This is a genomic window from Candidatus Binatia bacterium (genome assembly GCA_036504975.1).
GTDB lineage: Bacteria > Desulfobacterota > Binatia > UBA9968 > UBA9968 > JAJPJQ01.
In genome coordinates this window covers 1-46,498 of sequence record DASXUF010000098.1, presented here as the reverse complement: position 1 = coordinate 46,498, position 46,498 = coordinate 1, and the positions used below count along the sequence as shown (strand labels likewise).

At 57.8% G+C, this 46,498-nt stretch carries 49 protein-coding genes, 2 tRNA genes and 2 pseudogenes; 28 read left to right on the top strand and 25 right to left on the bottom strand.

What is annotated here, in order from left to right; all coding sequences use genetic code 11:
- On the top strand, nucleotides 1–570 hold a 570-nt coding region (locus VGL70_12840; GenBank protein HEY3304411.1), incomplete at its 5' end, for an ABC transporter substrate-binding protein.
- Nucleotides 571–652: 82 nt separating this feature from the next.
- Here VGL70_12840 and VGL70_12835 read toward each other — a convergent pair.
- Together VGL70_12835 and VGL70_12830 are read right to left on the bottom strand one after the other, a co-directional pair.
- Nucleotides 653–859: a type II toxin-antitoxin system HicA family toxin gene (locus VGL70_12835; GenBank protein ID HEY3304410.1), complete on the bottom strand. Its 207-nt coding sequence runs from the start codon at nucleotides 857–859 to the stop codon at nucleotides 653–655.
- Entirely contained in the window at nucleotides 840–1,082 is a 243-nt protein-coding gene (locus tag VGL70_12830) for a type II toxin-antitoxin system HicB family antitoxin (GenBank protein ID HEY3304409.1), read from the bottom strand. Before VGL70_12830 ends, VGL70_12835 begins: the two co-directional genes overlap by 20 nt.
- Here VGL70_12830 and VGL70_12825 point away from each other — a divergent pair.
- The 12 genes from VGL70_12825 to VGL70_12770 all read left to right on the top strand — a co-directional run bounded on the left by VGL70_12825 (nucleotide 1,081) and on the right by VGL70_12770 (nucleotide 12,363).
- Nucleotides 1,081–2,115: an ABC transporter substrate-binding protein gene (locus VGL70_12825; GenBank protein HEY3304408.1), complete on the top strand. Its 1,035-nt coding sequence runs from the start codon at nucleotides 1,081–1,083 to the stop codon at nucleotides 2,113–2,115. The two genes, VGL70_12830 and VGL70_12825, sit on opposite strands and share 2 nt — an antisense overlap.
- A complete protein-coding gene (locus VGL70_12820) occupies nucleotides 2,112–3,161 on the top strand; it encodes an ABC transporter substrate-binding protein (protein ID HEY3304407.1) in 1,050 nt (349 codons plus the stop codon). Before VGL70_12825 ends, VGL70_12820 begins: the two co-directional genes overlap by 4 nt.
- An 88-nt stretch (nucleotides 3,162–3,249) precedes the next feature.
- Nucleotides 3,250–4,224, top strand: coding sequence for an ABC transporter substrate-binding protein (locus VGL70_12815; GenBank protein ID HEY3304406.1), 975 nt, complete (start codon nucleotides 3,250–3,252; stop codon nucleotides 4,222–4,224).
- A gap of 74 nt (nucleotides 4,225–4,298) precedes the next feature.
- Nucleotides 4,299–7,232, top strand: a complete 2,934-nt coding sequence (locus VGL70_12810; protein HEY3304405.1) for an ATP-binding protein — start codon at nucleotides 4,299–4,301, stop codon at nucleotides 7,230–7,232.
- 94 nt (nucleotides 7,233–7,326) lie between these two features.
- On the top strand, nucleotides 7,327–7,788 hold the full coding sequence (locus VGL70_12805; GenBank protein ID HEY3304404.1) for an endonuclease domain-containing protein: 462 nt from the start codon (nucleotides 7,327–7,329) through the stop codon (nucleotides 7,786–7,788).
- 28 nt (nucleotides 7,789–7,816) lie between these two features.
- Nucleotides 7,817–8,182 (top strand): response regulator, encoded by a 366-nt coding sequence (locus VGL70_12800; GenBank protein HEY3304403.1) that lies wholly within the window; start codon nucleotides 7,817–7,819, stop codon nucleotides 8,180–8,182.
- A 74-nt stretch (nucleotides 8,183–8,256) separates the two neighbouring features.
- Complete coding sequence (locus VGL70_12795) at nucleotides 8,257–9,294, top strand: ABC transporter substrate-binding protein (protein HEY3304402.1); 1,038 nt, start codon at nucleotides 8,257–8,259, stop codon at nucleotides 9,292–9,294.
- A gap of 84 nt (nucleotides 9,295–9,378) precedes the next feature.
- Complete coding sequence (locus VGL70_12790) at nucleotides 9,379–9,690, top strand: hypothetical protein (GenBank protein ID HEY3304401.1); 312 nt, start codon at nucleotides 9,379–9,381, stop codon at nucleotides 9,688–9,690.
- A gap of 40 nt (nucleotides 9,691–9,730) precedes the next feature.
- A complete protein-coding gene (locus VGL70_12785; GenBank protein ID HEY3304400.1) occupies nucleotides 9,731–10,819 on the top strand; it encodes a response regulator in 1,089 nt (362 codons plus the stop codon).
- A 271-nt stretch (nucleotides 10,820–11,090) separates the two neighbouring features.
- The gene (locus VGL70_12780; protein ID HEY3304399.1) at nucleotides 11,091–11,576 is read left to right on the top strand and encodes a hypothetical protein; all 486 of its coding nucleotides are present in this window, start codon (nucleotides 11,091–11,093) and stop codon (nucleotides 11,574–11,576) included.
- A gap of 21 nt (nucleotides 11,577–11,597) precedes the next feature.
- A tRNA-OTHER gene (locus VGL70_12775) sits at nucleotides 11,598–11,695 on the top strand.
- A gap of 359 nt (nucleotides 11,696–12,054) precedes the next feature.
- Nucleotides 12,055–12,363 (top strand): hypothetical protein, encoded by a 309-nt coding sequence (locus VGL70_12770; protein HEY3304398.1) that lies wholly within the window; start codon nucleotides 12,055–12,057, stop codon nucleotides 12,361–12,363.
- A 290-nt stretch (nucleotides 12,364–12,653) separates the two neighbouring features.
- Here the strand turns inward: VGL70_12770 and VGL70_12765 are convergent, their stop codons facing one another.
- Nucleotides 12,654–13,628, bottom strand: coding sequence for an IS1595 family transposase (locus tag VGL70_12765; GenBank protein ID HEY3304397.1), 975 nt, complete (start codon nucleotides 13,626–13,628; stop codon nucleotides 12,654–12,656).
- A gap of 498 nt (nucleotides 13,629–14,126) precedes the next feature.
- Between VGL70_12765 and VGL70_12760 the strand changes: the two genes are divergently transcribed.
- From VGL70_12760 to trxA, 8 genes are all read left to right on the top strand, one after another.
- Complete coding sequence (locus VGL70_12760) at nucleotides 14,127–14,957, top strand: alpha/beta fold hydrolase (GenBank protein ID HEY3304396.1); 831 nt, start codon at nucleotides 14,127–14,129, stop codon at nucleotides 14,955–14,957.
- Nucleotides 14,958–15,020: 63 nt separating this feature from the next.
- The gene (locus tag VGL70_12755) at nucleotides 15,021–15,992 is read left to right on the top strand and encodes an ABC transporter substrate-binding protein (GenBank protein ID HEY3304395.1); all 972 of its coding nucleotides are present in this window, start codon (nucleotides 15,021–15,023) and stop codon (nucleotides 15,990–15,992) included.
- A gap of 87 nt (nucleotides 15,993–16,079) precedes the next feature.
- The gene (locus VGL70_12750) at nucleotides 16,080–16,622 is read left to right on the top strand and encodes a redoxin domain-containing protein (GenBank protein ID HEY3304394.1); all 543 of its coding nucleotides are present in this window, start codon (nucleotides 16,080–16,082) and stop codon (nucleotides 16,620–16,622) included.
- Nucleotides 16,623–16,624: 2 nt separating this feature from the next.
- Entirely contained in the window at nucleotides 16,625–17,191 is a 567-nt protein-coding gene (locus tag VGL70_12745; protein HEY3304393.1) for a TlpA disulfide reductase family protein, read from the top strand.
- Nucleotides 17,188–17,925, top strand: coding sequence for a cytochrome c biogenesis protein CcdA (locus tag VGL70_12740; protein HEY3304392.1), 738 nt, complete (start codon nucleotides 17,188–17,190; stop codon nucleotides 17,923–17,925). Before VGL70_12745 ends, VGL70_12740 begins: the two co-directional genes overlap by 4 nt.
- Nucleotides 17,926–18,086: 161 nt before the next feature.
- Nucleotides 18,087–18,635 carry a GTP cyclohydrolase I FolE gene (gene folE, locus VGL70_12735; GenBank protein HEY3304391.1) on the top strand — a complete coding sequence of 183 codons (549 nt, stop codon included), beginning with the start codon at nucleotides 18,087–18,089 and terminating at the stop codon, nucleotides 18,633–18,635.
- A 12-nt stretch (nucleotides 18,636–18,647) separates the two neighbouring features.
- Entirely contained in the window at nucleotides 18,648–20,126 is a 1,479-nt protein-coding gene (locus tag VGL70_12730) for a leucyl aminopeptidase (protein HEY3304390.1), read from the top strand.
- Between the two features lie 129 nt (nucleotides 20,127–20,255).
- Complete coding sequence (trxA, locus tag VGL70_12725) at nucleotides 20,256–20,585, top strand: thioredoxin (protein HEY3304389.1); 330 nt, start codon at nucleotides 20,256–20,258, stop codon at nucleotides 20,583–20,585.
- A 107-nt stretch (nucleotides 20,586–20,692) separates the two neighbouring features.
- Here the strand turns inward: trxA and rodA are convergent, their stop codons facing one another.
- From rodA to VGL70_12700, 5 genes are read right to left on the bottom strand one after another with little or no spacing between them, the layout of a single operon-like run.
- Nucleotides 20,693–21,796 (bottom strand): rod shape-determining protein RodA, encoded by a 1,104-nt coding sequence (gene rodA / locus VGL70_12720; protein ID HEY3304388.1) that lies wholly within the window; start codon nucleotides 21,794–21,796, stop codon nucleotides 20,693–20,695.
- Nucleotides 21,786–23,660 carry a penicillin-binding protein 2 gene (gene mrdA / locus VGL70_12715; protein ID HEY3304387.1) on the bottom strand — a complete coding sequence of 625 codons (1,875 nt, stop codon included), beginning with the start codon at nucleotides 23,658–23,660 and terminating at the stop codon, nucleotides 21,786–21,788. Before mrdA ends, rodA begins: the two co-directional genes overlap by 11 nt.
- Nucleotides 23,657–24,169, bottom strand: a complete 513-nt coding sequence (mreD, locus tag VGL70_12710) for a rod shape-determining protein MreD (GenBank protein HEY3304386.1) — start codon at nucleotides 24,167–24,169, stop codon at nucleotides 23,657–23,659. The genes mrdA and mreD overlap by 4 nt, the downstream gene beginning before the upstream one ends.
- 11 nt (nucleotides 24,170–24,180) lie before the next feature.
- Entirely contained in the window at nucleotides 24,181–25,014 is an 834-nt protein-coding gene (mreC, locus tag VGL70_12705) for a rod shape-determining protein MreC (GenBank protein ID HEY3304385.1), read from the bottom strand.
- Nucleotides 25,015–25,044: 30 nt separating this feature from the next.
- On the bottom strand, nucleotides 25,045–26,082 hold the full coding sequence (locus tag VGL70_12700; protein HEY3304384.1) for a rod shape-determining protein: 1,038 nt from the start codon (nucleotides 26,080–26,082) through the stop codon (nucleotides 25,045–25,047).
- A gap of 203 nt (nucleotides 26,083–26,285) precedes the next feature.
- On the opposite strand from VGL70_12700, the gene VGL70_12695 reads away from it, so the two are divergent.
- Both VGL70_12695 and VGL70_12690 read left to right on the top strand, forming a co-directional pair.
- Complete coding sequence (locus VGL70_12695) at nucleotides 26,286–28,196, top strand: SurA N-terminal domain-containing protein (protein HEY3304383.1); 1,911 nt, start codon at nucleotides 26,286–26,288, stop codon at nucleotides 28,194–28,196.
- A gap of 104 nt (nucleotides 28,197–28,300) precedes the next feature.
- A complete protein-coding gene (locus VGL70_12690; GenBank protein HEY3304382.1) occupies nucleotides 28,301–28,915 on the top strand; it encodes a histidine phosphatase family protein in 615 nt (204 codons plus the stop codon).
- Between the two features lie 15 nt (nucleotides 28,916–28,930).
- On the opposite strand, the gene VGL70_12685 is transcribed toward VGL70_12690, so the two are convergent.
- The 5 genes and pseudogenes from VGL70_12685 to VGL70_12665 all read right to left on the bottom strand — a co-directional run bounded on the left by VGL70_12685 (nucleotide 28,931) and on the right by VGL70_12665 (nucleotide 33,179).
- Complete coding sequence (locus VGL70_12685; protein ID HEY3304381.1) at nucleotides 28,931–30,112, bottom strand: sodium:calcium antiporter; 1,182 nt, start codon at nucleotides 30,110–30,112, stop codon at nucleotides 28,931–28,933.
- 182 nt (nucleotides 30,113–30,294) lie between these two features.
- Entirely contained in the window at nucleotides 30,295–30,960 is a 666-nt protein-coding gene (locus tag VGL70_12680; GenBank protein HEY3304380.1) for a tetratricopeptide repeat protein, read from the bottom strand.
- Between the two features lie 168 nt (nucleotides 30,961–31,128).
- Nucleotides 31,129–31,779, bottom strand: a complete 651-nt coding sequence (locus tag VGL70_12675; protein ID HEY3304379.1) for a tetratricopeptide repeat protein — start codon at nucleotides 31,777–31,779, stop codon at nucleotides 31,129–31,131.
- 59 nt (nucleotides 31,780–31,838) lie between these two features.
- Nucleotides 31,839–32,005 (bottom strand): annotated as a pseudogene (locus VGL70_12670) (cyclase).
- A gap of 295 nt (nucleotides 32,006–32,300) precedes the next feature.
- Nucleotides 32,301–33,179, bottom strand: coding sequence for an IS110 family transposase (locus VGL70_12665; GenBank protein ID HEY3304378.1), 879 nt, complete (start codon nucleotides 33,177–33,179; stop codon nucleotides 32,301–32,303).
- A 256-nt stretch (nucleotides 33,180–33,435) separates the two neighbouring features.
- Here VGL70_12665 and VGL70_12660 point away from each other — a divergent pair, with 256 nt between their 5' ends.
- Nucleotides 33,436–34,797: a hypothetical protein gene (locus VGL70_12660; GenBank protein HEY3304377.1), complete on the top strand. Its 1,362-nt coding sequence runs from the start codon at nucleotides 33,436–33,438 to the stop codon at nucleotides 34,795–34,797.
- 239 nt (nucleotides 34,798–35,036) lie between these two features.
- On the opposite strand, the gene VGL70_12655 is transcribed toward VGL70_12660, so the two are convergent.
- From VGL70_12655 to VGL70_12615, 9 genes are all read right to left on the bottom strand, one after another.
- A tRNA-Ala gene (locus VGL70_12655) sits at nucleotides 35,037–35,112 on the bottom strand.
- 14 nt (nucleotides 35,113–35,126) lie between these two features.
- A complete protein-coding gene (gene galU, locus VGL70_12650) occupies nucleotides 35,127–35,987 on the bottom strand; it encodes a UTP--glucose-1-phosphate uridylyltransferase GalU (GenBank protein ID HEY3304376.1) in 861 nt (286 codons plus the stop codon).
- Between the two features lie 10 nt (nucleotides 35,988–35,997).
- Nucleotides 35,998–36,360 carry an RNA polymerase-binding protein DksA gene (gene dksA / locus VGL70_12645; GenBank protein ID HEY3304375.1) on the bottom strand — a complete coding sequence of 121 codons (363 nt, stop codon included), beginning with the start codon at nucleotides 36,358–36,360 and terminating at the stop codon, nucleotides 35,998–36,000.
- A gap of 89 nt (nucleotides 36,361–36,449) precedes the next feature.
- Nucleotides 36,450–37,265, bottom strand: coding sequence for an MBL fold metallo-hydrolase (locus VGL70_12640; protein ID HEY3304374.1), 816 nt, complete (start codon nucleotides 37,263–37,265; stop codon nucleotides 36,450–36,452).
- Nucleotides 37,262–37,822 carry an AmmeMemoRadiSam system protein A gene (gene amrA / locus VGL70_12635; protein ID HEY3304373.1) on the bottom strand — a complete coding sequence of 187 codons (561 nt, stop codon included), beginning with the start codon at nucleotides 37,820–37,822 and terminating at the stop codon, nucleotides 37,262–37,264. Before amrA ends, VGL70_12640 begins: the two co-directional genes overlap by 4 nt.
- Nucleotides 37,823–37,882: 60 nt before the next feature.
- On the bottom strand, nucleotides 37,883–38,266 hold the full coding sequence (locus tag VGL70_12630; protein HEY3304372.1) for a transcriptional repressor: 384 nt from the start codon (nucleotides 38,264–38,266) through the stop codon (nucleotides 37,883–37,885).
- A gap of 3 nt (nucleotides 38,267–38,269) precedes the next feature.
- On the bottom strand, nucleotides 38,270–38,854 hold the full coding sequence (locus tag VGL70_12625) for a DUF3501 family protein (GenBank protein HEY3304371.1): 585 nt from the start codon (nucleotides 38,852–38,854) through the stop codon (nucleotides 38,270–38,272).
- A 53-nt stretch (nucleotides 38,855–38,907) separates the two neighbouring features.
- On the bottom strand, nucleotides 38,908–40,185 hold the full coding sequence (locus VGL70_12620; GenBank protein ID HEY3304370.1) for an anaerobic glycerol-3-phosphate dehydrogenase subunit C: 1,278 nt from the start codon (nucleotides 40,183–40,185) through the stop codon (nucleotides 38,908–38,910).
- A 55-nt stretch (nucleotides 40,186–40,240) separates the two neighbouring features.
- Nucleotides 40,241–40,687: a rubrerythrin family protein gene (locus VGL70_12615; protein HEY3304369.1), complete on the bottom strand. Its 447-nt coding sequence runs from the start codon at nucleotides 40,685–40,687 to the stop codon at nucleotides 40,241–40,243.
- A 146-nt stretch (nucleotides 40,688–40,833) separates the two neighbouring features.
- Here VGL70_12615 and metG point away from each other — a divergent pair.
- Nucleotides 40,834–41,160, top strand: a pseudogene (gene metG, locus VGL70_12610) (methionine--tRNA ligase subunit beta).
- Between the two features lie 151 nt (nucleotides 41,161–41,311).
- Here metG and VGL70_12605 read toward each other — a convergent pair.
- The 3 genes from VGL70_12605 to VGL70_12595 all read right to left on the bottom strand — a co-directional run bounded on the left by VGL70_12605 (nucleotide 41,312) and on the right by VGL70_12595 (nucleotide 43,277).
- Nucleotides 41,312–41,743, bottom strand: a complete 432-nt coding sequence (locus VGL70_12605) for a type II toxin-antitoxin system VapC family toxin (protein HEY3304368.1) — start codon at nucleotides 41,741–41,743, stop codon at nucleotides 41,312–41,314.
- Nucleotides 41,744–42,124: 381 nt separating this feature from the next.
- Nucleotides 42,125–42,445, bottom strand: coding sequence for a hypothetical protein (locus VGL70_12600; protein HEY3304367.1), 321 nt, complete (start codon nucleotides 42,443–42,445; stop codon nucleotides 42,125–42,127).
- Nucleotides 42,446–42,560: 115 nt separating this feature from the next.
- Nucleotides 42,561–43,277: a hypothetical protein gene (locus VGL70_12595; protein HEY3304366.1), complete on the bottom strand. Its 717-nt coding sequence runs from the start codon at nucleotides 43,275–43,277 to the stop codon at nucleotides 42,561–42,563.
- A gap of 242 nt (nucleotides 43,278–43,519) precedes the next feature.
- Between VGL70_12595 and VGL70_12590 the strand changes: the two genes are divergently transcribed.
- The 3 genes from VGL70_12590 to VGL70_12580 form a co-directional block, all read left to right on the top strand.
- A complete protein-coding gene (locus VGL70_12590) occupies nucleotides 43,520–44,650 on the top strand; it encodes a hypothetical protein (GenBank protein ID HEY3304365.1) in 1,131 nt (376 codons plus the stop codon).
- 20 nt (nucleotides 44,651–44,670) lie between these two features.
- Nucleotides 44,671–45,366, top strand: coding sequence for an iron-containing redox enzyme family protein (locus VGL70_12585; GenBank protein HEY3304364.1), 696 nt, complete (start codon nucleotides 44,671–44,673; stop codon nucleotides 45,364–45,366).
- 101 nt (nucleotides 45,367–45,467) lie between these two features.
- A partial coding sequence (locus VGL70_12580) for an amidohydrolase family protein (protein ID HEY3304363.1) occupies nucleotides 45,468–46,498 on the top strand: 1,031 nt, incomplete at its 3' end.

Genomic DNA, 46,498 nt, shown 5'->3' with positions numbered 1-46,498 from the left:
ACGGGTATAAGCTGGCTTGCCTTTGAGCTGGCAGGTAAACGCATAGAGCTTCTAAAGGAGGTTGCGCCTCGTGTCTCTCGCGTCGCGGTTCTGGCAAGTCCGGCGCATCCGGGGGAACAACGCGAATTGATGGAGACGCAGGGCACCGCACGAACCCTGGGAACAACCCTCCATTACCACCAAGTAAGAGCCTCCGCCGATGTCGACCAAGCTTTCGGCGCAATCATCAAGGAAAAGGCCGATGCTCTCATCGCGTTTCCAGATCCCATAACTGCGGGGCACCGTAAGCAGATTGCAGACTTCGCCGCGCAGAACCGGCTTGCTAGCGCGTTTGGGTTTAAGGAGTACGTCGAGAGCGGAGGTCTTATGTCCTACGGGCCGATCCGTGATGAGCCTCAGAGGCGGATTGCCGTGTACGTTGACAAAATCCTTAAAGGCGCAAAGCCGGCGGATCTACCAGTAGAGCTACCTAGGAAGTTCGAGCTGGTGATCAACTTGAAAACGGCAAAACAAATCGGTCTCACGATTCCGCCCAACGTGCTCGCGCGGGCGGACAGAGTCATTAAATAATTTTAGATTTTCGATTGCCGATGGTTCGACATCGCTCACCACAGGTTTTGGATTGAGGAAACAAGTTAGGATGAAAGAGTTCTTACAGCGCGCGAAACTGTTCTTCGCTGAAGCCTGCTTGCTTGAGAATTTTTCGGAACGTTCCGGTAGGCAGCGTGCCGGGATGCATGGCTACATAAGTCTGTCGCCCGTCTGGATGGCGCAGAACTTTGTGGCTTCCGGTTTGTCGTGTTTCTACAAAGCCAGCACGAAGGAGTTTTGCCAGCACCTCACGGGCGGAGTAAGGCATCAGGGATTTCGACGTGGGCGATCTGGGATTTTGCTTCGGTGGGTACAGGCTCGCCGTGAGCCTTTTTCTCGGCAATCCAGGCCTCAATCAATTCCTTCGCGGCAGCAAGCGCTCCCTCAATGCCCTGGCCGTGTGTTGTCAAATCGAGCGCGGGGACGTGTGCGTAGTAATAGCCCTGAAATTCCGGCTCATTTACAGGTTCGAGAAACACGGAGTAGCGCATGATGAGAAACTTTTTAACACGCCCCTCCCGTGAAAACAAGTTTACGTCGGCAGCTAGAGTTTACCTCTTCGTTGTTGCTGCTGTAATTCTGCTGTCGTTGCAGCTAGCCGAAGCGCAGCAGCGAGCGAAAGTCCCGCGGATAGGAGTCCTATTTGGTTCTTCCCTTTCCAGTATGTCGGCGCGGATGGAGGCATTGCGGCAGGGGCTGCGGGACCTCGGCTATGTTGAGGGGAAGAACATTGTCGTCGAGTGGCGATTTGCTGAGGGAAAACGCGATCGCGAGCGCGCGCTGGTGGCCGAACTTGTGCAGTTGAAGGTCGATGTCGTCATCACGGGTGGTGCGACAAACACCCGTGCAGCCAAGGAAGCAACTTCTACGATTTCCATTGTGATGATGCAGGTTGGCGATCCTGTTGGCAATGGGTTTGTCGCCAGCCTTGCGCGTCCGGGCGGGAACATCACTGGTTTGTCCATCCTTTCCCCGGAGTTAAGCGGAAAACGGCTGGAGCTTTTGAAGGAGATCGTTCCCAAGCTCTCCCGCGTGGCGGTCTTCGGGACTTCGACCCAGCAGGGCAACGCACAAGAGTTAAGAGAGATCGAACTAGCCGCAGGACCGTTAGGCGTGAAGGTTCAATACGTTGACGTACTGAGTCCCAAGGATATTGAAACCGCATTCCGGGCCGCCAACAAGAGGCAAGCCGACGCAGTCCTTATGAATGTGTCGGGCCCGCTCATAAATTCTCAGCAACCACAGATTGCAGAACTCGCCGTAAAGAGCCGGCTTCCGGTGATGGATCAACTGCAAAGTTATGTGGAAGCCGGAGGGCTTATGAGCTACGGCGTGAACTTGAACGACTTGGCCCGGCGCGCCGCGACATACGTGGATAAGATTCTAAAAGGCGCGAAGCCGGCCGATCTCCCGGTGGAGCAGCCGACGAAGTTCGAGCTGGTGATCAATTTGAAAACGGCGAAGCAGATCGGGCTCACGATTCCGCCGAACGTGCTGGCAAGGGCGGATAAGGTGATCAAGTGAAAACAGGAAGTAGGCTCCGCCAAAAAGATTGGCGGATCAGCCTCAAGCTGAAACAGGCATTAGGCAACAGAAAAAAACTAAAATTCGTTTGCTACGCGTTTTGTGTATCGCTCCTCGCCCTGAGCTTTCCGGCCAGGGCGCAGCAGTCAACGAGAGTTCGCCAAATAGGTTTTTTATGCCCAGCGAAGTGTGCGCAACCTGAGCATGATAGTTTCCGAGACGGTCTGCGCGAACTCGGTTATATCGAGGGGCGCGACATCGCTATTACGCGTCGAGCGGGCGAATCAATTCCCGATCGACTTCACGCTCTCGCTGCAGAGCTGGTCCGTCTGAAAGTGGACGTAATCGTGACGGCGAGTACGTCTGCGATACGAGCCGTGAAGCAGGCGACTAGCACGATTCCGATCGTTTTCGCGTCAGCGGGCGATCCAGTGGCGACCGGACTCGTCGCCAGCTTGGCCAAGCCGGGTGGTAATGTTACCGGCATAACAATCCTTAGCCCGGAGCTGAGCGGCAAGCGCTTGGAGTTACTCAAGGAAACACTTCCGCGACTCTCACGGGTCGCGGTGCTCTCCAATCCCGCAAATCCGGGCGGCGGCTCGGTGAAGGAAATCGAAGCTGCGGCGCCAGCGCTGGGCCTGACGCTACAATTCTTGAAGGCACAAAGGCCAAACGATCTCGAGAATGCATTTTCGTCGATCGTTCGGGAGCGCGCCGGCGCACTTATCATCGTCCCCGATGCTTTTTTTGCCTCGCAGCGTCCGCGCTTTATCGAATTCACGACGAAGAACCGTTTGCCGGCAATTTACGACAGGCGGGAATATGTGGATGAAGGCGGACTGATGTCGTATGGAATCGACTTCCGCTATCAGTTTCACCGTGCCGCATATTTTGTTGACAAAATTCTCAAGGGCACCAAGCCCGCCGACTTGCCTGTCGAGCAGCCGACGAAGTTCGAGCTGGTGATCAATCTGAAGGCCGCCAAGCAGATCGGCCTGACGATTCCGCCCAACGTGCTGGCAAGGGCGGACAGGGTGATCAAATGATCCTTCGACGAGCTCGGGACAGGGCCGTGAGGCGTGAAGTGTGAAGGGTGAGGCGAGATACAACACAAAATAGCAAACAGGAAAAACTATGAACAGGAAAATCATCATCTGTCTACTTACCGCCGCGCTACCGTCTATTGTTCCGTTCGCTCAGGCGCAGCAGGCGAAGACCGCTCGCATCGGCGTTCTGCTCCCGGGGGGGCCGTTGTACGAGACGATCGACGGGCTGAAAGAAGGGCTGAGGGAGCTCAGGCTTGAAGAGGACAAGCAATATTCGCTTGCGATTCGGGATACGAAGGGTGACGCGAAGGCGGCGGAGGAGGCTGCGAGGAATTTCGAGCGGGAGAAAGTCAACCTGATATATGCGCTTGGCAGTTCAGTCGTTATCGCGGCGAAAAAGGCAACCACGAATGTAGCGATCGTTTTTGGTATGGGGAGCGATCCAGTTGTCGGCGGACTGGTGGATAGCTTTGTGAAACCCGGAGGAAGGCTTACCGGAATTCACTATCTGGTCGGTGACCTCACGGCGAAGCGTCTGGAGATCCTAAAGGAGATTCTGCCAAAGGTGAGTCGAGTGCTGACATTCTACGACCCTGGCAACCGTATCGCGGTGGAGGCAGCCAAATTGGGCCGGACCGAGGCCCAGCGCCTGGGCCTCAAGTTTGTCGAGAAGCACGTTGCTTCCGTCAAGGAACTGCAGAAGGCGCTGCAGGAACTCAAACCCGGCGAGGCCGACGCTTATTTCTACACCTCGGACGCGAGGGTCGTTAGCCAGGCTCAATTGATTATAGACACAGCGCGGTCCAAGAGGTTGGCGACGATGTTCCATGAGCGGAGTCTCGTCGCCAAGGGCGGGCTGGCCAGCTACGGCCAGAACTACTACGAGATCGGCCGGCTTTCGGCCAAGTACGTGCAAAAAATTCTCGCCGGCGCGCACCCGCGCGACCTTCGCATCGAGACGGTCGAGGACGTGGAGCTTGCGATCAACTTAAAGACTGCAAAGGAGCTCGGTCTCTCGATACCGCCGAACGTCCTGGCGCGAGCGAACAAGGTGATCAAGTGAAATCAGGCCGCAATGGCGGCAAGGCGGAAGAAGAAGGATGCAAAGCCCCTGATGAGTAGGGTAAGATGACAAGGATGCAACAAAGACTCCTGCGCCTGGGTCGAATCTTTCGCCGGCGGCCGCGCGGGCGGCTGGTGCGCGATTACTTTCTCATCTCCGTGGTGTTGGTCGGCGGGGGATTGATCGCAAGCGGCCTGGTCGAGATCTACTTCCGCTACCAAGAGAGCCGGGAGCAATTGGGTCTCTATCAACGGGAAGTCGCGGCCGGCGCCGCCTTCAAGATCGAGCGCTTCGTTCAAGAGATCCATAATACTTTGAAGGGAGCGACGCGCAGCCGCGAGATCGCGCCCAGGGGACTCACGCCGGAATTTCGCTTCGAGCTGGAAAAACTTCTGTTGATCGCGCCCGCGATGACCGAGGCGATAGCGCTCGACGAGAACGGCGCGATCCGCGTGCAAGCGTCGCGGCTCCGAACCGTGCTTCCTGAAGCGAAAAAAGATCTTTCGGTCACTCCTTCTTTCAAACAGGCAAGGCAGGGCAAGTCGTACTTCGGTCCGGTCCATTTCGTGCGCGGCTCGGAGCCTTACATGACGATCGCCGTGCCGATCGAGCGCTTCGCCGGCGACGTGATCGGCGTGCTCCAGGCCGAGGTCAACCTCAAGTACATCGGCGACGTGGTCTCAAGTATTACCGTGGGAAAGGCTGGATACGCTTATGCCGTCACGCGTAGCGGCGAGCTGATCGCTCACCCGGATATCAGCCTCGTTCTCCAACGACGCAACGTCGCCCAACTCGATCAAGTCAAGGCGGCTTTCCAGACCGGCCCCGGCATACCGAGACGGAACGCCATTGTAGCGCAAAACCTACAAGGCAAGGAGGTGCTGAGCTCTTTTGCGCTGATTCCGACTCTGGACTGGGCGGTCATGCTGGAGCGACCCATCGAGGAGGCTTACGAGACGCTCTACGCCTCGATGGTCCGGACTTCCACTCTGCTCTTGATCGGGCTCGGCATGGCGCTGTTCGCCAGCTTCTTCGTGGCGCGTCGCGTAATTCAGCCTCTCGGTACGCTGCGTAAAGGAGTGGAGCGGATCGGCAGCGGCGAGCTGGGCTATCGTCTTGAGGTCAAGACGGGCGACGAGATCGAAGCTCTTGCAGACGAGTTCAACAAGATGACCGCGCAGCTCCAGGAGTCCTACGCCGGGCTTGAGCATAAAGTCGAAGAGCGAACAAGAGAGCTCACCGAATCTCTGGAACAGCAGACTGCCACGAGTGAGATCTTGGGCGTGATAGCCAGCTCGCCGACGGATCTGCAACCAGTGCTGGACGCTATTGCTCAGAGGGCTGCGCGACTCTGTGATGCGAACGACGCTCAGATCCGGTTAGTCGAAGACGGCTCGATGCGCCACGTGGCTTCCTTCGGCTCGATGGAAAAACCCGGAGAAGTCATGCCGATCAGCCAGTATTCAGTGACTGGCCGCGTCATCATCGAGCGACAAACCCTCCATGTTCACGATCTTAAGCAGGAGCTTGAGATCAGATTCCCGGATTCCAGGGAATACGCGGAGCGCTTTGGCACCCGCACAATTCTGGTCACGCCACTGCTTCGAGAGGGCATGCCTATTGGGGCAATCACAATCCGCCGTACGGAGGTCCGACCTTTCACGGAGAAGCAGATCGCCCTGCTCAAGACGTTCGCCGACCAGGCGGTGATCGCCATCGAGAACGTGCGGCTGTTCCAGGAGATCCGGGAGAAGAATCGCGATCTCACCGAGGCACTGGAACAGCAGACTGCGACGGGCGAGGTGCTGCGCGTCATTGCCGGTTCGCCAACCGACGTGCAGCCCGTGCTCGATACGGTCATAGAAAACGCTGTGAAGCTTGCCGGCGCCAAGCAAGGTCACATCCGCCAGTTCGACGGCGAGCTACTCCAACTGGTTGCCAGTTACGGTGAAACGCCTGAACAGATCGCTACTCTCCGAGCCTCCACTGTCAAGGCAGATACACGGCGCGCATTTATTGAGAAAAAGCCCGCTCATGTACTTGATGTGCAAGCACAGGTTGATCCTTCCCCGCTGGCGGTCCTCACGGGAGCACGAACGGTGCTTGCAGTGCCGCTGCTGCGAGAAGGAACCCCGATCGGAGTCATTTCCATTTGGCGCGACGTTGTCGAGCCGTTCACGGAGCGGCAGATTGAGCTGGTCAAAACCTTCGCCGATCAGGCCGTGATCGCCATTGAGAATGTCCGGTTGTTCCAGGAAATCCAAGAAAAGAATCAGCAGCTCGAAGCGGCCAACCGCCACAAGTCGCAGTTCCTCGCCAACGTAAGCCACGAGCTGCGGACGCCTTTGAATTCCATTATCGGTTTTACCCGGCTGGTGCTGCGTAAAGTCGAGGGGCAGATCGCGGACCTGCAAAAAGAAAATCTGCAGAAAGTTCTTATCAGCTCGGAGCATCTGCTCAACCTGATCAACGGGCTGCTCGACCTGGCCAAGGTCGAGTCGGGCCGAATGGAAATCTACGCCGAGACGTTCAAGTTGGATGACATCCTTCGAGTGGCGACGTCAACCGTGGAACCGATGTTGAAGGACGGTAAAGTCCGTCTGGTTACCGAACTTGCCCCAGGCATCCCGCCGATGAAAACAGACCGCGACAAGCTGAAGCAGGTGGTCCTTAACCTCTTGAGCAACGCCGTGAAGTTCACCGAGAAAGGCGAGATCAAAGTTTCGGCGTGGCAGGAAAACGGCAATCTGAAGCTCACGGTTTCCGACAGCGGGATCGGAATGAAGAAAGAAGCGCTCGACTACATCTTCGACGAGTTCCGCCAGGCGGATATGTCGAGCACGCGAAGGTACGGCGGCACGGGCCTGGGGCTCGCGATCGTCAGAAAGTTTGTGATTCTCATGGGCGGCGATATCGGCGTCGAGAGCGAGGCGGGCAAGGGATCGAAATTCACCATCACGCTGCCCATGATCTATAAGCAACCGGAAGGAGTAAAAGCTGAAACGTGAAGCGTAAGGCGTGAAGCGTGAGGCATAAAAGGGACGCCATTTTTGATTTTGGATCGACTCTTACAATTCCCTCTCCCTCAGGGAGAGGGTCAGGGTGAGGGAACTGGTGGAACCAAGCTCCACAACTCTCAGGGAACGAGCTCGCCGACTGCGTCGTGATCAAACCGAGGCGGAGAGAAGACTGTGGACCCGTCTCCGTGCACGTCAGCTTTGTGGCGTTAAATTTCGCCGCCAGTATCCAATCGGCTCCTTCATCGTCGACTTTTGCTGCTTTGAACATCGTTTGGTCATAGAGCTCGACGGGGGGCAGCACGCTAGGCAGACTGCTGCGGACCAGAGGAGGTCAGCCGTCCTGGTTTCTTTTGGCTACAGAGTCTTACGCTTTTGGGACAACGAAGTGATGGAAGATATCGACGCGGTTTTGCAACAGATCATGCAGGCCGTAGACGACTCGAAGCCTGCGCTTGACCCCTCACCCGGTCCCTCTCCCACAGGGAGAGGGTCGGACAAGGAGAATGCAACAAAGCAAGGGAGATCCCGCCAAGGCCAAATCTAAAACGGCTGATGGCAGAGGAGGAAAGCTTATGTCACGAAAGAAAATCTTGATTGTCGACGACACCGAGTGGAACCGCGACTTGCTCGTCCAGCTTCTGGAAGACGATTACGACCTCGCGCAAGCCGTGGACGGAGAGCAGGCGGTGAAGGCTACGGAACGGGAGAAGCCCGATCTGATACTTATGGACCTCGGCATGCCCGTGATGGACGGTTGGGAGGCGACGCGGAAAATCAAAGCAAAAGGCGATCTGAAGCACATTCCAGTGATCGCGGTGACTTCGCACGCCATGGTCGGCGACGAGATCACGGCGCGCGAGGCCGGCTGCGACGATTACATCGCGAAACCCGTCGATGAGAACGAGTTGATGATAAAGATCAAAAAGCTGCTCGGTTGAGGCGGAAGGCGCAAGGCATGGAGCAAAGCGCATAGAGCAGTGCTGGGCTATGAGTGCTGAGGACTGAGGTCGGGATGAAAAAAAACTCAGCACTCATCCCCCTCGGCACTCAGCACTTCCAGAGAGAAGCGATGAAAAAGATATTTCTGTTCCTTCCAGTCATCGCTGTGCTTGGTGGGGCGGCAACCGCCGACGCGCAGCAGTCGGCGAAGGTCCCGCGAATAGGGTACCTCACTGGCACCTCCCTTTCGGCTGGCGCGGACGTCAGGGAGGCATTTCGGCAGGGTCTGCGCGAGCTTGGGTACGTGGAGGGAAAAAACATTGTCATTGAGTGGCGATCTGCGGAGGGAAAATTCGATCGGCTCCCCGCGCTTGCCGCCGAACTGGTGCGTCTCAAGGTAGACGTAATCGTCACGGGTGGTTCGGCAAACACCCGGGCGGCCAAGGAAGCCACTGCTACCATCCCCATTGTGATGGCGCAGAATACCGATCCTATTGGGAACGCGTTCGTCGCCAGCCTGGCGCGGCCGGGCGGGAACATTACGGGACTGTCGAGAGTTGCCCCGGAGTTAAGCGGAAAACAACTGGAGCTTCTGAAAGAGACCGTTCCTCGGCTCTCCCGCGTGGCCGTCTTTGGAACTTCAACCCTCCCGGCCAACGTCCAAATTCGAAGAGAGATAGAACTCGTGGCAGGGGCACTCGGGGTGCAGCTTCAACACCTAGACGTACCAAGTCCCAAGGATCTTGAGACTGCATTCCGAGAGGCAAGCAGGGGGCGTGCTGACGCGGGCCTGGTGCGTGGAGGCCCCGTACTCAACTCTCACCGAACACAAGTCGCAGACCTCGCGGCAAAGAGCCGGCTCCCGGCGATATACGACAGGCGAGACTATGTGGAAGACGGGGGCCTTATGTCCTACGGCGTGAGCTTTACCGACTTGTACCGCCGCGCCGCGACTTACGTGGACAAGATTTTAAAGGGCGCCAAGCCGGCCGATCTCCCCGTCGAGCAGCCGACGAAGTTCGAGCTGGTGATCAATTTGAAAGCGGCGAAGCAGATCGGCCTAACGGTTCCGGCGAACGTGCTGGCGCGGGCGGACAAAGTGATAAAATAAACGCGGTCATGAATACCGTTGGTGAAAGAAAAAATTTGTCATTAGAATATGTGAGAAGGCCGAAACGGCCGGAAAGGGAGCGATATGAAACTCAAAATTTTCTTTTTTTTCCTGGTGTTGGCGGGAGCTCTCAATTTCAATCTGCCGCTAGGGGACGCGCAAGGCCTTATCTACAAGAAAGCCGTCGGGACCGCGGGCAATTACTGCCATCTGAAGTTTCCCGCGATTCAGAAAAGGACGCTGTATTCGAGCCGTCCGGTTCTCAAGGACGTGAGCGAGGGCGACATCGTCGATTTCTACGGGTCGTGCGACTATGATCCCCTGGGCAGCGAGGAAGTGCTGCGCCAGAGAGCGGAAGTCGTGCGCGAGCGCAACCGACTGGTCGACGGACGCTAAATAAGCGGCACTACGGCACAAAAGTTGGCGGGCAAGGGCCATGCCGAAGAAAATTCTGATCGTCGACGACGAGCCGTTCAACCTGGATCTGTTGGAGCAGGAACTGACGGATCAGAATTACGCCGTCGAGCGAGCCAATGACGGCGCGGAGGCGCTCGACAAAGTAGAGAGCTTCAAACCGGACCTTCTTCTTCTCGACTACATGATGCCGAAGATGAACGGCATCGAAACGGTGGAGCGGCTGCGGCGGGATGAACGGTACAAATCGATTCCCGTGATCCTTCTGACCGCAAAGGGCTCGCAGGAGGACAAGGTGCGGGGGCTCGACGCCGGGGCGGACGATTACATCGTCAAGCCGTTCGACTCATTCGAACTTCTGGCGCGCGTCCGCGCGATGATTCGCCTCAAGCAGTTGCACGACTCGCTCGAAGAACTGAATCGATCGCTGGCGGAGAAAGTCGCGGAGCAGGTGGCCGAGATCGAGCGCATGGGCCGTCTCAAGCGTTATTTCTCTCCGCAAGTGGCGGAAACCGTTCTCAAGAAAGACGACGACAGTCTTTTTAAGACCCATCGGCGCGAGATCACGGTCGTGTTTCTCGACTTGCGCGGCTTCACGGCTTTCTCCGACAGCGCCGAGCCCGAAGAGATCATGGAACTGCTTAGAAGCTATCACGCCGAGATGGGAAAAATCATTTTCAAATACGAAGGAACCCTGGAGCGCTTTGCCGGCGACGGCATCATGATTTTCTTCAACGATCCGCTACCGTGCGAGGACCACACCGAGCGGGCGGTGCGCATGGCGGTGGAGATGCGCTCCAAGGCCGGGGAGCTGCGCGCCGGTTGGCTGAAGAGAGGCTATGATCTCGACTTAGGCATCGGGCTGGCTTCGAGCTACGCGACTCTGGGAAACATCGGCTTCGAGGGACGCATGGACTACGGCGCGGTGGGCAACGTCACCAATCTGGCGTCCCGCCTTTGCGACGAGGCAAAAGGCGGACAGATCCTCACGAATCAGAAGACGCTGAGCAGAGTGGAGCATATCGTTGAGAGCGAGCCGTTGAGCGAGCTCCAGCTCAAAGGCTTCGCGCGTCCCGTGGGCGCATTCAACATCGTCAGAATCAAAGATTAGACAAAGCCGTTCACTTCTTCCACAACTCCGCTGGGAAACGTTTCGCCAGTTTTTCATCCGCGAATCGTTCATGGCGGCGATAACGCCAAAATAAAATCACATTTTTTTGGCAATAATATAGTTGGCTGACCCGCTTTAAGATTCTGCCCTTTCCCCTTTTCCGCCACCGAAAGCCCGTTCGTTCCAAATCGCATCACCGGGCTTGACACGGTCCTAGTTAGCTAGTATAGATAGTTGAACTTACTAACTAACTGGCTTGAGGGGTGACTCCATGAAAAAAGAGAAAGATTTCGTGAAAATGATTGCTGCTTTTCTTGCCAAAGGTGATTTTGCCCAGGTAAAACGAATCGCAGTCACGAGTTTAAATGAAATAGGAGGCCAAATAGAATCGCTTGAGCGTCAAGTTGATCTAATCAGAAAATTAGCTATGTACGCTCGTCAGCAAGAGCCTGAGCGAAAACCTGCAAACAAGAGAGAAGAAAAACCAAAGCAACCTACCAATTTGAATCCCATAGATCGGAGTCGTGTTATTCGAGAGATCGCAGTAGCGCTTGCAAACCAAGGAAACAAGCACATAACCATTGTCGATGTTATGAAGGTTCTTAAAGCTAAGGGGCTCGAACTCGGAGTTAAGCGTCCTCCGGCTGTCATTGGCACAGTAATAGCTGCAATACCTGGACTTAAAAAAACCGGAACGGGGAAATGGGAGGTTTCGACTATCCCAAAAGAGAACAGCGGTGAGGCCACGCTTCATTGACCTTACCGCTGTTCCACATATGGGAGCTTGGCGGAATGCAGGCAGACGCACAGGGCTAGGTTGACAGCCGAAGTACCCTGGGACGAAAGTCCGTGGAGGTTCGATCCCTCCAGCTCCCTACAATTTCTTTAACGAAAGGCTGATTTTCTCCTAGGCTTCTCCCTCTTAAATTTATCCAATTGCTCTTGAAGCTCTTTTTTCGGAACAGCGACAAGAGCTTTCATTCGCTTCTCAAATCGCCGGAAGGCCGACAAGTCCGGTTCGGCTTTCTTAGACACGCCTGGTACAATATCACATTCTCGGGTATGGGTAAAGTTCCATCCACCCGGGCCGATTATAGTCACAGATGGCCAGGTTTTTGCTTAATCTGACCTAGGGTTTTCCCCGATGGGCCAATTGCTTGACAGGCTGGCAGTCGTGGAGTAAAAGCTACAAGCATCGAAGTGGTAGCTGGCTACTATCACAGGAGGAAAGAACGATGGAATTACGAGTCCTGATTATGAAGCGAGAGAATGGTTGGGTGGCTCAATGCTTGGAATACGACATTGTTGCACAATCCCACGGCACCATAGATGATATTAAGGCCGAACTAATTCGCACGCTGCACGTGAGACTAGCGGCATGCAAGGCGGAAGGTATCACCCCGTTTAAATTGAAACCCGCCCCGCAACTATACCATGATCTTTTTGAGCGAGCGCAGCTTGAGCTTATTAACGATGACCAAATCTCCCTGCCGCCAGCTTTTATGATCGGTGGATTTCGCTCGGAGATTCGTTGCCAACTCTAGATGGCTTATCCCTTTATCCAGTGGCCTACCCTTGCCGACTTTCTACGAGTGGCTCAAGCCAAATACAACGTACAAATAAAGACCGTTACAGCATCAAAGCCAGAGCAATATCTATTAAGGGAAACAGATAAAGACAAATTTACCGCCCCTGTTCCCAATTTGAATTTGACCGATCGGCTCGACCCCGACCTGCTTCGGTCCCTATGCGGCCAACTCGATATCCCGCTCTCAGAATTTGGCATCAACATGCAGTGGTGAGCTAGTCGCAACGGCGTTTTCCCCGTTCCTGTCTACGATGGCAAAAGACCGTCTCCACTCTCTTTACCAGTTAGCTTCTCATAGGTAAGACGCTTCCCAGCAACCATCTGCATCACTTCCGCGAATCTCTCCGCGTTTGTACCTCTCCGGGTATTGAACCGGAAAGTCTGTTCATCGAGGTAGCGGAACAGGTGAAACGGCTCAACGCTAACGTAGGTTCCCTTGAGGCCGCGTTTTAAGAGGCTCCAGAAGTTTTCGAGGCCGTTGGTGTGGATATGTCCTTTAACGTAGCTCTCAGCGTGATCTATGACGCGATGCAGGTAGTCATGCTCAAGTCCGGTATAGGAGAGAAGCGCGTCCGTGTGCATCTCGGTTCCACGCTCAACATTCTCTCTGACTTTTCTCTGTAGGGTGTTCCATCGGGTATTGGGGACAACGGTAAGTTTAACCTGACTACCGTTGCGCGGATGACGTTCCAGAAGTCCCATCACGGCTGTTTTGCCGACCGATCCGCGTCCCTTCACTTCTCGCGCCTGTTTCTTTCTCCAGTGCATATTACGAGCGGCACCACCAATAAAAGTTTCGTCGGCTTCAACCTGACCGGAAAACTTTTTGAACGATCCAGTCTGCATTGCTAGGCGAATTCGGTGCATCATAAACCATCCGGTCTTTTGAGTTACGCCTATCTCTCTGTGAATCTCATAGGAGCTAATGCCATTCTTACAATTCGCTATCATCCATACGGCAGCAAGCCACTTGTCCAGGCCGATAGGACTATCCTCAAAAATTGTTCCGACCTTGACCGAGAATTTTTGCTTGGCGTGTTTCGTGTGACACTTCCAGAGACGCGCATTTTTCAGGAACGTCACTTTCTCCGATCCGCAGTGCGGGCATTCCACGCCATGCGGCCAGCGAAGCTCTCTGACGAATTCAAGGCACACGTCAGGATCGGAGAAGTAGCGGATCGCCTCAAGCAGAGTCGTCGGCAATGTGATTTGTGTTTTCATGGTTCTGAATATAGCACTTTAGGGAAGGTCAGTCAAGTATATTATTGCCATTTTTTTCTTGACACACAATTACTAGCGTACTTATAATAAAATTACCTACAAAATACAGGGAGGGTTTGAAGGAAATCTGCTCGCCTGAGCGAGAACTCCTACCTCCAGCGTTGATACCCCGTTCAGGGGAATCTAAGAAGGAGGCGCCTATGGCAAAGAAGAAAGCCAAGAAGAAAAAGAAAAAGTAAAGAGTTCGGATGTGGTGTGGCGGCGGTGAGTTAAACCCTCCTCATCTCAGGCGATAGGGCGGCTGTCCTGGCTGTCCAAAGTGCAAGGCCCTTCGGGTCCAAACCCGGGAGGGCCTTGTTATTTCGCGGCGCAATTCGCTATTAAAAACTTTGCGCGCTTGGCGTCTTGGCGCGCCCTCACCCCTTCCCTCTCCCGCACGCGGGAGAGGGAAGGGGTGAGGGTAATCTCGCGGCTCGTTTCGCTATCGTGAACGCTACCATGGAAAAGTGGATCGGCAAAATTCTCATCGACGTCTCGCCGCCGGAGAAAGTAAAGTTCAAAGCTCCGCTGATCTTGATTCACGGAGCATGGACGTCGAGCCGCTGCTGGCGCAGGTGGGCGACTCATCTTGCCAATTTAGGCTGGGAATGCTGGGCGGTAAATTTCCGCGGACGCTTCGAAGAAAATGCTCTCGAAGCGTTGAAGCGAGTAAACTTTCAGGATTGCGTGGAAGATCTCAAGCAGGTGATCCGCGCCGCCGAGTTTCCGCCGGTGCTCTTGGGGCACGATTTGGGAGGACTGGCGGCGCGCCAGGCCGCGGCGAAAGAACGTATATCGGCGCTGGTCCTGCTCGCAAGCTTGCCGCCGAGCGAAGTGGCGCCGGAGTTGCCGCGCGCGCTGCGGCTCTTGCGGTTAAAGTACTCGCCGCTGCTCTTTTTGCGCCGGCCGTTTCGCATCGAGGAGAAAGATTTCCGCAAAAACTGGCTCAACGCGCTGCCGCCCGCCGCACACCCGGAGGCGCTCCGATCTCTCGTGCCCGAGTCTCCCGACCTGATCCGGGAATTTTTCGACCGGCGTGCCAGGCTCGATCCCAAGTCCATTCCTGCGCCGATTCTCGTCGTCGCCGCGCGCGACGATCGGGTGGCGCCGGCGGATTCGCTGCGACGATTCGCGGAGCTGATCGGCGCGGAATTTCGCGAGTACGCCGGCCACGGCCACTGGATCATGGATGAGGACGAGGGCGAGGAAATCACGAGAGACTGCCACCGCTGGGTCGTGCAAAAATCGGCTGAGGAAATCTTGCTCGCTGACTTATTGGAACATCCCTGAGGCTTGGTTTTAGATTGACATAACAGATGGTGGTTGGATACGCTTCGCCATGAAAATATGAGAATGAATCTTAGCCTTGTTCTAGTCATAGTGGCGCTCGGCGCGGGCGCAACGATGGCAGGGGCGCAGCCGCCAGCGAAAGTCCACAGGATAGGTTACCTAACGTCCGCCTCCGGGCTCGGGCCCCTCGAGGAGGCATTTCGGCAAGGCTTACGCGAGCTAGGCTATGTTGAGGGAAAGAACGTCGCCATTGAGTACCGACTGGCACATGGAAAACTCGATCGGCTCTTCGATCTCGCTGTTGAGCTGGTCCGTTTCAAAGTTGACATCATTGTGACGCCGAGCACGCTAGACGCCCTTGCTGCTCAGCGAGCGACCAGGACGATCCCCATCGTCATGGCTGCCAGTGGCGATGCTGTTGGTACCGGGCTCGTCGCCAGCCTCGCGCGGCCAGGAGGGAACGTCACGGGGCTGACCGCTCTTTCCCGGGAGCTGAGCGGGAAACGGTTGGAGCTGCTCAAGGAGGCGGTTCGCGGACTCTCGCGCGTGGCGGTCCTCTGGAATGCGGCCAATCCTGACAAGGCCCGCGATCTCGAAGAGACGCTGGTCGCGGCAGGGACCTTGGGGTTGCAGATTCAATCCCTGGAGGTGCGGGTTGGCAACGATCTCGAAAGCGCATTCCGAGCCGCTAAAAGCAAGCGCGCCGGCGCTCTTTTTACGCTGGCGGACACCCTTACCATTGCTCACCAATCGAGGATCGTCGACCTCGCGACAAAGGGGGGCCTTCCAACACTGTTCCAGACAAGGGATTTTGTGGATGCTGGCGGCCTCATGTGCTATGGGCCGAGCGATGCCGACTTGTACAGGCGCGCAGCGACGTACGTGGACAAGATCCTCAGAGGCTCCAAACCCGGCGACCTGCCCGTAGAGCAGCCGAAGCGGTTTGATCTAATCATCAACCTCAAGACAGCCAAGAAGATCGGTCTTACTGTACCGCCGGAAATTCTCGTCCGGGCAGATAAAGTGATAAGGTGATAAAGGGATGTTGTTTGTCGGCCATGAGTCCGCTAGAATTAAACGATTTGGGATATACGGCTTAAAAAAAGGGAAAAAGGAGGGGCTATGAAGAGAAAAGGTTCTACCCTAGCAATGGTTTTTTCCCTTCTGCTCTTTCTGCCTCCAACTCTGCTTCTCGCGGTGGAGGTAGGGGATAAGGCACCGGACTTTGAGCTAGCTAGCACCAAAGGGGGAAAACTCAAGTTAAGCAGCCTTCGGGGGAAAAATGTGCTGATTAATTTTTACGTGCTCGACTATAGTCCAGTCTGAATTGAGCATATTCTGTCGTCCGGTGCGGACAATTATACTAAATTCCAGGCAGAGAATACCGAGGTTTTAGGCATAAGTGCCAACGCCACCTTTTCCCAGAAAGCCTTTGCGGATTTCATGAAATTGAATTACCCCCTTCTCAGTGATTTTCAGGATCAAAAGGCTATGAAGGCCTTTGGTGTACTTAATGAAACAACACGCCGTGCCACGCGGTCCTATTTTATCATCGACAAGGAGGGGATCATCCGTTTTAAGAGCGTTAGGCCCAGCAATCGGGAACAAGACCTTATTTCCACTGACGAGCTGCTGAAGGAAGTGAAGAAAATCAATCTGCGTTAGATATGATTAGCCAGCGGTTCATTGCGTCGCTTTTTCTTCTGCTTTCGGCTCTCTGGTTTGGAAACGGAGAGAGTTGGGGCCAGAGCGGTCGCGCTCCCGGGCTGAACTACAAGCTCGTTCCCAATCTGGAGCCGATGAAGGACGCTTCGCCGACTCCAGATTTTACCCTTCCCGATCTGTCCGGAAAGAAAGCGTCGCTGAAAGATTTTCGCGGCAAGCTGGTCCTGCTCAACTTTTGGGCCACCTGGTGCGTGCCCTGCCGGGAGGAGATGCCGGCGATGGAGCGGCTGTACCAGCAGTTTAAGAGCAAGGGCTTCACGATCGTCGCCGTGGACGTGAAAGACAGCCGCAAGGACGCGCTGCAGTTTTTAAAGGAACTCAAAATCACCTATCCCGTCATGTTCGATCCCGAAGGCGAAGTCGGTCTTCTTTATGGAGCTTGGGGGTTGCCCGCGACTTATCTGATTGGCTCCAAGGGCGAGGGCTTGGCGAGAATGTGGGGCCCGGCGTCGTGGGACGGTGCCGCCGCCAAACAGCTCATCCAAGAGCTGCTCGACGGCAAGCGATGACCGACATCAATTTTATCGTCGCATTCACATCGGGGCTGCTTTCTTTTCTCTCTCCCTGTGTATTGCCCGTCATCCCTTCTTATTTGTCGTTCATCTCCGGCGTGTCGCTGGAGGAGATGAGGGGTCCGCGGGCGCAGAGCCTGGTCCGGCGCCGCGTCGTGCTCAATTCGCTGGCGTTTATCCTGGGATTCTCCGTCGTCTTTGTCTCGCTCGGCGTCTCCGCCAGTTTTTTGGGCGGTCTATTTGCGGGATACCGCCGGTTGATCCGCGTCGCCGGCGGCGCGCTGATCGTTATCGTCGGCATTTACCTCTTGGGAGTTTTTAAAATATCCGCCCTCGATCGTTATTTCCAGGTGAATCTGAAAGACAAGCCGGCGGGCTACTTGGGCTCGGCGTTGATCGGTGTCACCTTTGCCGTGGCCTGGATCCCGTGCGTCGGGCCGATTCTCGGCGCGATCCTCACTTGGGCGGCAACGTCGAGCCGGGTGAGCGAAGGCGTGTTTCTTCTGAGCGGCTACGCGGCGGGACTTGCGCTGCCGTTTTTTCTGAGCGCCGTTGCGGTGAACTCTTTCTTCCACTTCTCGCAGGCGTTCCGCCGTTACATCGGGTATGTCCACGCCGCGGCGGGAGTTCTGCTCGTGATCGTCGGCGTTCTCTTGATGACCGACTACTTCACGCTGCTCAACAGCTATGCCATCCGATTCACGCCGCAGTGGCTGTATCAAAGATTGTAGTAGGCAGTAGGCAGTGAACAAGAATCTCCGGCTCTCCGGACTTTTACTGCGTTGTGCTTACTGGTTTGTTTGACCTCCCTCGGTCGAAGTGATAACTTTTTTCAACGCCGCCGAAAATTTTCCGATCGCGTCTTGCTAAATCAGACCTCCGGGAGAGACCCATGGAAGAACACATCCGCCTGATCCTCAAATCCATCGGCGAAGATCCGGACCGCGAAGGGCTGCGCCGAACGCCGAAGCGGGTGAGCGACGCGCTCGCGTTTCTCACCCGCGGCTATCGGATGAACCTGGACGAGGTGATCAACAACGCCGTGTTCACCGAAGAGTACTCGGAAATGATCGTCCAGAAGAACATCGACTTCTATTCCCTCTGCGAGCACCATTTGCTGCCGTTCTTCGGCAAGGCGCACGTCGCTTATCTTCCGCAGCACAAGATCATCGGCGTCTCCAAGCTGGCCCGCGTGGTCGACGTCTTCTCGAGCCGGCTGCAGGTACAGGAACGGCTGACGAGCCAGATCGCCACCACGCTGATGGAAAAACTCAACCCGCTGGGAGTGGGGGTCGTGATCGAGGCGGAGCATTTGTGCATGAGAATGCGCGGCGTGGAGAAGCAGAATTCGATGATCATTACGAGCACGCTGCTCGGCGCCTTCCGCACGCGGCAAGAAACGCGCAACGAGTTTATGAATTTGATTCGGTCGCGGGACTAAAAAGAGGCAGGGATGGAAATAAAATTTCAAGACCAACAACCTGAAAGGATCAAGACCGGGCTTTTAGCCGTTCCGGTGCGGGAGAAGCAGCTCGACGGGCCGGTGATCCGGCGGCTCGACCGCCTGCTCCACGGCGGCCTCGCCGAGCGAGTGAAGAAAAGCCAATTCACCGGCGCCGAGGGCAGCTCGTTGTCCTACAGCACCGCGGGCCGGATGCCGGCGGCGAACCTCGTGCTGATCGGGTTGGGCAAAGCGGAGGAGGTCGGCGCCGATTCCTGGAGAAAAGCCGGCGCGCGCGCGCGCAAGGAAGCTTCGGCGCTCGGCGCGGAGGACGTCGGTTTTTTCTTTTCCCCGGAAAAAGAGGCGGAGCTTGCCGCTGGCGCCGTCGCCGAGGGCGTTCTGCTCGCGTCCTACCAGTTCAACAAATATCGCTCGGAGCGGAAGCCGTCGGCTGCTCTAAGGTCGTTTATCTTGTTTCGGCCGGGTCTTAGCCGAAGCAGCGGCATGGTCCGCGCGGTAAAGCTGGCGCTCGATATCGCTCCGGGCGTGTCTCTGGCGCGCGATCTAGTGAACGAGCCTCCGTCGGTCGCCACGGCGCGCTATCTGGGCGAGCAGGCCCAGCGCCATTGCCGGGGAAAGAGCCTCAGCGTCGAGGTGTGGAACAAAAAGAAGATCGAGGCGATGAATCTCGCGGGACTTCTCGCGGTCAATCGCGGCAGCGCGGAGGAGCCGCGCTTCATCGTGATTCGCTACCGGCCCGCCGGTAAGGGGAAGAAAAAGGTCGCTCTCGTAGGAAAGGGAATTACCTTCGACTCCGGCGGGCTGTCGTTGAAGCCGGCGAAATCGATGGAGACGATGAAGCTCGATATGGCGGGCGGCGCGGCGATCATCGGCGCTATGAGCCGGCTGCCCGGGCTTGGACTGCCCGTCGAAGTCACCGGCTATATTCCCACCACCGACAACCTGCCGGGCGGCAGCGCGCAAAAGCCGGGCGATATCATCCGGTATCTGAACGGCAAGACCATCGAGGTGCTCAACACCGACGCCGAAGGGAGATTGATCCTGGCCGACGGTTTGGCTCTCGCCGCCAAAGAAAAGCCCGACTATATCGTCAACCTGGCGACGCTCACCGGCGCCTGCATGGTCGCGCTCGGAACGGAGGTCGCCGGAATCTTCAGCAACAACCAGGCGCTCGCGGACGCTCTCATTCGCTCGGGAAGAGAGTCGGGAGAAAAGCTCTGGCAGCTTCCCCTGGTCAAGGAATACCGTGACGAGATCAAGAGCAGCGTCGCGGACATGAAAAATATCGGCGGGTCGTACGGCGGCGCGATCACGGCGGCGCTGATTCTCCAGGAATTCGTCGACGGCGTGCCGTGGGCGCATCTCGATATTGCGGGTCCGGCCTTCGCGGAGAAGGACATGCTCACTTCTCCCAAGGGCGGCACCGGCTTCGGCGTCAGAACACTGCTCAGATTTCTCTCGACACTCTAGCACGGAAGGTAGTGTTGTAGGGGCGACCCCCCGTGGTCGCCCGAAAAGTAGGGGCAGGCACAGGGGCCTGCCCCTACAGAGAAATGTTGTTGAATTCAAATTGAACCACTACCGAAGGGAAACATTTTCATGGGAAAGATAACGGAGGTCAGCGACGCGAACTTCGAAGCCGAAGTGCTTCGGTCGAACTTGCCCGTGCTGGTAGATTTCTGGGCGCCGTGGTGCGGTCCGTGCAAGGCGATCGCGCCGATCGTCGAGGAGCTGGCGGCGGAGTACGACGGCAAGCTCAAAGTCGCGAAGCTCAACGTGGACAACAATCCCGGCACGGCATCGCGCTACGGCGTGCGCGGGATCCCAACGCTGCTGATTCTCAAAGGCGGTACGGTCAAGGACCAGGTCGTCGGCGCCGTCGCCAAGGCCAAGCTTGTCCAGGCGATCGGAAATGTTCTGGGATCATAAAAAAACTGGAGTATTGGAGTAGTGGAGTATCGGAGTGTTGGATTATCGGAGTGGAATTTCAGATCCAATTACTCCAAGGCTTCAACACTCCATTACTCCATTCTTGCCTAGAACGTGAACCGGCGCATGCTCACGTTGATGAGCAGGCCCATCGCCACCATCATCGAGACCATCGAGGAGCCGCCGTAGCTCAACAGCGGCAGTGGAATTCCGACCACGGGCATGAGCCCGGTCACCATGCAGATGTTCACCACCACGTGCGCGAAGAAGATGCTGAGCACGCCGAACGCGAGGAGCGCGCCGATGCGGTCTTTGGCGCGCGAAACGATCCCGAGCGCGACCACCGTCAAGGCCAGATAGAGCGCGAGCAAAATCAAGCAACCGATAAGGCCCCATTCTTCCGCGAAAACGGCGAAGATAAAGTCCGTATGCTGCGCCGGGAGAAAGTCGAGCCGGTTCTGCGTCCCGTTCAGAAAGCCCTTCCCGAACCAGCGGCCCGAGCCGACGGCGATCTTGGATTGTATGACGTGATAGCCGGCGCCCAACGGATCGAGATCGGGATTTAAGAAAGTCCAGATGCGATTTCGTTGATACTCCTTCAGAAAATGCCAGCCGAGGGGCAAAAAGGTCAAGCCGGCGGCGGCCAGATAGAGAAACGACCGCAACTTAAGTCCTCCCATGAGTATCATGCTGAAGAAGACGACGACGATAATGACCGCCGTGCCGAGGTCGGGTTGGATGAGCGTCAATACCGCGAGCGGCGCCATCAAAGCGAACGGCATCCACAGATCGCGCAGGCGATAGCCGGCCGGCGGCTCGTCGTATTGGAGGAACTTGGTGAGCGCCAGGACGATGGCGAGCTTGGCGAGCTCCGACGGCTGCAAGGTAAAAAATCCCAGATGAATCCAGCGCTGCGAGCCTCCTCCGGAGTGGCCGATAAAAAAGACGATCCCGAGCAAGACGAGAATCACGCCGTAAAATGGATAAGCGATGCGGTCCACCCGGTGGTAGTCGAAGGTCGTCGCCGTCACCAGGGCGACGATGCCGATCAGAAACCAGTAAAACTGTTTCGTGGCCAAGCCGCTGCCCTGGTGCTCGCTGACGCTGTAGGTCGCGCTGTAGATCGTGAGAATTCCCAAGAAGATCAGGCCGACGACGATACCGAAGAGCGTCCAGTCGAAATGGGCGGCGAGGCGGCGGTCAATTGGCACGCGCGTCTCCTTCGGTGCCGGCGAGCGTTCGATTGGCGGGCGGCGGCTCGCCGCGGACGGCGAAGTATTTTTCGATCACGCTCTTCGCCAAAGGCGCCGCCGCCGAGCCGCCGTGGCCTCCATGCTCGACCAGAACGGCCACCGCGATCTCGGGGTTCTCGGTCGGGGCGTAAGCGACGAACCAGGCATGGTCGCGAAGGGCGTAGGCGAGCTGTTCGCTCTTGACATAGGCGCCTTTCATCTCCGCCACCTGGGCCGTGCCGGTTTTTCCCCCGATCGAGACGATTTGCGATTTCGCGCTTCCGCCCGTGCCGGCGGTCACTACGTCGCGCAACGTATCGCGCAGGAAGGCCACGGTGGTTTCTTTGAGCGGCGCGGCGCCGAGCTTTTCCGGACCGTACTCCTGAATCACGGAGCCGTCCAGGGACACCACTTTCTTCACGAACCAGGGCCGGTAGCGCGTTCCGCCGTTGCCGATGATCGCCATCAGGTTGGCCATCTGCAGCGGCGTCACCGTGATGTAACCCTGGCCGATCGCCGCCGACGGCGTTTCGCCGGGATACCAGGGTTGGTTGAAACGGCGCTTTTTCCATGCGGTGTCGGGGATGAGGCCGGGCTTCTCGTCGTCGAGGGCGATGCCGGTTTTTTCTCCCAGTCCAAGGTTGCGCGCGTGCTTCGCGATTTGATCGATGCCGAGGCGCTGGCCCAACTGGTAATAATAAACGTCGCACGACTGCACCAGGCCTTTGTGCAGGTCGACCGACCCATGCCCCTCTTTTTTCCAGTCGCGGAAGACGCGGTTTCCGACCGCCAGGGAGCCGCCGCATGCGAGGGGCTGTGTGGGCGAAAGCGTCTCTTCTTCGAGCGACGCGACCGTCAAGACGATCTTGAAAGTGGAGCCCGGCGGATATTGGCCCTGGATGGCGCGATTATTGAGCGGGTAGGCGCGGTCGGTCGTGAGGCCGCGCCATTCTTGCGACGTGACGCCGCGCGCAAACACATTGGGATCGAACGCGGGAGTGCTGGCCATGGCCAGCACCGCTCCGCTGTTGACGTCGAGGGCGACGATCGCTCCGTCTTTGCCTTTCAACCCCTCGAATGCGGCTTGCTGAACGTCCTTGTCGATCGTCAAGACGACGTTGTAGCCGGGAACGTCTTCCACTTCGTGGAGCACTCGGACGCGCCGCCCGAGAGCGTCGACTTCCACCTGCTGGCCGCCGCTCTGGCCGCGGAGAAATTCTTCCCAGCGCCGCTCGAGACCGAACTGGCCGATCTCGTCTCCCATGCTGTAGCCGTTGTCCTTTTGCGTCTTCAACTGCTTCGGACCGATCTCTCCCAAGTAGCCCAGCAGATGAGCGGCCATGCCGCTCTCCACGTAGCTCCGCCTTGGGCGGGTCCTCAGCGTGACGCCCGGCAGATCGAGCTGATGCGCTTCCACGGCGACCATCGAGGCCCAATCGATATCTTTTCCGAGCACGATCTCCTGGAACGGCGTGCGGGATTTATTTTCTTGCGAAAGCTTCAGCAGCTCGGCTTCGTCGCGGCCCAAAAAGCGCGCCAGTTGCCGCAAGGTATTTTCCGGTTCCGGCGCGTCTTCCGGCACGAACAGGAGATCGAAAGAGGGGCGGCTGTCGACCAGCAGTTGGCCGCGGCGGTCGAGGACCATGCCCCTCGTGCCCGGCACTTTCTTCAGCCGGATGCGATTATTCTCGGAGAGATAGGTATAGCGCTCGCCGTCGATGACCTGGAGAAAGAAGAGCCGGCCGAAGAGAAAGAGAAAAATCACCGCTACGATCGCGAGGAGAATTTGCGTGCGATAGCGAAACTCCGGCGGCACTTCTTTCTGAGAGCTCAAAGAGATCATGCGGCTTCCATCGAGGCTTTTTTACTTTCGACGTAGCTCTGGCCCCGGCGGAGGAGCGTGAATATCGCCGGTGCCAGAATGGCGGCGAGGAGCGCGTCGAGGAAGGCGTACTTCAGACCGCCGGCGCCGAGCCCGTCCATCGCGAGAAAAAGCGTCCAGACCGCCATCAGCGACGCTCCCTTGACCCAGGAGGCGAGAAAAACCACGGGAGCGCTAAGCAGCGGGCTGTTGATCCAGATGCAGCGCGAGCTCAAATAAGCGGTGAGAAAAACCAGCGACATCGCCAAGCAGTTGAGGCCGAGCACTGGGCTGGAGAAGACATCGACGGAATAGCCCAACATGAACGAGCCCACGACGGCGCCGACCGTGGGATGGTTGAGTCCCAGATAGACGCATAAGACGAGGGCGAGGTCCGGAACAAAAGGCCCCAGCGGAAGCAGGTGCAGCAGGGTCGTCTGCAACAGCACCAGAACGAATCCGACGGCGAGAAAAAGCAGGGATAGCTTCATAGCAGACAGCTTTACTCTTTCGCCTTTGCCGGTCCGCCCTTCACCACCAAAACCTCTTCGAGCCGCAAAGGGTCGACCGCCAGTGTCACTTCAACGTGCTGGAACAAGCCGATGCTTTTCTTGTTTACCTTCGAAATTGTCCCGACCAACAGGCCCTTGGGAAAAACGCCGTCGAGCCCCGAGGTGACGAGGCGATCGCCTTCCTGGAGATCGTCGCTGCGCTTCACGTATTTCATGATCGGGCCGTTTTCCAGCGATCCGGCAACGATGCCGCGCGCGCGGCTTCGCTGTACGATAGCGTCCACTCCGCTGTGAGAGTCGGTCACCAGCAGCACCTTGGCGTTTCTCGACGTCACTGAAACCACCTGCCCCACGACGCCCAGGTGAGAAACCACCGCCATGCCTTTTTCCACTCCGGCCGACTTTCCCTTGTCGATGAGCAGGCTGTGGAACCACGTGCTGGCGCTGTTGGCCGTAACCGACGCCGTGACGGCGCCCGGCGGCAACTCCGCGCGAAATTCCATCAGCTCGCGGAGCCGTTTGTTGGTCGCCTCATCTTCCAAAAGCCGGTTGCGCTCCGTCTCGAGTTGCTGGATGCGCGCTTTAAGCTTTTCATTCTCGACGCCGAGGCCGCGCAAGGCGGCGTAGTTGAAATAGACGTCCTTGATCCCCCCGACCGTCATCTGGATTCCCGATTGAAAAGGCCGCATCAGCGCGATCAGGAGCGGCCCGATCGGGTCGGCTCTCATTTGTCCCCTGGTTGCGGGTGCGATGATGTAGAGAGACAGCAGAACGGAGAGAAAGGCGCTGAGGAGCACCTGATTACGGCGGACGAAAGAAATCATGGACTCTTAACCGCGGTCAACGAAGCGATGCTAGGACGACGTGGCGACCTCCTTTAGCAAGGAAATCTCGTCGAGAGCCTTCCCTGCGCCCATCACGACCGCCGTCAGCGGGTCGTCGGCCAGGACGACCGGCAGGCCGGTTTCTTCCCGGATGAGCATGTCCAGGTTTCTCAGCAGCGCGCCGCCGCCGGCCAGCACGATGCCGCGGTCGACGATATCCGAAGCCAACTCCGGCGGCGTGCGCTCGAGCGAGATCTGCACGGCCTCGACGATCTGGTTCAGCGGCTCGACCAGAGAATCGCGGATCTCCTTGTCGGTGATGACGACGGTCTTGGGCACGCCGGAGACGAGGTCGCGTCCCTTGATCTCCATCGTTTGAATCTCATCGCCGGGATACGCCGAGCCGATGGTGATCTTGATCAGTTCGGCCGTTCTTTCTCCCACGAGCAATTTATATTTTCGCTTGATGAATTGGGCGATCGCCTCGTCCATCTTGTCGCCGCCGACGCGGATCGAGCGGGAAAAGACGATGCCGGAAAGAGAGAGGACCGCGACCTCGGTGGTGCCGCCGCCGATGTCCACGATCATGCTGCCGGTCGGCTCGGTGATCGGAAGGCCGGCGCCGATCGCCGCGGCCATCGGCTCCTCGATCAAGTAAACTTCGCGTGCGCCCGCGGACGTCGCCGACTCGCGCACCGCTCTTTTTTCCACTTCGGTGATGCCGAACGGCACGCCGATGATGATGCGCGGCCGGACGAAGCTGTGGCGGTTCTGAACCTTGCGGATGAAATAGCGCAGCATCGCCTCGGTGATCTCGAAATCCGCGATCACGCCGTCCTTCAACGGCCGGATCGCGACGATGCTTCCGGGAGTCCGGCCGAGCATTTTCTTGGCCTCGGCGCCGACCGCGAGCACTTTCTTGCCGCCGCGCTCGTTCTTGTGCTGGACCGCCACCACCGACGGCTCGTTGCAGACGATGCCTTCGTTCTTGACGTATATCAGCGTATTCGCCGTGCCGAGATCGATTGCCAAATCGTTGGAAAAAAGGCTAAAGAGGGAATTCAACATGCAAAAAACGGCTCCTTTACGATTGCCGGATAGGGCCTAAATCCAAGTGAAAATAACAAATTTGACCCTATCAAGCAAGATGACTTGGAAACATCAAATTACGGCATCCAAAATGAGTGCCAAGTGTTTGCAATGGGAGAAGCCATTACCTATCATGTGAAGGTTTCCACGCCGCTACCGCTTTATCCAAGAAGGATTCATTTATGCTTGATGTGTTGCGCAAACGGAAAAGGTCCTGGGTCGTGACGTTTCTCCTTGGGCTTGTTGTGGTCGTTTTCGTCCTTTTTTATGGCGGAGGAAAAATGGGCGAACACGACTCGGATAAGGTAGCCGAGGTCAACGGCGAAGTCATCAGCCAGAGGGAGTTTGGAACTCAGTATCAAAAGATGATCGACGTCTACCGCAATCTCCTCAAGGGCGAGTTGACGCCGGAGACGCTCAAAAACTTGAAACTTAAAAATAGCGTCATGGAAGATCTGATCCAACAGCGCCTGCTGCTTCAAGAAACGCGCCGGCTCGGCCTGGAGGTGACCGACGAAGAGCTTATGGAAGCGATCGCGCGCGTCCCCGAGTTCCAGATCGAAGGCCGCTTCAGCAAAAACCGTTACCTCCAGTTGCTGCGCGCGAACCGGATCCATCCCGGAGAATTCGAAGAAGAGCGGCGGCGGGAGCTGGCGGTCCAGAAGCTTTACGGCGTGATTCAGGACGCGGTCCGCGTCTCCGAGAACGAAGTGCGCGAGCAATACGGCTTCGCGCAGGAAAAAGTCTCGTTCAACTTTATCCGGCTCTCCGCGGAAGATTTTCTTTCCCAGGCGAGCGTCACGGAAGAGGAGAGCAAAAATTATTACGAGCGCAACAAGGCCGCGCTCGCCGAGCCGCTCAAGGTTCAAGTCGAATATATCGTTTATCCGTCCGCCCATTTCGTCGAGCAAGTCCAGGTCGGAGAGAAGGAGATCGAAGATTATTATAACCGCAACCGCGCCGCGAAGTTTCAACAGCCGCGAGCGGTCCGGCTGCGCCACATTTTGGCGCGCGTTCAGTCCGGAGCGGACAGCGCGCAAAAGGCCGGCGCACGCTCCAAGGCGGAGACGGCGCTCAAGGAAGCGCGGAGCGGAAAAGATTTTGCCGCGGCGGCGAAGAAATATTCCGAAGATCCGAGCGCGGCCCAGGGCGGAGACTTGGGCTGGATCAGTCCCGGCCAGTTGCTCCCGTCCCTGGATCAAGCCGTGTTCGCCCTGAAAAAAAGCGAAGTGAGCGGCGTCCTGGAAAGTCCTTTGGGCTACCACATCTTCAAAGCCGAAGACGTGAAGCAGGAAAAAAGCACCGCCCTCAAAGAGGCGACTCCGGAGATCGTCCGCGCCGTCAAGGCGGAGCGGGGAAAAATCGAGGCCGGCAGGGCGGTGGACGCGGACCGGCAGAAAGCGGCTTCGGGGAGCGAGCTCGCCGCGCTCGCCAAGCAGAGAGGCCTCGCCGTCAAAATGACTCCCTTGTTCGGCGTCGGCGAAGTTTTTCCGGACATAGCGCCGATGGAAGAATTTCGTCGCGCCGCGTTTTCGTTGCCCGTGAAGGAAGTCGGACCGGCCATCGAAGGCGCGAACGGCTATTATCTTTTGCGCGTGACCCAGAGAAAAGAGCCGACGGTTCCGCCGATGGAAAACGTGCGCGCCGAGATCGAGAGACGAGTCAAGGAATCGAAGGCGCTGGCCCTGGCGAACAAAAAGGCGTTGGCGCTCCTGGAGCAGTTGAAGATGGAAAAAGACATTCACAAGGTGGCCAAGGCGAACGGGCTTCAAGTCGGCGACACCGGATGGTTTCTCCGCGGCGACGCGGAGATTCCCAAAGTGGGCGCGCTTCAAGACGCCAGGCCGGGGGATATCGCGATTTCCATTTATCAACCTTTGGCCGACCGTCCCTACACGCAGAAAAACACCGTCTATCTTTTTGCCTTCAAGGAGAGCCAGGGTGTGGACATGGAGCGGTTTGAAAAAGAGAAGACGGCTCTTCTGGAGCAGGCTCTGCAGGGGAAGAAACAAGCGACGGCGAAAAAATTCATCGAGATTCTGAAAGCCAAAGCGCGCATAGCAGTGGAGCCGGCGGTTCTGGAAGGGAGCTGAGTCATCGCTTCGCGATGAATCGTTCGACTGAGCTCACGACGAAGTCGCAAATCTCAAATCTCATATGGCAAAGAAGTCATGCGGGATTTCGCTGTTGACGGAACATGAGGATTTTTCTGCTGCGGCACGGCGCCACCGACTGGAATCTGGCGCGGAGGTGCCAGGGAACGACCGACCTGGAGCTGAACGAGACCGGGCTCCGGCAGGCCGCGGCCGCGGCGCATGAGCTCAGCGGCGAGAAAATCGACGCGGTTTATTCCAGTCAACTCAGAAGGGCGCTCCAGACGGCCGCCGCCGTCGGCCGTCTTCACCATCTCACCGTGATCGTCGAAGAGAGTCTCCGCGAGCTCGACCACGGCGAGATTGAGGGACTGACGTTTGCAGAAATTCAGGCGACACGGCCGGATTTTCTGCGCGAGTGGCGGGACCGGCCCGCCGAGGCCGACATTCCCGGCGGCGAGCGGCTCGCCGAGGTCGAGAAGCGGGCGTGGGACGGTTTGTGCCGCATCGTCGGGCGCCACGGCGCCGAGAATACGCTCGTTATCGTGAGCCACAATTTTCCCATCCTCGCCGTTCTTTGCCGCATCACCGGAACGCCTCTCAACCGGTACCGGTCGTTTCATTTAGACCCGGGCGAAATCGTCCGTCTCAGCTACGATGCGGACGACGCGTGGCGCGTTATATCTAAAAACGGCCATCTCCCGCTGCGCCAAGTTTGACTCTTCGGGCTCCGTCTAGGACGAAGATTTTTTGGCGGGCCGGAAAAGCGCGACCAGAGATTTGCGACTATCTTTGCTCAAGACAAAAATTCCGATCGTCAAGGCGATATAGAGAAAAGAGAAGAAGTAGCGAAACGTGGGATCGGGAATCAACAGTTGGGTGGTAAAGAGAACGAACAAGAGAGCCGCTTCGGCGAGAGAGAAGCAGAGATTGATCAGCACCGCAACGGCGAAGACAGACTGCGCCGAGGTTAAAAGTATTTCTTCCACTTGCCGCTGGTCCATATGCATCGGCGTCATCCGGCCGGCGGAAATCATATAGACCAGCGGGAGCATCCCGACCAATAGCGTCCACTGGTTGACTTTGGAGGAAAGCAGCGTGCCGAGGCTCGCCCCCGGGTTGGCTCTGAGGGCGAAGAGAATCGCCACGATGAATTCGGGCGACTCGGAGGCCAGCGGCGCGAGCCACTGGACCAGCACAAACTCTTCGATGCCGAAAGTCCGTCCCGTGGCCAGGAGGCCTTCGGCAAACGGCTCGGCGGCGAGGAAGATCGTATATCCGGAGAGAAAAAACAGGATCACCGTCGCCAAGCGCCGCGGCCGGACTCCCCAGTGGGCGATCATTTCCGACGGCCCTTCGAGCTCCGGCTCCACCTGGGCCGCCCGGGTGGCGCGCCAGATGTACAGGCCGAACATCGAAACTAAAACGACGGCGTCGACAAGATCGAGTTGGGCCTTCAGCGGGATCGTAAAGGAGTAGACCGTCGCCAGGGCGAGAAATAAGATCTCGACCTTGTGCGAGGGCTCAAGCTCGAAAGACCGCTTGCCGGTCTTCAGCCAGTAGGTAAAGACCACGCACGCCCAACCCATGCCGATGAGCAGGCGGTTTGCGCCCGTCATGTTGGCAGTCGCGTAGGCGGTGTACTGGGGATCTTTGCCTGCCGTCCAGGCGAAATACATATCGACCGCGTACTCCGGCAAAACCGCGATCAGAGCCAGAAACGCCAATGCCAGCGCCTGCGGAATATCGAACTGGGCGAGCTCGGCCGCCCAGGAAAGGAGAAAGGCCGCCCCAAAAATGCCCAGGCCGGCGCTGAGGGCTTGCCATTCCGGGCTGGCGTGAATGCCCATGGAATGAAAGAAGATCCATTGGATGCAGAGCAAAATCGCCGATGCCAGCCAGAGCCGATCCGCCATAAAAGCCCTCCTGAGGTGTCGTCGGTAGCCGCCGTAAATAAACAGGGCCATTCATAGCCGAAAAATGATCCGTATTCCAGAAAAAGAGCGCAAAAAAAATGGCCGGTCTTTGGACCGGCCATTTAATGGATGGAAGAGCGGTTGGTTCTCCATCCCAAGGGAGTCAAATTAGGAGCAAAAATCTACGGGCGCTCTCCTCCCCTGCTGTCTCCGTCTCGGGAGCGCTCGTCGCTCTCGTCCCGCCGCGCTTCGTCGATCTCCTGTTCGATCCGTTTTCCCACCCACTCGCCGCCGGCGATCAGCTCTTGCGGGGAAGCGCCGCTAGAGATCATGGCAAGCTCCGTTTTGATCTTGGTGCGGATCTGCTTCCTCGAATCCCAGTACTGCCCGTATGAACTTGTGCGACGGAACTCGACGTAATCGAGCCAATCGTGTATGCCCCTGAGACCGCTCTCCAAGTCGCTGACTCCCCGCTGCCTGTCACCCTCGCGAAGCTTCACCAGGCCGAGGTAAAGCCTCGCCAGGTGGTCGTCTTTGGAAAGTGAAGCGCCACGCTCCAGCGCCTGGCGCGCCTCGGGGAGTCTTCCCGTCGCGTAGTACGCCCGGCCAAGATAAGTCCACGCTCCTTCGGGAAACACGCTGAAGTGCAGGCGATCGGGGGCTAAATCCGCCGCTTGCTGAAAGTTGACCACGGCGAATTTGGGATCGCCGAAAAGCAGATCCCTTCGGCCGGCTTCGACGTAACCTTGGGCGGTAACGCAGCCGGAGACGGCCAGTAGGAGCGATAGTGCGCCCAGGGTAAAAAGAAAACTTTCAACTCCCGCAAAACGCGACTTGGCTTGTCTCATAAAACTAGTCCTCCAACACAGAAAAGATAACGCAAAATAAAAGACTTTACTACTACCCGTTTGGATAGCTCCGGACCTTCCCCGGTGGGCGGCCAAGCTCTAAAAAAAACTGGCCGGTTCGACCGGCCAGTTTAAAATTGGGAAAGAAACCGAGGGTCGAGCAGCTATTCAGGGGCGATGCTTTCTTCGGCTATCACCGTCCCTGGAACGCTCGTCAGACTCATCGCGGCGCGCGAGATCGATCTCCTCTTCCATGTGCTGTCCGGCCCACTCCGCCTCGGCGATAAGCCTGGGCCAGTCCACTTGTCCGGAGGAGATCATCGCGAGCGTCTTTTGGATCCTCGAACGTATTTCTTTGTTCGGGTCCCAGAACTGCCCGCGCCAGTGGTGCCGGTACTCCATGTAATCGAGCCATTCGTGAACGCCGCGCAGGCCGTCTTCGATGTAGCGTAAACCGCGCGCCCGATCGCCCTCGCGAGCCAGCACCAAACCAAAATAAAGCTTGGCGAGATTATCGTTCGGGTATCGTGATACCGCCTCCTCAAGCGTCCGGCGCGCGTCGGCGAGTCTTCCCAACGCGTAATACGCCCGCCCGAGATAGGTCAAAGCTCCTTCAGGGAACGTGCTGAAGTGCACGCGATCGGGTGCTATCTCCGCGGCGCGACTGAAGTTGACAACCGCGCGGTTCGGATCGCCAAAAATCAGATCCCTCCGTCCGGCTTCGACGTACCCTTGAGCCGAGGCGCATGCAGCAAGCGCCGGAAGCAAGAGTCCGAGTAAAAAAGATGGATACTTCGACCGCTCGCATTTGAGCTTCATCGCAGCACTTTACCGCGTCCTTGTTTGAATTATAACTCGGCCGGTTTTTTTTACTAGTGTTATCGCCCGGGTTCTTGAATCGTTCCACGCCAGGCGCCGGTTTCTTGACCGCGATGCTCGATGAATTTTTTAAAGCGTTCGAGATCATTTTCCACACGTCTCGAGACGACGTCGACGCATCGCCGGTAGATTCGACGAGCCCCTTGGGATCGTAGGCCAGCTCGAGCTAAGGGTCGAACCGTCAGGAGCTTTTATCTCCCGGTTCTGGCTCTCGTCGAGTCGTTCCCTGGGGCGATGTCTCCTCTTGGGTCAAAGGAGCCGAATGAACTTTTTCTCTCACCACATAGGGCCGCTGTTGCATCAAGACCACGGAAATCCGTGTGGTCAGCTTACGCGCCACCGCGACAATGGCCACCCTCGAACCTTGGTGGCGAGGATGTTTGTGGCAAATCGAGCGGAAAAATTCTCTCAACTCGCCGTCTTGGCGGATCGCCGACCAAGCCGCCTGGATCAGCTTACTTCTAAGCCGGCCGTCCCCGGTGCGAGTGATCGATCCCCCGATCGGTTCGATCTCCGGTGGAGTGCTCGGTAGGCACCAAGCCCAGAAACCCTCCCAGCTGGCGGACATTTTTAAGCTCGCGCCAGTCCCCGATCCTGGCCAGAAGCTGACTGGCCACGATCCAACCAATGCCGCAAACCGTCATCACGTACTTAATGCATTGAGACAATTCAGAATCCTTCTGACAGAAGCGGCGAACCTCTTTAGTCGTCTTAAGGCCCTGCTTCTCCGAGAACTCCAGGCCATCGAGCAACTGATCGAGCTTAAAGCGCACGGTAGAAGAACACGGAAGCTTTCTGAGCTTAGCCTTCACCATGAAAGACCACTGGCTGCCGGCGGAAGCAGGGGGAAAGTCGATCCCTTCAAAGAGCAAAAGCGATTTGATGCGCAGCTTGGTGGCCACCACCTCGCTCACCAAGGTGTCGCGCAGTTGGGTGAGGTGGCGAAGCTCGCGATAGACGGCAGTGGGAACATGGATGCCTTTGAGTTGCCCCCCACGAAGATTCTCCGAGAGTCCCTGACTGTCGAGCCGATTGGTCTTCACCCTCTGTCCTGGAGCTTTGGGAATCATCGAAGGAGAGGCGATCAAGCACCTATAAGCTTGGCCCTCAAGCCCATCATACAATCCGTAGCCCGTTGGTCCAGCCTCATAGGCAAAGGCCACCTTCTGATCGGGAAAGTGCTTGCGCACGTGATTCACAAGATGCTCCACGCTATAGGGCATGTGCAACGACCGGATAAATCCTTGGTGACTGGTAAAGGTCACCGAGATACTCTTCTTGTCGACGTCCAGTCCGGCGAAAACATCGTAGTCCGTTGGTACAAACGTCTTGTCTCTCATCGCAGTGCCTCCTTTGTTCAAGGGCTTTCGTTGAAGCCATTGTACAAGAGCACTCGGTGTGAGCCACAACATCCATCATACAAGTCTCAGGGTGAACGGACCTAGTATTGGAATCGTTGAGTAATGTCCGTTCGTGCTGAGCCTGTCGAAGCACGAGTAGGACTTTTTCAACAGTCTGTAAACGTCCGACCTGAGCCGGCTTTTTCTCCACTTGAGGGCAAGGGTAGATCCTTGATACTTTCCAGGCGTGACGGTCGTGAAATTTTTTCATCCGGTAGCCGCCGCCGTCCTCATGGTTGCCGGGGCGGGATGCGCGTTGTCATCGCAACGCGCGCGCGAGACGGTCGTTAAACCTTCGACTCCCGCTCACATCCTGCGTGGCAATGGGGTCCAGGAACGCTACGACTCTTATCGACGGCGGTTGGAACAATTCCATGAGGCGCTCACCGTCGCCGTGAAAACGGCGGCACCGGCGCTGCTGGCAAAGCTCGAGCCGCCCAGGCCGGTACCGCACGGATACGGAATCCTGCCCAAGATCGTTCCGGATGCGCCGGCGCCGACCGGGCCGCAGCGCGCGACGTCGGTGGGGTACAGTTGGCCGCGGACCGAGCGGATGATCGATCGTGAATTGGACGATCTGACGCGCTCCGAGACCGAGCTGGAGCGCGCCGCGGCGTTGGCCCCCGCGGATCGAGAGACGGTTTATGGGAAACTGGCGGACGGCTACGCCGCGCGCCGCGAGCGCCAGGAAAACATCGACGCGCACATTAAACACAATCGTTTTTGGCAGGCGACAATCGCCGCCGACCGTTCGAGATACGATCGCGGGACTAAGCTTCACGATGCCGTCCTCGAGCGCCAGGCCGTCCACGATATGCTGGATGCTATGGACGCGCTAGACGCTACGAGCGCAACCGACGATGCCGCGCTCAAAAAAGCGTTGGATGGAATCAAGGCCATCGATAGCTCGCTCGGCCGTGCCGAACTGGAGATGGGCTTGAGGGAGCGCGAGAAGACGCTGGCGCGGATGATCCACGACGCGACCGAGCGCATCCGCGCGTCCCCCTTTCTTCGCGTCGAGCATCCCGAATCGCATCTTTGGATCTTTCGCGTTTTCTTCTACACGGATATCGACGACAGCGGCTTCGTCGGCTCCATCAAGGAGGCCGTCGAAAAAATCTGGCGCCACCGCGACGGCGACGATGAGTTTCGCGTCGAACTTTCCATTTCGTTTATTCCCGCCGCCGGCCTTTACCGCGAAGCGCCGATCCCCGAGAGGGGCGACGAGATCGACACGAGTCGGTACGGGCTTCTTTTCCCACGGGACGGCGCGGCGCTGACGACCGGCGCGCTCGCCACGCACGTTTTCGGTCGCGCGATTATCTTAGGTCCGCACGACATCGCGCCGCGCGTTCTGGCGCACGAGCTCGGCCATATCCTCGGCTTTCGAGATCGGTACTTTCGCGGCTACAAAGATCTTGACGCGGACGGGTTGCAGGTGATCGAAGTCATGGCCGAGCCGGACGACATCATGGGCAATCCCGGCACGGGCAGGGTCTTGCGCCGGCATTTCGAGAGGATGATAGAGAGCACCGGTGGAGAGAGATCGGCGAATTAATTGATGAGAGGGCGCGGGCGATGCCCTTCGACGTAGCTCAGGGCACCATTCGACTCGAGGAATGGGTTAGTCCTTGGCCAGCCATGAGCGAGCCTGTGTTCTTTCAGGCGAGTCGAAATCTAAAACACAGACCGTCCTTCGACTCACGAGTTCGCTCAGGACACCATTCGACTCGAGGTCCAGATGAATCCGAGAATGGCCAGCCATGAGCGAGTCTGTGTTCTTTCAGGCGAGTCGAATGGTGGAGCCGAGGGGAGTCGAACCCCTGACCTTCGCGTTGCGAACGCGACGCTCTCCCAGCTGAGCTACGGCCCCACGGGCGGAATAAACTATGTGACGGTGCGGAGATACTCCCTAAGTTGCTTTTCCATGTCCGGTCTTTTCAGCGCGTAGGCGACGTTCGCGCGCACAACGCCCAGCTTGTCGCCGACGTCGTAGTGCTCGCCGGTAAATTCATAGCCGTAGACTTTTCTCCGGCGCGCCAGCTCGGCGATCGCGTCCGTGAGCTGGATCTCGCCGCCTTTCCCGGGCTGGATATTTTCCAAACAGGAAAAGATATCCGGGTGGAGAATGTAGCGGCCGACGATCGCCAGCTCGGAGGGAGCGTCTTTCGGCTCGGGCTTTTCGATCATCGACTGAACTTCGTGCGTCCGATCGCTTATCCTCGGTCCTTGAACGATTCCGTAGCGCCGGACATCAGGTCTGGGGACTTTTCTGAGCGCCAAAACCGATTCTCCCTTCGCTTCGGAGACGTTGAGCAACTGGCGCACGCAAGGAATCGGATCGTCGATCAGATCGTCGGACAACAGAACGGCAAACGGTTCGTTTCCGACCAGATTCCGCGCGGAAAGGACCGCGTGGCCGAGCCCTAAAGGCTGCTTCTGCCGGACCGAGACGATATCGATCAGCCCCGAGATCGCCTTCAACCGCTCCAACAACTCCCGCTGCCCGCGCTGTTCCAGAACCAGCTCGAGCTCCGGCGCTTCGTCGAAATGATCTTCGATGCCGTCTTTTCCTCTGGCAGTGACGAAGATCATTTCCGTGAGCCCGGAATCCACCGCTTCCTGAACGACGTATTGGATCGCCGGGGTGTCCACGATCGGCAGAAGCTCTTTCGGCACGGTTTTGGTCGCCGGCAGCAGACGCGTGCCCAACCCGGCGACCGGTATGACGGCCTTTTTGACCTTCATGGCAGGAGAATCAATTGGCCTTGTTTTTTCTCTCGGCGACTTCCTGAAGCGATTTGCAGTGGATGCAGAGCGTCGTGACCGGCCGCGCTTTGAGCCGCGCCGTGCCGATCTTTTCGCCGCATTCCTCGCAAACGCCGTAGCTGCCGTCCTTCAATCGCTGCAAAGCTTCTTCGATTTTTGCGATCAGCTTGCGCTCGCGGTCGCGGATGCGCAGGGTGAAATTTCGGTCCGATTCCATCGAAGCCCGGTCCGTCGGATCGGGAAAGTTTCCGTTTTCGTCCATGCCGTCGACCGTCTTGCCCGCCTCGGTCAAAAGCTCCTGCTTGCGCTCGTTCAGCAACTTGCGGAAGAAATCGGCGTCCCTCTGGTTCACAGCAACTCCGGCCGGCGCGAAATCCAATCCAAATTTTATAACACTAATAAACTTTGAAGTAAATCCGCGCGGCGAAAACGGGGCGAGCTTTACTCCCAGGAAAAAAAGGAGCGCGGGTGCTTGAGAATGAATATTTCCGTGGACGCGGGGAGCGTCGCGCGGTTCAAGATGAGTTGCGAGTCCTTCAGGTGGCGAACGGGATAGCGGTCGCCGACGAAGGCGGCGAAAAGATCGGCCTGTCGCGTTACGTCGTAGTGCATCGGGATCACGATCGGCGGGCGCACCTGCTCGATGACTCGCAGCACGTCTTCGAAGCCGAGGTTGGTCATCGCGTCGATCGGGATCATCAGGACATCGACGCGGTTCAGCGCCTTTTCCTGCTCCGGCGTGAGCAGATGTCCCATATTTCCCAGGTGGGCTAGGCATAGGCTTCCCATCTCGTAAACAAAAATCGAATTGGCGATTGCGCCCCAGGCCGGGCCTCTTTGGCTCGGGATGTTGACGATCGTGATGTCTTTAATATGGGTGCGTATCGGGTTCCAGGTCTGGCGCAGCGTGATGCCGCGGAGAATCACCGGCTGGCCGGAAACCGCGCCGACGTTGTTGTGCGTGATGTGATCGTTGCTCACCGTGACCGCGTCCGCGCCGATGCCCGGAGTCACGTTCAGGTTCGGGTCCGTGACGACTTTAGTTCGGCTTCCCGATTGAATGAGAAAACTCGAGTGGCCGAACCACTCGACGAAATAGTTGCCCAGCCTGGGCGTCGGGCCGGAGCGGATTTGCGCCAGATCGCGGCCGGCGTCGAACAACCGCACGAGTGCCGGATTGCAGAACGCGTCGGCGGCGCGGCGCGCTAGCAGCAGGCCCCACCCGGCAAGGAGAGCGATGAAGTAGCGCCGTCTCACCGCTTCTCCTCGATGATCAACGCGATGAAGCTGGAAATTTTAGTATTTGGCCGCCGCCACTCGTCTTTGGGCAGATACGCTTTGACGCAGGTCTGGGAGAGAAAAGTTTCCAAGTCCCAGCCGTACTGAGTTGCGACCTGAGGCAAGAGCACGCCATGCTTGCCGCCGCTCTCCACGTAGAGACCGTGCTTGCCGATTTGCAACGAGAGCGGATCGGTCACCGGCTCCAAAGCACTCAGCACGGAGATGTCGATTCGGATCTCGGCCAGCTCGCGCGACGTGACGGCGGCGACGCGGCGATCGCGCGCCGCCGCCGCCTCGGTCATATCGATCACCGTCTCGTAAAGCGGGCTTGTCGGGAAGCAGGTGCCGACGCATCCTCTCAGCTCGTTTTGCCGGTGCAGGCTGACGAAGGCGCCGTAGCGGGAATGCAAAAGGCAGGGATCGTCGATGGTCTCGGCGGCGTCGGCCGCGCCGCGGACAAAACTCTCCAGGGTTTGGCGCGACAAAGCGATGAGCCGCTTTTGGGACGAAGGAGGAATCTCGATGCGCTCCATCTTATCCTCCGCGGTGCGCCCAAACTCTATCGCCGCCGCCGGAGGTTTACAACAGGCGGCTTAGTCCGCGCAGTTTTTGCAGACGCCGTAAAGCGTGACCTGGTGCGCGGTGACCTTGAAGCCCCGGCGCGGAAGCGCGGAGGATAAAACCTTTTCCGTCGATTTGACCACGATGTCGTAGACCCGGTTGCAGCGCTCGCAGATGAAATGATCGTGCCGGTCCACCATCGGATCGAAACGCTGGGTACGGCCGAGCGTCAGCACCTTGAGTTTCTTTTCGCCGACGAGCTTTTGCAGGTTGCGGTAGACGGTGCCGAGGCTGATGGTCGGCATCGTGCGGCGTACCTTCTCGTAGATCTGGTCCGCGGTGGGATGGGCCGTCTCATCCTTGATCGCGTCCCAAACGACTTTCAGTTGTTGTGTGTGGCGTCGGGTTTCTTTCATGATTCACTGCTCGATGAGATCCTGGATGAGAGACTGCCGCATCTCCTTCCAGATCTTTTCTTTAGCCCGGTAGTTGGGATGATCGATCACGACCCACGCCTCATCGCGGCCCGCGACGAAAGCCTCGCGCGCCTCGGGCGTGAAACGAAAGCGCACGTATTGGACCGCGCTGATCTTATCTTCTTTGCTGTGTCCCTCCTCGAAGACGGCTTGAATCGTGTGGCGCTCGCCGATCTTGAGAAAGACCGCTTGGTCGATCCCTAAAAATTTTAGCAGGTCCTCGCGGATCTTTTCCTGCTGTTCGATCTCGAGCATCAACGTCGCGCTGAGCTCGTTCGCGCCGGGGATGAGCGTGTTGTAGGTTTCGACTTCTTCTTTGATCTTGTCGAGATCCGTGATCCGCTCCGTGCGCAGCATCTCTTGAATTTGAAACAGAATGGTTTTTCGGTTCTCGAACAGCAGCGAAACGCGATCGCCGATCTGAAGGCGGCGATTCTTTTTGTATTCGATGATCTCCCGGCGGAATTGATCGCGGACTCTTTCGTACGCGGCCAGGCCCATCAAATCTTCCATGGCGATCTTTTTCATGGTTCGACAGTCTGCTCACCATGACCCTGAGGATCTCGAAGAGTCACGGGCGCTTACTCCGCCTCGAGCCCATACGCGCGCGCGAGGATACGGATCGGATGAAGCGCCTTGCGCTTTAGATCTTGCTCGATCTCCAGGCCCGCCAGGGGACAATCGGAGACGGTCAATTCCGCCCCGCTTTCCCGGATTTCCCGAAGTTCATTGATGAGCGGCGCGGCGACTTTGCGCGAGAGGTCGTAGTACTGGCGTTTGAGACCCCAGGTGCCGTCGATCGCCGCGCACTTTTCTATGAGACGGACCCGGGTGTCCGGAATCAGTTGCAGTAGGTCGCGCGATTTGTAACCGATGTTTTGCGCCCGCAGATGGCAGGGCATCTGGTAGGCGATCTCGCCGGCGCCTTTGACGAAGCGGGTGTCCAGTTTTCCCTGGCCGTGCAGCGCCATCAGATACTCGCAGATATCGAAGGTGCGCGCGGCGACCTCCCGCGCCGCCGCGTTGTTCAGCAGGTGCGGATATTCCTGCTTGAGCATGTAGCTGCACGTAGGCCCGGGAACGACGACGTCGCGGCCCTGTTTCACCAGTGCGTGGAGCGAATCCACGTTGGCGCGCGCGTTCTTGCGCGCCCCTTCGACGTCGCCGCCGTCCAGGAACGGCATGCCGCAGCAGCGCTGCTCCGGGCAGGCCACGTCGATGCCGTTTTTCTCCAGCACTTTAACGCACGCCCGTCCGGTCTCGGGCTCGTTGTAGTTCACCGTGCAGGTGTAGAACAAAGCGACGCGTCCGGCACTTTCGGCGCCGGGTTTGCGCCTTTGTTTGCCGAACCATGAACGAAAAGTTTCCGAGGCATACTTGGGAAGAATGCGATCGCGATGAATGCCGAAAAGCTTCTCCATCACCCAGCGGTTGAGCCGATTGGTCGTCGCCCAATTCGCGATCGGCGCCAAAAACGTGCCGATCCTGCCCATCCAATCCACCTGGCCCAGGATCCGGTCCTGAAGTGAGACGCCGTCGCGTTTTACCTGCACCGCCTTGGAGCGCAGCATCAGGCGCGGAAAGTCAACGTCCCAGCGGTGCGGCGGCGTGTAAGGACAGTGATTGAAGCAGAGCTTGCACTGGTAGCAGAGATCGGTGACCCTTCTAAGATCCTCGGGGACGAGCTTCTCCGCCTCGCCGTCGACATTGTCTCTGTCGAGGCGGGCGAAGAGGTCCGTGAAGGACGGGCACAGACTATAGCAGCGGCGACACCCGTTGCAGATGTCGAAGACGCGCTTCAGTTCCGTCTCGACCTCAGGCTCTTCCCAGAAAGACGGGCTATTCAGTTCAAAGGGCATGGAAGATTCTGGGGATCGGGGCATGATGCATCACGCCCCGATAAGTCCCCTTTTCTCAGCTCGCGGCGTCGGCGGGTTCTTTGCCGGCGATTCTCTCCAACCCTTTGGTGAAGCGTCCCGCGTGGGATTTTTCCGCTTTGGCCAGCGTCTCGAACCACTCGGCCAGCTCGGCGAAGCCTTCCTGGCGCGCGGTCTTCGCCATTCCCGGATACATCTCGGTGTACTCGTAGGTCTCGCCCTCGATCGCGGACTTGAGATTTTTCTCCGTGCTGCCCATCGGAACTCCGGTGACGGGATCGCCGACCTCTTTAAGAAAATCGAGGTGGCCGAACGCGTGCCCCGTCTCGGCTTCCGAAGTGTCGCGGAACAATCCGCCGACGTCCGGATAGCCTTCAATGTCCGCCGCGCGGGCGAAGTAGAGATAACGCCGGTTCGCCTGCGATTCGCCAGCGAAGGCGTTTTTGAGATTCTCGAGACTCTTAGTGCCGGTTAGTTTTGCCATAAAAACCCTCCTTGTTTATTGATAATGATTACTGTTAACACTAGAAACGGAACCTTGTCAAGACTCTTTTTAAAAAAAATCGTCGGCTAGGCTTGCTGCGGCTCTTCTGCTATGTTGCCTCATCACGCTTACGTAGAAAGGCGCGAAAGAAGATGATTCACATCGATGAGTTCAGAAAGATCGATCTCCGAGTCGGTGTCGTCAAAAGCGCCGAGGCCCATCCCAACGCTGACAAGCTGCTCGTTCTCAAAGTGGACCTGGGCTCGGAAGAGCGGCAGATCGTAGCCGGCATCCGCGCCCATTATCAGCCGGAGGAATTGGTCGGGAAACAAGTCGTCATCGTCGCCAATCTAGAGACCGCCGTGCTCCGCGGGATCGAAAGCCAAGGAATGCTGCTCGCCGCCTCGGACGGCAACGGCGTCGTGTTTCTGACGCCGGAAAAATCGGTGAACGCGGGCGCGAAGGTTTCTTGAAACTGCGGCGCGAACGCAAAGCTCAGCCGTCACTTTTAGCAATCGTTCCTAAGCACGGTCGGCAGTTTTTTTACGACCGCTTGTATAGAGAAAAGACCCGCGACCCCATATCTCGCCCGCTGGAGCACGCGGTTCGGCGACGGTCTATGCCTCACGGAAGTAGCTCAAGGGCGCGCGCGAGACGTGGACCGACACGAATCGCGCCGAAGTCCCGACGATCTGTCGTTAGAACCCGGTACACGTGTCGTCTCTCAGCAACGGCGGCGACCGTGCCATCGACCAATCCCAAATTCAGCTTCGTGAATCTGGCGTCGAGTTCGAGGGATCGCACAATGTCCGATGGGAGAGGCAGTTCGTATTCGTACCGCGTCGCCGGGTCGAAGATCTCAGCAACGAGCTTTCGCATAGCTGGCCGGTTCTCCCGAAGAAAGTAGTCCACCTCGGCGAGAACAAGCCCTGGCACGATGACAAGACTCGCAGAGGTCAGAATATTCTCGTACTCAGGGAAGGTTGGTTTGCCTGCGGCTGTGCGGGCGAGCGCTCGAAGAAGTCCACCAGTATCTACGACGATCGGCGGAATCACCCCTTGAGTTCCCGGAAGAGCTCGGATTCCTCTCCCAGCTTGGTGTCGGTCGACTCGAAGAGGCGTGTCGAAGGGGCACGCCGGCCAGTGTAGTATCGCGACGCCACTACGCGCAGGCCCTTCCGGATGAGCTCGGAGGCAGACTGACCCGCCGCCCGGGCTCTTTTCAAAGCCCGTACGTCTTCCTGTGCAAGGCGAACCGTTGTCGAAATCAAGCGCGGCATACAATTACCATACAATTCCAACCAGGTGAAGGCAAGTAGCACATCTGAGTGGTGCAAGCGCGTTGTGTTCTTCAGGCCGGAAAAAACCGTCAACGCGGGCGCGAAGGTTTCTTAAGAATGACGGGGCTATCCCGCAGGGAAGTGTGTTCGAGCCGACTCATTCCTTTCTCAGTCGAATCACCTTCGCGCGGCCGGCGTCCGCGCCGGCGGTAGACTCCGCTTTGCGCAGAAGCCCCGGTGCCACGTTCCAGTGCTGTCCGGTGTCGGTGATCACCGTAACCGTTTTCTTGTTGTAGCGGGTAAGCATTCCAACAAGGCGCGGACTCCCTTCCGGCTGAAAAGCGACGCGATCGCCGATCTTGAAGTCCAGCATCTGCGAGTGCGCGCGCATCTGGCTCAAGAACCGCAGGCGTTCCACGACCCTGTTGTTCAGATCGATCAGTTCTTCTTCGTTGAGCTTGTCGATGTCGATCTTCATCACCGCTTCCGCCTTTCAATGAGCATCTTATTCGTGGTTGCGCCACAGTTGACTCTGCCGGTTGACGCAAAGCTCAGCCGGCGCGCGCTTGCGCGCGTCCGGGTGGGGCGTGTTGTTAGCCGTTACCATGGTATTGCACCTGAAACTGTCCATTCCAACGGCGTTCAAGGATTTTGACGCGCTCTCGAAAGAAACGACGCATAGACGGAGACTGCGCCGCGAGGAAAAAGCCAACGTAGGCCGTTCGAAAGGAGTAGACAGAGACATCGCCCAAAGCCTGCCAAATTTCAACAACGCGCCGCTGAATGTAGGAAGCACGATCCTCGCGTGGAAAGTGCTGGTAAATCAGAATGGAACAACCGGCCTCAGAAAACGTAGGGAGTTCAGACCAGTAGAGGTACTTTCTAGAACGTTTTCGCCCGAGCGGTACTGACTTTACTTCGAGCCCGTTGTCAGGATCGAAAAACAAGAGTTGTGTTCCACAAAGCGCCGACTTGGCGTTCGCAAAATATAAGGCTCGGCGTTCGCGGTCGTCGTCAAGGATTGGAGAAAAGAACTTCGCATTCGGAAGGACACCGGAGCCTTCTACCAAGGATACGTCGCGTCGCCTATGGTCATGGACGATTCGGCGCATGGCCTCAAATGTTTTCTTGTCGAGGCTCCTCCAGTGATCCGGCTGTTGCAGATAGCGAAGGAACCGGCCATCAGTGCGCCCGTCATTGGCAGTCAACATCCAACAGACGCCCGACCGGAGTTCGCCTTCCCCGGTAAGAACCCGGATCAGACTGTACTTTCGGAAATCGTTGATATCGCCGACGTATTGATTCTTCACGGCACTTGGTAACGGCTATTAAGTGAGTCGCTTTAACAGGCGACAAATGCCGGTCGGCCTATCGCCTAAGACGGCCACGCCAATCAAATCCGATTCGGTTGCAATATCCGCCAGGTATTTCTGCTTGTCAACAATCTGCTGGCCGCGAAATGATCCGAAGGCTGTCGAAGGCTATCATAGATGCCTTACCTTCAAGTTGACACAAGCCGACTCGATGGAATAGTTATGCATCGAGGACGACGATGACGCGGCGCTTCTTCATAACCTTTGCATTCGCTGTCTTTTTATTCTCGCCGGTCGCCAACGATTTGCTCGCCGCCGAGCGGCCGGACAAGAAGGCCGAGTGGGAAAAGACGCTCAAGGCAGCGAAAGGCGAAGGGCAGGTTACCGTCTTCGGCTGGTCGCGGGACAGCCACGTTCAAGCGCTGAGCGAGTTCCAGAAATTTTATCCCGAGATCAAATTGGTCCTGATCTCCGGCAGCGGCTCGGATCTCGGCCCGCGGCTGATCGCGGAGCGTCGCGCGGAAAAATATTTGGTCGATCTCTTTATCGGCGGGACGACGACGCCGGTCGAGGTCTTGATGCCGGCCAAGGCGCTCGATCCGATCCGGCCGAGCCTGATCCTCCCCGAAGTCGCCGACGAGTCGCTATGGTTCGGAAAAAAATTCCACTTCGCGGACGCGCAAAAGGAACACGTGCTGTTGAACGACGGCACGGTCGAGACCTCGCTCATCGCCTACAACACGAAGCTCGTGCGCCCCGACGAGATCCAGTCCTATTGGGACCTTTTGCAGCCCAAGTGGCGCGGCAAAATTCTGGCTTACGATCCGCGCAAGCGCAGCGGCGCCGGCGGCCCGATACGGTTTCTTTACTTCAGTCAAAAACTCGGTCCGAAGTTCGTCTATCGCCTCTTCAACGAAATGGACCTGACGCTCGCGACCGAAGGCCATCTCATGACCGACTGGCTGGCGACGGGGAAATTCCCGCTCTTTCTCTTTCCCGCCGCCGGTGATATCGACAAGGCGAAAAAACAAGGCCTGCCCGTAGCTGAGCTGACGCATCTGTCGCAGGAAGGCGCCGCCATGCACGCGGGCGCGGGGGCGATCGGCATCATCAATCGCCCCGCCCATCCCAATGCCGCTAAAATTTATCTCAACTGGTATTTGTCGCGCGAGGGGCAGATGGCTTATCAGAGAATCACCGAGCGCAATTCCTTGCGCACGGACATCCCCAAGGACCGCCTGCCGGACGCGGCCAACATCGTTCCCAAGGAAGGCATCTCTTATATTTTTTCCGCGCTGCCGGAGTACAGCGATCTCCAGCCGATCCGGAAGCTCGTCACCGAAGCGCTGGAAAAATCCGGAAAAAAGTAATCACAAAAACGGAGGCCCATATGGCGAGATCCGAGTTGCAACAAAAATTGGATGATATCTGCCGCGAGCACATCGAAGAGAGCCATCGCCTGAAACTCCGCGACGTGACGCTCACGCCGGCGCGCGGGAGATTGATCGCCGTCCAGCGCGCGCTGTTCAACAAGAACCGGCGCGACTGCTGGGGCGCGGTGCAATGCTCGTCGCCAATCGACGTCAAGCGCGTCGTTTGGGCGCACGAGGAGGAAGAGTTGATCCGCGATCCGCGCTGCGGTTCGGACCACTACTCGCTCCACGTCCGGCGCTGCATGGCGCTCGGTCTCACGCGCGAAGAGATCGAAAACGCCGCGCCGCTGCCGTCGTCTCGCGCCGCTTTTTACGCCTGGCTTTACATCGCGCGCACCAAACCCTGGCTCCAGGCGCTGGCGTCCTCCTCGATCCTCGAGCGCGACGCCAACATGATGAGCGCCCGGGGCGACATGAAGCGCAACACCGAGAAATGGAAAAAGGAGCTGGGTCTCAGCGACAAAGACATGGAAGTGGCGACGGCCAACGAGAACGCCGACGGCGATCACTCCGACATGATGGCTGAGATCTTCGACCGCCACGCGGCGACGCCGGAGCTTCAGGCGCTGGTGCTGCAAGGCGCGCGCGAATCGCTGGAGATAAACAGAACGTTCGTCGCGGGATTGACCGAAGCAGCAAAGAGACTTGAATAGCTACTCGATATCGTGCTTCGACCGGCTCAGCACGAACGGAAACTCATAGAAAGGCCCGGTCACCCTGAGCTTGACGAAGGGCGACCATTTAAAGGAAAACAATGCCACGTCAGTACCGCATCATCTCCGGAGACTCACACCTCGACCTGCCGCCGGAGCGCTGGACCGCGCGAGTGCCGGCGCGCTGGCGCGAGCGCGCGCCGCGCCGGGTGAAGCTCGCCAACGGCAACGACGGTATCGTGGTCGAAAATCGCCCCGTCTTCACTCCGACCTTGCTGATCACCGGCAAGCCGTACGAGCAGCATGACGCCGGCGAGATCAGCTACGACGGCGCGGGAACCGGGACGCCCGAGCAGCGGCTCGGCGAGCAGGACCAGGACGGCGTCGACGCGGAGATTCTCTACACGCATCCCGTTTACATGAGCCTGTGGCGCGGCATCCGCGACGACGAGCCGTACCAGGCGATGATCCGCGCCTACAACGATTTTCTCGGCGAGGAATACGCCGCCGCCGCCCCCGACCGGCTGATCGCCATGGGATTGATTCCCGATACCGGCCTTGACGACGCGCTCAGCGGGATGGAGCGCTGCGCGCGCATGGGGTTGAAGGGCGTCTGCCTCTACAAATTTCCCTCGGGAAAAGGTTACCCGACGCCCGAGGACGACCGCTTCTGGCAAGCCGCGCTCGACATGAAGATGCCGGTCAGCGCGCACACGGCCAACGGCTCGACGCGTTTTTCGCGCGAGGGGCCGTTGCTCAAATATTCGCGCGTTCCGGAAGACGCGATTCCCGGACGCGATCCGGCGAATCTATTGGTCCGTTTCCTCGGCGAGGCGCCGGCGGGCGCGTTGCAGCTCGCGGTGGGCGGCGTCTTCGACCGCTTTCCCGCGCTTAAAATCTATTGGGCCGAGACGCAGATCGGCTGGCTGCCTTATTGCCTATCCCAGCTCGACGACACCTTCGAGCGCAATCGCTACTGGTCGGAGCGCCTGTGGGGCCTCAAGCCGCCCGAGCGAAAACCGAGCGAATACCTCAAGAGCCAGAACCTCTGGGGCTTCATGCGCGACCCGCTCGGCGTCAGGCTCCGCCACGACGTCGGCGTCAACCAGCTCTTGTGGGGCAGCGACTTCGC

Excerpts from the sequence above, each read along its gene's own strand:
- VGL70_12835 (HEY3304410.1), bottom strand. The coding sequence starts at position 859 with ATGCCTTACTCCGCCCGTGAGGTGCTGGCAAAACTCCTTCGTGCTGGC.
- VGL70_12825 (HEY3304408.1), top strand. The coding sequence starts at position 1,081 with ATGATGAGAAACTTTTTAACACGCCCCTCCCGTGAAAACAAGTTTACG.
- VGL70_12830 (HEY3304409.1), bottom strand. The coding sequence starts at position 1,082 with ATGCGCTACTCCGTGTTTCTCGAACCTGTAAATGAGCCGGAATTTCAG.
- VGL70_12815 (HEY3304406.1), top strand. The coding sequence starts at position 3,250 with ATGAACAGGAAAATCATCATCTGTCTACTTACCGCCGCGCTACCGTCT.
- VGL70_12810 (HEY3304405.1), top strand. The coding sequence starts at position 4,299 with ATGCAACAAAGACTCCTGCGCCTGGGTCGAATCTTTCGCCGGCGGCCG.
- VGL70_12800 (HEY3304403.1), top strand. The coding sequence starts at position 7,817 with ATGTCACGAAAGAAAATCTTGATTGTCGACGACACCGAGTGGAACCGC.
- VGL70_12795 (HEY3304402.1), top strand. The coding sequence starts at position 8,257 with ATGAAAAAAAACTCAGCACTCATCCCCCTCGGCACTCAGCACTTCCAG.
- VGL70_12790 (HEY3304401.1), top strand. The coding sequence starts at position 9,379 with ATGAAACTCAAAATTTTCTTTTTTTTCCTGGTGTTGGCGGGAGCTCTC.
- VGL70_12785 (HEY3304400.1), top strand. The coding sequence starts at position 9,731 with ATGCCGAAGAAAATTCTGATCGTCGACGACGAGCCGTTCAACCTGGAT.
- VGL70_12780 (HEY3304399.1), top strand. The coding sequence starts at position 11,091 with ATGAAAAAAGAGAAAGATTTCGTGAAAATGATTGCTGCTTTTCTTGCC.
- VGL70_12770 (HEY3304398.1), top strand. The coding sequence starts at position 12,055 with ATGGAATTACGAGTCCTGATTATGAAGCGAGAGAATGGTTGGGTGGCT.
- VGL70_12765 (HEY3304397.1), bottom strand. The coding sequence starts at position 13,628 with ATGAAAACACAAATCACATTGCCGACGACTCTGCTTGAGGCGATCCGC.
- VGL70_12760 (HEY3304396.1), top strand. The coding sequence starts at position 14,127 with ATGGAAAAGTGGATCGGCAAAATTCTCATCGACGTCTCGCCGCCGGAG.
- VGL70_12755 (HEY3304395.1), top strand. The coding sequence starts at position 15,021 with ATGAATCTTAGCCTTGTTCTAGTCATAGTGGCGCTCGGCGCGGGCGCA.
- VGL70_12745 (HEY3304393.1), top strand. The coding sequence starts at position 16,625 with ATGATTAGCCAGCGGTTCATTGCGTCGCTTTTTCTTCTGCTTTCGGCT.
- VGL70_12740 (HEY3304392.1), top strand. The coding sequence starts at position 17,188 with ATGACCGACATCAATTTTATCGTCGCATTCACATCGGGGCTGCTTTCT.
- folE (HEY3304391.1), top strand. The coding sequence starts at position 18,087 with ATGGAAGAACACATCCGCCTGATCCTCAAATCCATCGGCGAAGATCCG.
- VGL70_12730 (HEY3304390.1), top strand. The coding sequence starts at position 18,648 with ATGGAAATAAAATTTCAAGACCAACAACCTGAAAGGATCAAGACCGGG.
- trxA (HEY3304389.1), top strand. The coding sequence starts at position 20,256 with ATGGGAAAGATAACGGAGGTCAGCGACGCGAACTTCGAAGCCGAAGTG.
- mrdA (HEY3304387.1), bottom strand. The coding sequence starts at position 23,660 with ATGATCTCTTTGAGCTCTCAGAAAGAAGTGCCGCCGGAGTTTCGCTAT.
- mreD (HEY3304386.1), bottom strand. The coding sequence starts at position 24,169 with ATGAAGCTATCCCTGCTTTTTCTCGCCGTCGGATTCGTTCTGGTGCTG.
- mreC (HEY3304385.1), bottom strand. The coding sequence starts at position 25,014 with ATGATTTCTTTCGTCCGCCGTAATCAGGTGCTCCTCAGCGCCTTTCTC.
- VGL70_12700 (HEY3304384.1), bottom strand. The coding sequence starts at position 26,082 with ATGTTGAATTCCCTCTTTAGCCTTTTTTCCAACGATTTGGCAATCGAT.
- VGL70_12695 (HEY3304383.1), top strand. The coding sequence starts at position 26,286 with ATGCTTGATGTGTTGCGCAAACGGAAAAGGTCCTGGGTCGTGACGTTT.
- VGL70_12690 (HEY3304382.1), top strand. The coding sequence starts at position 28,301 with ATGAGGATTTTTCTGCTGCGGCACGGCGCCACCGACTGGAATCTGGCG.
- VGL70_12685 (HEY3304381.1), bottom strand. The coding sequence starts at position 30,112 with ATGGCGGATCGGCTCTGGCTGGCATCGGCGATTTTGCTCTGCATCCAA.
- VGL70_12680 (HEY3304380.1), bottom strand. The coding sequence starts at position 30,960 with ATGAGACAAGCCAAGTCGCGTTTTGCGGGAGTTGAAAGTTTTCTTTTT.
- VGL70_12675 (HEY3304379.1), bottom strand. The coding sequence starts at position 31,779 with ATGAAGCTCAAATGCGAGCGGTCGAAGTATCCATCTTTTTTACTCGGA.
- VGL70_12665 (HEY3304378.1), bottom strand. The coding sequence starts at position 33,179 with ATGAGAGACAAGACGTTTGTACCAACGGACTACGATGTTTTCGCCGGA.
- galU (HEY3304376.1), bottom strand. The coding sequence starts at position 35,987 with ATGAAGGTCAAAAAGGCCGTCATACCGGTCGCCGGGTTGGGCACGCGT.
- amrA (HEY3304373.1), bottom strand. The coding sequence starts at position 37,822 with ATGGAGCGCATCGAGATTCCTCCTTCGTCCCAAAAGCGGCTCATCGCT.
- VGL70_12630 (HEY3304372.1), bottom strand. The coding sequence starts at position 38,266 with ATGAAAGAAACCCGACGCCACACACAACAACTGAAAGTCGTTTGGGAC.
- VGL70_12625 (HEY3304371.1), bottom strand. The coding sequence starts at position 38,854 with ATGAAAAAGATCGCCATGGAAGATTTGATGGGCCTGGCCGCGTACGAA.
- VGL70_12620 (HEY3304370.1), bottom strand. The coding sequence starts at position 40,185 with ATGCCCTTTGAACTGAATAGCCCGTCTTTCTGGGAAGAGCCTGAGGTC.
- VGL70_12615 (HEY3304369.1), bottom strand. The coding sequence starts at position 40,687 with ATGGCAAAACTAACCGGCACTAAGAGTCTCGAGAATCTCAAAAACGCC.
- VGL70_12600 (HEY3304367.1), bottom strand. The coding sequence starts at position 42,445 with ATGAAGATCGACATCGACAAGCTCAACGAAGAAGAACTGATCGATCTG.
- VGL70_12590 (HEY3304365.1), top strand. The coding sequence starts at position 43,520 with ATGACGCGGCGCTTCTTCATAACCTTTGCATTCGCTGTCTTTTTATTC.
- VGL70_12585 (HEY3304364.1), top strand. The coding sequence starts at position 44,671 with ATGGCGAGATCCGAGTTGCAACAAAAATTGGATGATATCTGCCGCGAG.